The organism is Streptomyces sp. NPDC090445 (assembly GCF_044769385.1).
Taxonomy (GTDB): domain Bacteria; phylum Actinomycetota; class Actinomycetes; order Streptomycetales; family Streptomycetaceae; genus Streptomyces.
The window spans coordinates 1-53,895 of the sequence record NZ_JBIVXV010000023.1 but is presented as its reverse complement, the minus strand read 5'-3'; the positions used below and the strand labels follow the sequence as shown (position 1 = coordinate 53,895).

54 protein-coding genes, 1 tRNA gene and 5 pseudogenes (1 of these 60 only partly in view) are annotated in these 53,895 nt (G+C 72.0%); 32 read left to right on the top strand and 28 right to left on the bottom strand.

Translation table 11 applies throughout. The annotated features are described in order from the left end of the window. The 3 genes and pseudogenes from ACIQUT_RS30895 to ACIQUT_RS30885 all read left to right on the top strand — a co-directional run. A protein-coding gene (locus ACIQUT_RS30895; protein ID WP_403567680.1) for a TetR/AcrR family transcriptional regulator crosses the window boundary here: on the top strand, nt 1-370 show its 3' portion. 239 nt of this gene lie to the left of the window's left edge; only the last 370 of its 609 coding nucleotides appear in the window; its start codon lies beyond the left edge, outside the window; it ends in the stop codon at nt 368-370. Nucleotides 371-517: 147 nt separating this feature from the next. Then, nucleotides 518-1,162, top strand: a pseudogene (locus ACIQUT_RS30890) (helix-turn-helix domain-containing protein); the annotation flags it as partial. 112 nt (nt 1,163-1,274) lie between these two features. Next, entirely contained in the window at nt 1,275-2,048 is a 774-nt protein-coding gene (locus ACIQUT_RS30885; RefSeq protein ID WP_403567678.1) for a maleylpyruvate isomerase family mycothiol-dependent enzyme, read from the top strand. Nucleotides 2,049-2,136: 88 nt separating this feature from the next. Here the strand turns inward: ACIQUT_RS30885 and ACIQUT_RS30880 are convergent. Beyond that, nucleotides 2,137-2,271 (bottom strand): annotated as a pseudogene (locus ACIQUT_RS30880) (IS630 family transposase); the annotation flags it as partial. Nucleotides 2,272-2,274: 3 nt separating this feature from the next. Next, on the bottom strand, nt 2,275-2,424 hold the full coding sequence (locus ACIQUT_RS30875; RefSeq protein WP_403567676.1) for a hypothetical protein: 150 nt from the start codon (nt 2,422-2,424) through the stop codon (nt 2,275-2,277). Here ACIQUT_RS30875 and ACIQUT_RS30870 point away from each other — a divergent pair. The 4 genes and pseudogenes from ACIQUT_RS30870 to ACIQUT_RS30855 form a co-directional block, all read left to right on the top strand. After that, a pseudogene (locus tag ACIQUT_RS30870) lies at nt 2,417-2,745 on the top strand (IS701 family transposase); the annotation flags it as partial. The gene ACIQUT_RS30875 and the pseudogene ACIQUT_RS30870 overlap by 8 nt on opposite strands. Nucleotides 2,746-2,829: 84 nt before the next feature. Next, nucleotides 2,830-3,942 carry an ABC transporter substrate-binding protein gene (locus tag ACIQUT_RS30865; protein WP_403567775.1) on the top strand — a complete coding sequence of 371 codons (1,113 nt, stop codon included), beginning with the start codon at nt 2,830-2,832 and terminating at the stop codon, nt 3,940-3,942. A gap of 237 nt (nt 3,943-4,179) precedes the next feature. After that, on the top strand, nt 4,180-4,404 hold the full coding sequence (locus ACIQUT_RS30860) for a hypothetical protein (protein WP_403567674.1): 225 nt from the start codon (nt 4,180-4,182) through the stop codon (nt 4,402-4,404). Nucleotides 4,405-4,500: 96 nt separating this feature from the next. After that, entirely contained in the window at nt 4,501-5,055 is a 555-nt protein-coding gene (locus ACIQUT_RS30855; protein ID WP_403567672.1) for a DUF2690 domain-containing protein, read from the top strand. 7 nt (nt 5,056-5,062) lie between these two features. Here ACIQUT_RS30855 and ACIQUT_RS30850 read toward each other — a convergent pair whose 3' ends face one another. Continuing rightward, nucleotides 5,063-5,650: a cysteine hydrolase family protein gene (locus ACIQUT_RS30850; RefSeq protein ID WP_403567670.1), complete on the bottom strand. Its 588-nt coding sequence runs from the start codon at nt 5,648-5,650 to the stop codon at nt 5,063-5,065. Between the two features lie 74 nt (nt 5,651-5,724). Between ACIQUT_RS30850 and ACIQUT_RS30845 the strand changes: the two genes are divergently transcribed. Then, nucleotides 5,725-6,696 carry a GlxA family transcriptional regulator gene (locus ACIQUT_RS30845; protein WP_403567668.1) on the top strand — a complete coding sequence of 324 codons (972 nt, stop codon included), beginning with the start codon at nt 5,725-5,727 and terminating at the stop codon, nt 6,694-6,696. 118 nt (nt 6,697-6,814) lie between these two features. Here the strand turns inward: ACIQUT_RS30845 and ACIQUT_RS30840 are convergent, their stop codons facing one another. Beyond that, complete coding sequence (locus ACIQUT_RS30840; protein WP_403567666.1) at nt 6,815-7,588, bottom strand: maleylpyruvate isomerase family mycothiol-dependent enzyme; 774 nt, start codon at nt 7,586-7,588, stop codon at nt 6,815-6,817. Between the two features lie 172 nt (nt 7,589-7,760). Between ACIQUT_RS30840 and ACIQUT_RS30835 the strand changes: the two genes are divergently transcribed. Continuing rightward, complete coding sequence (locus ACIQUT_RS30835) at nt 7,761-7,940, top strand: hypothetical protein (RefSeq protein ID WP_403567664.1); 180 nt, start codon at nt 7,761-7,763, stop codon at nt 7,938-7,940. 96 nt (nt 7,941-8,036) lie between these two features. Here the strand turns inward: ACIQUT_RS30835 and ACIQUT_RS30830 are convergent. Continuing rightward, nucleotides 8,037-8,109, bottom strand: a tRNA-Gly gene (locus ACIQUT_RS30830). Nucleotides 8,110-8,470: 361 nt separating this feature from the next. Here ACIQUT_RS30830 and ACIQUT_RS30825 point away from each other — a divergent pair. Next, entirely contained in the window at nt 8,471-9,115 is a 645-nt protein-coding gene (locus ACIQUT_RS30825; protein ID WP_403567773.1) for a GAP family protein, read from the top strand. Between the two features lie 92 nt (nt 9,116-9,207). Next, nucleotides 9,208-10,110: a hypothetical protein gene (locus tag ACIQUT_RS30820; protein ID WP_403567662.1), complete on the top strand. Its 903-nt coding sequence runs from the start codon at nt 9,208-9,210 to the stop codon at nt 10,108-10,110. 139 nt (nt 10,111-10,249) lie between these two features. Here ACIQUT_RS30820 and ACIQUT_RS30815 read toward each other — a convergent pair. Beyond that, nucleotides 10,250-10,498, bottom strand: a pseudogene (locus tag ACIQUT_RS30815) (hypothetical protein); the annotation flags it as partial. A 586-nt stretch (nt 10,499-11,084) separates the two neighbouring features. Between ACIQUT_RS30815 and ACIQUT_RS30810 the strand changes: the two are divergent. The 3 genes from ACIQUT_RS30810 to ACIQUT_RS30800 are packed head-to-tail and all read left to right on the top strand — an operon-like array spanning nt 11,085 to nt 13,207. Next, nucleotides 11,085-11,957 carry a heavy metal-binding domain-containing protein gene (locus tag ACIQUT_RS30810; protein WP_403567660.1) on the top strand — a complete coding sequence of 291 codons (873 nt, stop codon included), beginning with the start codon at nt 11,085-11,087 and terminating at the stop codon, nt 11,955-11,957. A 1-nt stretch (nt 11,958) separates the two neighbouring features. After that, entirely contained in the window at nt 11,959-12,822 is an 864-nt protein-coding gene (locus tag ACIQUT_RS30805) for a heavy metal-binding domain-containing protein (protein ID WP_403567658.1), read from the top strand. Next, entirely contained in the window at nt 12,815-13,207 is a 393-nt protein-coding gene (locus tag ACIQUT_RS30800) for a hypothetical protein (RefSeq protein WP_403567656.1), read from the top strand. Before ACIQUT_RS30805 ends, ACIQUT_RS30800 begins: the two co-directional genes overlap by 8 nt. 56 nt (nt 13,208-13,263) lie before the next feature. Here ACIQUT_RS30800 and ACIQUT_RS30795 read toward each other — a convergent pair whose 3' ends face one another. The 5 genes from ACIQUT_RS30795 to ACIQUT_RS30775 all read right to left on the bottom strand — a co-directional run bounded on the left by ACIQUT_RS30795 (nt 13,264) and on the right by ACIQUT_RS30775 (nt 18,493). Continuing rightward, nucleotides 13,264-14,619 (bottom strand): carotenoid oxygenase family protein, encoded by a 1,356-nt coding sequence (locus tag ACIQUT_RS30795; RefSeq protein WP_403567654.1) that lies wholly within the window; start codon nt 14,617-14,619, stop codon nt 13,264-13,266. Between the two features lie 106 nt (nt 14,620-14,725). After that, a complete protein-coding gene (locus ACIQUT_RS30790) occupies nt 14,726-15,187 on the bottom strand; it encodes an SRPBCC family protein (RefSeq protein WP_403567652.1) in 462 nt (153 codons plus the stop codon). Beyond that, complete coding sequence (locus ACIQUT_RS30785; protein WP_403567650.1) at nt 15,184-16,695, bottom strand: MFS transporter; 1,512 nt, start codon at nt 16,693-16,695, stop codon at nt 15,184-15,186. The genes ACIQUT_RS30790 and ACIQUT_RS30785 overlap by 4 nt, the downstream gene beginning before the upstream one ends. Nucleotides 16,696-16,818: 123 nt before the next feature. Beyond that, nucleotides 16,819-17,409, bottom strand: coding sequence for a TetR/AcrR family transcriptional regulator (locus ACIQUT_RS30780; RefSeq protein ID WP_403567648.1), 591 nt, complete (start codon nt 17,407-17,409; stop codon nt 16,819-16,821). A 31-nt stretch (nt 17,410-17,440) separates the two neighbouring features. Beyond that, nucleotides 17,441-18,493 carry a hypothetical protein gene (locus tag ACIQUT_RS30775; protein ID WP_403567646.1) on the bottom strand — a complete coding sequence of 351 codons (1,053 nt, stop codon included), beginning with the start codon at nt 18,491-18,493 and terminating at the stop codon, nt 17,441-17,443. A gap of 181 nt (nt 18,494-18,674) precedes the next feature. Here ACIQUT_RS30775 and ACIQUT_RS30770 point away from each other — a divergent pair, with 181 nt between their 5' ends. Both ACIQUT_RS30770 and ACIQUT_RS30765 read left to right on the top strand, forming a co-directional pair. Further along, nucleotides 18,675-19,169: a MarR family winged helix-turn-helix transcriptional regulator gene (locus ACIQUT_RS30770; protein ID WP_403567644.1), complete on the top strand. Its 495-nt coding sequence runs from the start codon at nt 18,675-18,677 to the stop codon at nt 19,167-19,169. Further along, nucleotides 19,166-19,630, top strand: coding sequence for a MarR family transcriptional regulator (locus ACIQUT_RS30765; RefSeq protein ID WP_403567642.1), 465 nt, complete (start codon nt 19,166-19,168; stop codon nt 19,628-19,630). The genes ACIQUT_RS30770 and ACIQUT_RS30765 overlap by 4 nt, the downstream gene beginning before the upstream one ends. Nucleotides 19,631-20,358: 728 nt before the next feature. Here the strand turns inward: ACIQUT_RS30765 and ACIQUT_RS30760 are convergent. Then, nucleotides 20,359-20,556 (bottom strand): hypothetical protein, encoded by a 198-nt coding sequence (locus ACIQUT_RS30760; protein WP_403567640.1) that lies wholly within the window; start codon nt 20,554-20,556, stop codon nt 20,359-20,361. A 327-nt stretch (nt 20,557-20,883) separates the two neighbouring features. On the opposite strand from ACIQUT_RS30760, the gene ACIQUT_RS30755 reads away from it, so the two are divergent. The 6 genes from ACIQUT_RS30755 (at nt 20,884) to ACIQUT_RS30730 (ending at nt 27,990) form a co-directional block, all read left to right on the top strand. Beyond that, nucleotides 20,884-21,519 (top strand): hypothetical protein, encoded by a 636-nt coding sequence (locus ACIQUT_RS30755; RefSeq protein ID WP_403567638.1) that lies wholly within the window; start codon nt 20,884-20,886, stop codon nt 21,517-21,519. Then, nucleotides 21,516-23,498 (top strand): GMC oxidoreductase, encoded by a 1,983-nt coding sequence (locus tag ACIQUT_RS30750; RefSeq protein WP_403567636.1) that lies wholly within the window; start codon nt 21,516-21,518, stop codon nt 23,496-23,498. The genes ACIQUT_RS30755 and ACIQUT_RS30750 overlap by 4 nt, the downstream gene beginning before the upstream one ends. Next, complete coding sequence (locus tag ACIQUT_RS30745) at nt 23,495-24,685, top strand: ferritin-like protein (RefSeq protein ID WP_403567634.1); 1,191 nt, start codon at nt 23,495-23,497, stop codon at nt 24,683-24,685. The genes ACIQUT_RS30750 and ACIQUT_RS30745 overlap by 4 nt, the downstream gene beginning before the upstream one ends. Before the next feature lie 137 nt (nt 24,686-24,822). Next, complete coding sequence (locus tag ACIQUT_RS30740) at nt 24,823-26,097, top strand: SMI1/KNR4 family protein (RefSeq protein WP_403567632.1); 1,275 nt, start codon at nt 24,823-24,825, stop codon at nt 26,095-26,097. A gap of 245 nt (nt 26,098-26,342) precedes the next feature. Next, complete coding sequence (locus ACIQUT_RS30735) at nt 26,343-26,570, top strand: hypothetical protein (RefSeq protein ID WP_403567630.1); 228 nt, start codon at nt 26,343-26,345, stop codon at nt 26,568-26,570. Nucleotides 26,571-26,868: 298 nt separating this feature from the next. After that, a complete protein-coding gene (locus tag ACIQUT_RS30730; RefSeq protein WP_403567628.1) occupies nt 26,869-27,990 on the top strand; it encodes a hypothetical protein in 1,122 nt (373 codons plus the stop codon). A gap of 12 nt (nt 27,991-28,002) precedes the next feature. Here the strand turns inward: ACIQUT_RS30730 and ACIQUT_RS30725 are convergent, their stop codons facing one another. From ACIQUT_RS30725 to ACIQUT_RS30700, 6 genes are all read right to left on the bottom strand, one after another. Further along, on the bottom strand, nt 28,003-28,764 hold the full coding sequence (locus ACIQUT_RS30725) for an NPP1 family protein (protein ID WP_403567626.1): 762 nt from the start codon (nt 28,762-28,764) through the stop codon (nt 28,003-28,005). A gap of 303 nt (nt 28,765-29,067) precedes the next feature. Beyond that, a complete protein-coding gene (locus tag ACIQUT_RS30720; protein ID WP_403567624.1) occupies nt 29,068-30,516 on the bottom strand; it encodes an amino acid permease in 1,449 nt (482 codons plus the stop codon). Between the two features lie 105 nt (nt 30,517-30,621). Next, a complete protein-coding gene (locus ACIQUT_RS30715; RefSeq protein ID WP_403567622.1) occupies nt 30,622-31,569 on the bottom strand; it encodes an NmrA/HSCARG family protein in 948 nt (315 codons plus the stop codon). A 175-nt stretch (nt 31,570-31,744) separates the two neighbouring features. Beyond that, complete coding sequence (locus tag ACIQUT_RS30710; protein ID WP_403567771.1) at nt 31,745-32,296, bottom strand: TetR/AcrR family transcriptional regulator; 552 nt, start codon at nt 32,294-32,296, stop codon at nt 31,745-31,747. 103 nt (nt 32,297-32,399) lie between these two features. Beyond that, nucleotides 32,400-33,794 (bottom strand): amidase, encoded by a 1,395-nt coding sequence (locus tag ACIQUT_RS30705; RefSeq protein ID WP_403567620.1) that lies wholly within the window; start codon nt 33,792-33,794, stop codon nt 32,400-32,402. Next, nucleotides 33,781-33,990, bottom strand: coding sequence for a hypothetical protein (locus tag ACIQUT_RS30700; RefSeq protein ID WP_403567618.1), 210 nt, complete (start codon nt 33,988-33,990; stop codon nt 33,781-33,783). Before ACIQUT_RS30700 ends, ACIQUT_RS30705 begins: the two co-directional genes overlap by 14 nt. 132 nt (nt 33,991-34,122) lie before the next feature. Between ACIQUT_RS30700 and ACIQUT_RS30695 the strand changes: the two genes are divergently transcribed. The 3 genes from ACIQUT_RS30695 (at nt 34,123) to ACIQUT_RS30685 (ending at nt 37,117) form a co-directional block, all read left to right on the top strand. Continuing rightward, complete coding sequence (locus tag ACIQUT_RS30695; protein ID WP_403567617.1) at nt 34,123-35,415, top strand: MFS transporter; 1,293 nt, start codon at nt 34,123-34,125, stop codon at nt 35,413-35,415. 56 nt (nt 35,416-35,471) lie between these two features. Then, nucleotides 35,472-36,389 (top strand): MBL fold metallo-hydrolase, encoded by a 918-nt coding sequence (locus ACIQUT_RS30690; RefSeq protein ID WP_403567615.1) that lies wholly within the window; start codon nt 35,472-35,474, stop codon nt 36,387-36,389. Between the two features lie 104 nt (nt 36,390-36,493). Continuing rightward, entirely contained in the window at nt 36,494-37,117 is a 624-nt protein-coding gene (locus ACIQUT_RS30685) for a hypothetical protein (RefSeq protein WP_403567614.1), read from the top strand. Nucleotides 37,118-37,175: 58 nt separating this feature from the next. On the opposite strand, the gene ACIQUT_RS30680 is transcribed toward ACIQUT_RS30685, so the two are convergent. Further along, on the bottom strand, nt 37,176-37,865 hold the full coding sequence (locus ACIQUT_RS30680) for a hypothetical protein (RefSeq protein WP_403567612.1): 690 nt from the start codon (nt 37,863-37,865) through the stop codon (nt 37,176-37,178). A 65-nt stretch (nt 37,866-37,930) separates the two neighbouring features. Here ACIQUT_RS30680 and ACIQUT_RS30675 point away from each other — a divergent pair, with 65 nt between their 5' ends. Then, nucleotides 37,931-38,356 carry a VOC family protein gene (locus ACIQUT_RS30675; protein WP_403567610.1) on the top strand — a complete coding sequence of 142 codons (426 nt, stop codon included), beginning with the start codon at nt 37,931-37,933 and terminating at the stop codon, nt 38,354-38,356. An 87-nt stretch (nt 38,357-38,443) separates the two neighbouring features. Next, nucleotides 38,444-39,001, top strand: coding sequence for a nucleotidyltransferase domain-containing protein (locus ACIQUT_RS30670; protein WP_403567608.1), 558 nt, complete (start codon nt 38,444-38,446; stop codon nt 38,999-39,001). 119 nt (nt 39,002-39,120) lie between these two features. Here ACIQUT_RS30670 and ACIQUT_RS30665 read toward each other — a convergent pair whose 3' ends face one another. Together ACIQUT_RS30665 and ACIQUT_RS30660 are read right to left on the bottom strand one after the other, a co-directional pair. Further along, nucleotides 39,121-41,586 carry a CehA/McbA family metallohydrolase gene (locus ACIQUT_RS30665; RefSeq protein ID WP_403567606.1) on the bottom strand — a complete coding sequence of 822 codons (2,466 nt, stop codon included), beginning with the start codon at nt 41,584-41,586 and terminating at the stop codon, nt 39,121-39,123. Between the two features lie 90 nt (nt 41,587-41,676). Beyond that, on the bottom strand, nt 41,677-42,468 hold the full coding sequence (locus ACIQUT_RS30660) for an SDR family NAD(P)-dependent oxidoreductase (protein WP_403567604.1): 792 nt from the start codon (nt 42,466-42,468) through the stop codon (nt 41,677-41,679). A 203-nt stretch (nt 42,469-42,671) separates the two neighbouring features. Between ACIQUT_RS30660 and ACIQUT_RS30655 the strand changes: the two genes are divergently transcribed. Beyond that, nucleotides 42,672-43,289, top strand: coding sequence for a TetR/AcrR family transcriptional regulator (locus tag ACIQUT_RS30655; protein WP_403567602.1), 618 nt, complete (start codon nt 42,672-42,674; stop codon nt 43,287-43,289). A gap of 52 nt (nt 43,290-43,341) precedes the next feature. Here the strand turns inward: ACIQUT_RS30655 and ACIQUT_RS30650 are convergent, their stop codons facing one another. Beyond that, entirely contained in the window at nt 43,342-43,572 is a 231-nt protein-coding gene (locus tag ACIQUT_RS30650) for a hypothetical protein (protein WP_403567600.1), read from the bottom strand. Nucleotides 43,573-43,611: 39 nt separating this feature from the next. Beyond that, nucleotides 43,612-44,145, bottom strand: coding sequence for an AAA family ATPase (locus tag ACIQUT_RS30645; protein ID WP_403567598.1), 534 nt, complete (start codon nt 44,143-44,145; stop codon nt 43,612-43,614). 211 nt (nt 44,146-44,356) lie between these two features. Here ACIQUT_RS30645 and ACIQUT_RS30640 point away from each other — a divergent pair, with 211 nt between their 5' ends. Continuing rightward, nucleotides 44,357-44,944: a hypothetical protein gene (locus ACIQUT_RS30640; protein ID WP_403567596.1), complete on the top strand. Its 588-nt coding sequence runs from the start codon at nt 44,357-44,359 to the stop codon at nt 44,942-44,944. A 23-nt stretch (nt 44,945-44,967) separates the two neighbouring features. On the opposite strand, the gene ACIQUT_RS30635 is transcribed toward ACIQUT_RS30640, so the two are convergent. Beyond that, nucleotides 44,968-45,345 carry a hypothetical protein gene (locus ACIQUT_RS30635; RefSeq protein WP_403567594.1) on the bottom strand — a complete coding sequence of 126 codons (378 nt, stop codon included), beginning with the start codon at nt 45,343-45,345 and terminating at the stop codon, nt 44,968-44,970. Between the two features lie 1,416 nt (nt 45,346-46,761). On the opposite strand from ACIQUT_RS30635, the gene ACIQUT_RS30630 reads away from it, so the two are divergent. Next, the gene (locus tag ACIQUT_RS30630) at nt 46,762-47,373 is read left to right on the top strand and encodes a lamin tail domain-containing protein (RefSeq protein WP_403567592.1); all 612 of its coding nucleotides are present in this window, start codon (nt 46,762-46,764) and stop codon (nt 47,371-47,373) included. A 90-nt stretch (nt 47,374-47,463) separates the two neighbouring features. Here the strand turns inward: ACIQUT_RS30630 and cutA are convergent, their stop codons facing one another. Next, a complete protein-coding gene (cutA, locus tag ACIQUT_RS30625; protein ID WP_403567590.1) occupies nt 47,464-47,802 on the bottom strand; it encodes a divalent-cation tolerance protein CutA in 339 nt (112 codons plus the stop codon). 74 nt (nt 47,803-47,876) lie between these two features. Beyond that, the gene (locus ACIQUT_RS30620) at nt 47,877-48,473 is read right to left on the bottom strand and encodes a TetR/AcrR family transcriptional regulator (RefSeq protein WP_403567588.1); all 597 of its coding nucleotides are present in this window, start codon (nt 48,471-48,473) and stop codon (nt 47,877-47,879) included. 94 nt (nt 48,474-48,567) lie between these two features. On the opposite strand from ACIQUT_RS30620, the gene ACIQUT_RS30615 reads away from it, so the two are divergent. Further along, entirely contained in the window at nt 48,568-49,356 is a 789-nt protein-coding gene (locus ACIQUT_RS30615; protein ID WP_403567586.1) for an SDR family NAD(P)-dependent oxidoreductase, read from the top strand. 121 nt (nt 49,357-49,477) lie between these two features. On the opposite strand, the gene ACIQUT_RS30610 is transcribed toward ACIQUT_RS30615, so the two are convergent. Continuing rightward, nucleotides 49,478-50,989, bottom strand: a complete 1,512-nt coding sequence (locus tag ACIQUT_RS30610; protein WP_403567585.1) for a SulP family inorganic anion transporter — start codon at nt 50,987-50,989, stop codon at nt 49,478-49,480. 35 nt (nt 50,990-51,024) lie between these two features. After that, the gene (locus tag ACIQUT_RS30605; RefSeq protein WP_403567583.1) at nt 51,025-51,645 is read right to left on the bottom strand and encodes a carbonic anhydrase; all 621 of its coding nucleotides are present in this window, start codon (nt 51,643-51,645) and stop codon (nt 51,025-51,027) included. A gap of 643 nt (nt 51,646-52,288) precedes the next feature. Between ACIQUT_RS30605 and ACIQUT_RS30600 the strand changes: the two are divergent. Next, a pseudogene (locus ACIQUT_RS30600) lies at nt 52,289-53,895 on the top strand (LamG domain-containing protein); the annotation flags it as partial.

Here is a 53,895-nt window from a genome sequence, read left to right as displayed (position 1 = left end):
CACCTTGGTGGAGCAGCTCACCGAAGGCCTGGACGCGCACATCACGTACTTCGCCGAGAACCGCAACACCGTCCTGGCCGCCAACCGCCTCCTCGCCGGCGACCCCCTGATCCAAACGATCGTCACCGATGAGCTCGATGCGCTGCGCGAACGCCTCCTCGGCGTCCTCCCGCTCGCCGACGACGCGACCCGGCTGACCGTGTCGGGCATCCTCAAGAGCTGGCTGGTCTTCGTCCAAATCCTGTGCGTGGACTGGCTCACGCAGCCGACCTGCACCCGCGCCGAGCTGCGCGACGTCAGCATCGGCGCCCTCCTCGGCGCCATCCGCCCCCTCCTCGGCGAGGACCCGGCCCCCGACTGGCCGCGCTAGTGCTCTGACCGGGAACGTCTACCGTGGTTGGCGGCGGCGGGGCCGGAACCGGTTGGAGAGATCAGCAGGCTGACCGACCAGGAGGGCCAGCAGGTACGACGGATCGTGCGCCGGGGCAGCACCGACACAGTGCGCTGTCGATGGGCGATGATGCTGCTGGCCTCGGCCGGCGGCAACCGAGTTCCAGTGATCGCCCAGTTGGTGCAGGCCGACGAGGACACGGTGCGGGACATGATCCACCGGTTCAACGAGATCGGCCCGGCCTGCCTGGACCCTCGGTGGCCGCGAGGCCCTGCGCTGCCTGCTCGCCCGACGCGGCGTCACCTTCCAACGCACAAGACCCGGAAGGAGTCCACCGGCCCCGGCTACCAGGCCAAACTCGACCGGATCGAGCACGTCCTGGACTGCTTCCCCGACCGGACATTCGCGTTCGACGAGTTCGGCCCGCTCGGCATCCGCCCCACCGCCGGCTGCAGCCGGGCCGAGCAGCGATGGCCCGACCGGCTCCCGGCGACCTACAAGCGCACCCTCGCCGCACTCCGTTCGATCCGCGCCGCCCGCCCCGACGGCGCCCCGGTCTACGTGATCCTCGACAACCTGTCCGCCCACAACGGCAAGAAGATCCTGCGCTGGGCGAAGAACAACAACGTCCACCTGCGCTTCACGCCCACCAACGCGTCCTGGGCAAACCGATCGAGGCGCACTTCGGGCCGCTGCGGCAGTTCACTCGCCCACTCGAACCATCCGAACCACACGGTCCAGGCCCGCGCGCTGCACGCCTACCTGCGCTGGTGCTCTTGGCCCAGATGGTAGGTCCCATAACGGTCGAAGTCGCCGTTGGCGACCAGCATTCGTCCGACAAATTCGCTACCCGGTGGCCGGAGCGCCGTGATACACCACCGAGGTGCACAACATATTGGAGTTCCCCGAGGTCCTGCGGCTGATCGAAGACCGCTCGGCCGCATTCCGCGCCGCGATCGCGTCCGCCCCCGACCTTGACGTCCAGGTCCCGACCTGCCCTGACTGGACGCTGCGCGAACTGGCGCAGCACCTCGGCGACGGCCGCCGCCGCCAGGCCGCCATCGTCGCGGCGGGCCCGGACGCTGAGCCCCCGGCGAAGACGGACCCGAAGGGCGCCCCGACCGCGCCCCGCGACCGCGAAGCCCTGGACGCCTGGCTCGCCGAGTCGACCGAGCTCATGCTCGACGCGATGCGCGAGGCCGGCCCGGACCGCGGCTGCTGGACCTGGTGGGGCCGCTCGCAGGCCCCGGAGACCAGCGGAGCCGTGGCCCGGCACCAGATCCAGGAGATCGCCGTCCACACCTACGACGTACAGCTCACCCAGGGGGCCGCACAGCCGCTGCCGACGGACGTCGCGGTCGAGGGCGTCGACGAGTTCCTGACGACCGTCTCGGCGACGACCGTCCCCTGGCCGTTCAAGCCGGCGACCATCGACCTGCACACGACCGAGGGCCGCTCCTGGCGCCTGACCCTCAACGCCGACGGCGTCCGCTGCGACGACCTCGCCGCCGACGCGGAGCCGGGCGACATGGCGATGCGAGGCGCAGCGAGCGAACTGGTCCTCTACTTCTACGAGCGCGTCCCGCTCGACGGCCTGGAGACCACCGGCGACACCGAGCCGATGGAGCAGCTCGCAGACTGGGACCCGAACGCGTAAAACGCGCACTTGTGACGCATCTGTCGGTTGTGCGCGCGCTCCTGTGGGCGGCTCGTGCTCGACTGGGGACAGTGCGCGGCGGGTGCAGGTCGGTGGACTGCTTCCGGGTCTTGGTGCGTTGGAAGGTGACGCTGCCTCGGGCGAGCAGGCAGCGCAGGGCCTCGCGGTCGATGCGGATCACCCGGCCGTACACCTTGCGCAGGTAGGCGGGCAGTTTGCGGATGGATCAGCGGGTGAAGGGCTGGCCGAGCTTGGTCGGGCGGGTGGTGGCCGTCTGGACGACGAAGTCCTCGTCGTCCGGGCCGAGCAGGTGGGGACGGCCTCCCGCCCACCAAGGGTCCAGGCAGGCCGGACCGATCTCGTTGAACGGCGGCAACCCGAAACTGCGCACGGCTTTGGAAGAACGCGGCATCGGCTATGTTCTCGCGGTGGCCTGCTCAGTCGAAATGACCACCGGTGCGGGCAGGTTCCGTGCCGATGCCCTGGCCGAGAAGGTGCCGAAGCTGGCCTGACAGAAGCTCTCGGCCGGACGCGGTGCGAAGGGCAGCGGTTCCACGACTGGGCCGTCATCGATCTCGCCGAGCCGGCGCCGGGCAGGCGCCGGCTCCTGGTCCGCCGTAACCGCAGCACCGGCGAACTCGCCTACCACCATTGTCATTCCACCGAGCGGGCACCCCTGGCCGTCCTGGTCAAGGTACGTGATGAAGGCGGACCGTCGGGTCCGGCCACCGCGCGATCCGGGTGGACCACGGCCGCATCGTCCTGGAGGAGACGCCACCTCATGAACACGCCACCATTGCCGTCCGGATCCGAGCGGACCGACGGGTTGTCCGTCCGGATCGGCGCCCTCGTCCCGCTGACGCGGCCCGGCTGGGTCGAGGCGGGCCGGCACCTGCTCGCAGGCCTCGACCTGGCCGTTCGCGAGGTCAACGACGCCGGCGGGATCGACGGAAGACCGCTGGAGCTGCTGGTCCGGGACACCGCGGCCGATCCGGAGCGGGCCGCGGCGGCCGTGGACGAACTGGTCGGCTTGGGCGTGGCCGCCGTGGTGGGCGAGTACCACAGCGTCGTCGCCCGTGCCGCGGCCGCCCGGGCCGACGCCCTCGGCCTGCCGTTCCTCTGCTCCTCCGCAGTGCTCGACGCGCTCACCGAGCAGCCGACGGACTGCGTCGCGCGTCTGGCCCCGGTCCAGTCCCGCGGCTGGCGGATCTACGCGGACTTCCTCCTCGGCTCGGGCCGGCGGCGGATCGCCGTGGCGGCCCAGCCGAGCGTCTACTGGGCGTCCGGGATCCGTGTCCTGCGGGACCGCCTCGCTCCCCGCGGCGGCACCGTCATCGAACTCGACGCGAACGCCCTCACCCCCGAAGCCCTGTGCGGCGCGCTCGTCGACCACGGTGCGACGGCACTCCTCCTGCTGGCCGGCCATCCGGAGCCCGCGGTACCGATCGTCAAGGCGGTCCGCGGCGACCGGCGGCTTGCGGACATCCTGATCGGTGCCCCGGCCGGGCAGCCGGAGTTCGCCGCATGGGCCGCGGCGCTGGGCGAGGACGGCGCCGGGATCCCGTTCCTGCGCTACCTGCCCGAGCGTCTCGGCCCGCTCGGCGAACGCGTCGGGAAGGAGCTCCGCGAGCGGCTGGGCGAAGCACCCTCCTTCGTCGCCTTCGAGGGCTGGGACGCCGTCGCCGTCCTCGCCGACGTGCTGCGTGTTTACGGCACGGACCGGGCGGCCATCGCCGGGGCATGGCCACGCGTGGCGGTCGAGGGCACCCGCGGACCGATCCGGTTCTCCCGTACGCCGGGCATCAGCGTGTGGCAGTGGGCATGGCCGCCCGTCCAAGTCGTCGATCGGGACCCGGCAGAAGCCGACCGCTTCCGAATCCTCCACACCGGCTGAAGGAACGGAAGCCCAAGGCGGTCCGCCGGGGGTCGGGCGGCGCTGCCTCGCCGAGGCTCGTACGCCCGGCACGGCTGGGGGGCGGAGCCTGCTGCATCGGGGCTCGCTCGTTCGCATGGCATGCGAGCGGGTCTCAGCGACTCCGGCGTACCGATTCGCCATGGTGGATCACGGACTGCGCCCGCCTGCGGCAAGGGCAAGCAGGTTCGATCACATGACTACGCAACGAGGTCGGAAATGGACAAGAAGAAGCCGGAGGATCTCAACGATCCGGAATCACTCTCTGACGAAGAGATGATGAAACTGATCAACGAGATCCTCGACAGCGTCCCACCCGAACAAGCCGAGGCCTGCCTCCTCGCCATTTCCAGTGGGAAACCGGCTCCCCGGGAAGTTCCGGTCGACCTGACCCCCGCCCAAGCGCACGACCTCCTCCTCTTCCTCCACAGGGGAGGCGGCTGACCGACTCGGGGGCGCACGCATGGGGAACGTGATGGTCTCCGTGCCCCCGTGTGTGCGCCTTGCCTCCGGGACGCGGGGAAAGCAACCTGTGCGTCCATGACCACGAGTGACACCGACGGCGACACTGCGGAGCCCCCCGGCCGCCCGCCGCAGCCGCCCGCGGGCAGACGCCCCTGGTTCGCCGGCGCTACAGCCTTGGCCTTGGTTGTCGCCATGTTCGGCGCGCTTCTGGCCGCCTTCGTGACCCCGCTCGGGGATCACCTGATGAAGGCCCTGCTCGATGAGCCGACCTGCCCCGGCGAAGCCTGCGAGGGCAAGAACCCCCAGAACCAGGGCTGCGGAGAAGACGCCCGGACGTTCAAACCCGAGATCAACAACCCTGCGCTTCTCCAGATTCGGCGCAGCGAGGACTGCAAGGCCGCCTGGGCGAGGATCGAACGGGGAAACCCCGGAGACCTGGTCACCGTGCAGGTCGCGGGCGGAGCGAAGAGGACCTCAGAGGTCGAGTACGGGGATGACAGGTTCACCCACATGGTCGCCGTTCCGGATGGCGACTTTCAGATCACGGCCTGCGCGATTCCGAAAGCGGGCGGCAAGAGCACGTACGAGACCTACTGTCTGCATGCCACCGAGGCCACTGCCTGGCGGTGACGCGCGCTCAGGAGCGGACGGCGGCCATCAGCTCGCCGGTCTTCACCACCCGGGCGAAGCCGCCGCCGTGCAGTGAGACGGCGCTCGCGCGGGTCAGTTCGTCGGCCGTCAGGTGCCAGCCGTCCGGGCCGGCCAGGTCGAAGGTGTGGGTGGCGTCGAGGGCGACCAGCACGTCGTAGCCGAGGTTTCCGCCCATGCGGGCGGTGGTCTCCACACACATGTTGGTCTGGATGCCGACCAGGACGACCTGGGTGGTCCCCGCCTTCTTGAACCAGTCGTCGAGGTCGGGGGTGCCGTAGAACGCCGAGTTCACCGACTTGGTGACGAGCAGCTCCGGCCCGCGGCCCTTGCCGCGCCTTTCCTCGACGTACTCCTTGAAGTCGTTCCCCTCGTACCCCGTCCGCAGCGGCGAGCCGGGCGTGTTCGAATCGTGCCGTACGAAGACGACCGGCCGGTCCGTGTCCTGCCAGGCCGCGATGAGCGAGGCGATGTTCCCGTCGGCGGCCGGGTTGTTGCGCGGTCCCCAGTACTCCGACTCTTCGAAGCCCTTCTGTACGTCCACCACGACCAGCGCTGCGTTCTGTGTGATCTCCATGCCCTCATCCTGCCGCCCCGGCCGAGCCCGCTCACAGGAGGCGAAAAGACAGCGATCGATGGTTTACTGCCAGGATGACCCGAACGGCACCGGCCGCCCACCGCATCGCCCTCCTCTCCTTCCCCGGCATCCGGGCCTTCGACGTCTCGGTGATCACGGAGGTGTGGGGCGCGGACCGCACCGACCGCGGGGTGCCCGCGTTCGAGCTGCGCCGGGTGGCCGCGGGCCCCGAGCCGGTACCGATGCGCGGCGGGCTGGCACTGACACCGGACCGCACCCTCGCCTGGCTGCCCCGCGCCGAGCTGATCCTGGTGCCGGGACTGGACGACCATGTCACCCCGGCGCCCGAACCGGTCCTCGCGGCGCTGCGCCGCGCTCACACCCGCGGCACCACCATCGCCGCGCTCTGCGGCGGCGCGTTCACCCTCGCGCAGGCCGGGCTCCTCGACGACCGCCGGGCGCTGACCCACTGGGCCCTGACGGATCTGCTGCGGGCCCGCCACCCACGGGTGCAGGTCGAGCCGGACGCCCTGTTCATCGAGGACGGCAACCTGTGGACCTCCGCCGGAACCGCCGCCGGCATCGACCTGTGTCTGCACCTGGTGCGCGCCGCCCACGGTGCGGAAGCAGCCGCGACCATCGCCCGCTCCATGGTCACCGCCCCGTTCCGGACCGGCGGCCAGGCCCAGTTCATCGAACACCCCACCGCGCACGCCAGCCGCGACGCGGACGCGCTGGCCGAGGTGCGCGCCTTTGCCCTGACGCACCTCCACGAGCCGCTCACCGTGTCCTCGCTCGCCGCCCGTGCCGGCATGTCGCCGCGTTCCTTCGCCCGCCACTTCGCGGCGGCCACCGGAACCACCCCGCTGCGCTGGCTCGTGGACCACCGCATCGCAGCGGCGCAGAAACTCCTCGAACGCACCGACCTGCCCATGCCCGAGATCGCCCGCCGGTCCGGCTTCGGCAGCGAAGTCACCATGCGGCAGCACTTCACATCCCGCCTGGCGACCAGTCCCCGCGCTTACCGCACCTCGTTCGCCGAGTAGCCGCCCCGGCACAGGAGCGCGTAAGGCCGGCCTTGTGAGGCTCGTCAGACCAGGTGCAGGGCCGTCATGTCCATGACGGATCCCGCAGGGCAGATATGACCGACGAGGACGGACAGGCTCAGAACGCGGAGTGGGCGAACCAGTGATCGAGCAGGTCCGGATCGCCGAGCAGCCGGAAGGCGTCACTTCGGCGGTCCCGGCGGCCGTAGAGCAGCAGCAGGAGGTCCGAGGCCGTTCCCCGGACCGCGGCGTCTGCCGTACGCGCCTCGGCCCGGTCGGCCACCAACGCGAACCCGTCGGGGCGCAAGCCGACCAGCCAGTCGCCGCCGCCTTGGCCTTCGCCGTCCGTGCAGCTGAAGCGAATGGCCCTGTCGGGGGCGCGCAGTCGGGCGGTCAGCGGCGCGAAGGAGGATGCGAACGGCAGGTTGGTGAGGAACTCGTCGATGCCGTCGACCGCCAGTGCGCGGTCGATGTGCGGTGGAAGTCCCAGCGCGATGTCGGCATCGGCCCGGTGGACGAGGGTCTCGAAGAGCATGCGCCGGACCCAGAACCGGGCGTGCTGGTCGACCCCCCAAGCCCACATCGGCGCGTCCAGGTCGGTGGCCGCGAACACCTCCGCGGCCTCCGCCGCGCCGGCGGTCAGCCAGTCCGGGAGATCGCCGGCGCGCTCCGGCAGGCGCAGGTCGACATCGCGGCTGGTCGGCGGCTGCTGGATGCGCCGGCGAAGCAGCTCGCTGAACCAGCGCTGCACGCTGCCGACGTGCTGCGCAAGGTCGGCCAGGGTCCAGCCGGGGCAGGTCGGCACCGGGGTGGAGAGATCGCGTGCCGTGACCGCGGCAACAAATGCGGCGGTCTCGGCCGCGACGGCCGCTCCGTGCTGGTCGGGGGTCATCTGCGCCTTCCTCTGGTGGTGCGGCAGCTACTTAACGAAGTGGATGGTTAAGGTGCTGAAATAATGGCGAAGGTAATTCGCGGGCGTCGGGGATGTCAACTTCCGGCCGCGGGGGCCACCGGCCACGGAACCGGCTGGCGGAGGCCGTGCGGCGCTTGCGAGCATGCATGTCGTGAACGCAACGGGGGATGAACGGATCGACGTGGTGCCGCTCGGCCGACTGGACTACCCGGGGCCGGTGGGCGAGGAGGTCACCGTGCTGGGAGACGGCACCTGGCTCACGCACGACGGCGACCGGCTGCACCGCTGGTCGCTGGGCCACGGCCGGCAGCAGTGTCCGCGCCGGGCCTGACACGGGTTCTTGAAGTCGGCGGCCTGACGCTCGGCCAGGAGCTTCCCCAAAAGCAGAAAAGCTTCGGCCCTCCCACGGGGAGGGCCGAAGCTTGAATGGAGCGCTGGGCAGGCCTTGCACCTGCATCCCCCCACAGGAAGTGGGGTGCCTTTCCTTGGACCACCAACGCCAGTCCCACAACCGCTCATCACGGCCGCGAGCTCAAGATCAAGCCTACAGCATCCGACAGGCGGCCCCGACCGTGGAGGGCCTGCCCCGTCCCGCGGTCCGGACCGGCGCGCCCGTCGTACCGGTGGGCGCGGTCGGCGCCGAAGCGGCCTGCCCGCGGATCGGGGAGGCCCCGGCGCTGCCCGTGGAGAGCGGAGGCGTTCGGGGCACCGGCGTGGCCCGCTTGACCTGCCGGGCCACTGGCCGCAGAGTCGGGATGCGGAGCCGCGCCGGCACCGGCAGCCCTGCCCGCCGGGCACGCCCGCGCAGAACGCCCGTCCGGGTACACCGGGCGGCCCTGACCTCCGGGAGCGGCTGTGCCGATGGTCGTCGACCTGGTCGTGATCGGCACGGCCATCACCCTCGGTCCGCTGCACAACAGCGCCTTCATCCTGCTGCTCGCGTCGCGCCGCGGCGTCCGCAAGGGCCTCGTCTTCCTGTTGTCCTGGCTGGCCAACCTGGTCGTGGTGGTCGCCCTGGTGGTGTTGCTGACCGGCGGGACGCCGCCCGTCCACCACAGCACGCCGTCGACCGCCGCGGTCGCCGCCAAACTCGCGATCGGCGTCGGCCTGGTCCTGTTCGGCAGCTACCGGATCCGGGGGCTGCCCCGCCCGTACCGGCCACCGAGCTGGACGGCCCGCATCGACAACGCCTCCCTCGGCACCGCCGCCGCACTCGCCTGGCTGCTCCAGCCGTGGGCCCTGGTCGGCGCCGGCGCCGCCACGGTCGTCGACGCCGACCTCTCCTCCCTCTCCGACTGGCTCGCCCTGACCGGCTACTGCGTGCTGGCCACCCTCAGCCTCCTGGTCATGGAGCTGTACACCGTCTGGGCGCCGAGTGCCGCGCAGGCCCGGCTCCACGCCCTGCGGACCTGGCTGGAGCACCACCAGGAGCAGCTGCTCATCACCCTCTCGCTGCTGGCCGGACTCTGGCTGACCGCCAGCAGCATCTACGCACTCGTCGCCTGACGACCCACCGGTCCGTTCCGGGAAACCGGTAGCCGGTAGCCGGTAGCCGGTAGCCGGTAGGACAGCGGCGTTGGATTGTAGGATCTGCGCCCGTGACAGAGATCGATTACGGACGCTTCCACGAGTGGCTGGAGCAGGCGCGCCGCGCGGACGCGGTGGACTCCGGCACGCGATGGGATCTGCTGCGCCGGTTCCAGGAGGAGTGGGGGTACCGGCCTGCCGGCGGTGGGTCCCGGCCGGGGAGTGCCCCGGACGGGCACAAGTCGTACGTCGCTCGCCTGCGGGCGGCGGCCTCGACCGACCCGAGTGACGACGGGCCGGATGACGTCGATCGCTCGCTAGCGATCCCGGCCGCGCTGGACGAATGGTGGGACCTGGAGTTCAACTCGCTGGCGGACCGGTGGGAGGTGTACGAGACCAACCCGGTCTGGCCGCCCACCATCCGGCCTGACCCCAGCGGCTACGGCGTCTCCGGCGGGCTGGCCGACGGCAACCCGTTCGTCGGGCCGGGGGAAGACCCGCGCGTCTGCGTGTTCATGGCCGAGAACCAGTTCTGCAACGAGTGGGGCTACCCCGCGGCCCGCGCCCATCTCGCCGACCCGCAGGTGCTGGTCTCCGGGGTGGACGAGGAGGGCCGGGAGTCGTGGCTGCTCCAGAGCCATTCGGTCTCCGAGTTCCTCCTCCAGCTCGCCGTCACCCGGCTGCCCGCCGAATACGGTTGGACTGCCGAGGAGAACTCGGTCGACCCCGAGGTGGTGACCCGGCTCCGGGCCGGACTGCAGCCCATGGGGTTCTTCCCGTGGCGTGAACTGGGATCCTGCACGGAGTACTTCGGCGGTGTCGACGTGATCGTCGCGCACAACACCGGTTACGGCGACTACGAGCTCGTCGCCCACGGACGTACGGCCGCGGCGCTGGAGCGGCTGGCCGAAACGCTCGGTCTGGACTGGGCGGAGTGGACCGGCGAGCCGGAGGGCCGCGACGCGGCGGGCTGAGCCGAGCCGCCGTACGGGGCCACCCGCAGGACCCGGCCGCAGCGTGCGGCAGCATCCGCAGGAACCGATGCCACGGCGGGGACGGCGTGCCCCGTGCCCGCCGTGGCTTCTCTCGGTGTCCCGAACGGGTCCCGGCCGGTCAGCTCACGCGTTCGATGCGCGCCCGACGGATCAGGTTCTTGCCCGGCTCGCGCACCTGCTCGAAGGCCGCATTGTTCAGCAGGGCACAACTACCCGACGGGCCCGTCACCGTCACCGTCGTCGCACGACCGTTGTCGAGGTTCGTCACCTTCAGCTTCGTCCCCACCGGGAACGTCCCACTACTCGCCGCCGGCGCACCCGCCTCACCCGACAACGTCACCGTCGACCCCGGACACACGACATCCGGGACGGCGGCGTTACCGGTCGCCATGGTCACGGCGACACCTCCGGTTACCAGGGCTCCCGAGACCACAGAGAGCACGAGCTTCTTCTTGAGACTCATCGTCCGCTTCCGGGACATTGACACTCCTCGATCCGATGGACGCTCCCACCTCACGTCCTGCATACGAGCGCGACCGCACCCGAGTTCAGTCCCCTCACCGTCCTCCCGAATCCATCCGCGGGCCGGCTCCGGCCACTCCGCGGGCGCACCGCGCGGCTCGCGGCACATGTACTACGTCCAAAGAAGCAGGTCACGACCTCGACACCCGCGGAGGTCGTAGGGAGTACGGCGCTCACACCGAGGCCACTTGGTCGACACGGGAGCCAGGACACCAAAGACACCTTTAAGGTTCAGTTGATCTGCGCTTAACCAGTTCAAGGAACGGCACCCGGCTCTGATGGCCGACGGTGCGGGCTGCGTGTCCAAGGGGCCGAATGGGCGAGGGCGTTGGCACTCGTGATCACCGTCTCGTTGATCGTTCCGGTGATATACGCTGCCGAGGGGCGGGCGATCCGCGCGATGAGCCGGCAGGTTGATGGCAGAGGGGCCGATGACATACCGACGAGATACCGGTCCGTCGGCGGCCCCCGACGGCGGAACGGCAGGGGCCCGGTCCGGTCGCGCCTGGGACTCGGCGCTGTCGGCCGAGGAGTTCGCGGCGATCAAGGGCGTCGGTTTCGAGCCGGTCGGGCAGGTGCTCGGCACGGCCGTATTCGACATCGGGTACACCGGCCTCTGGGGCTGCCCGGGCTCATGGTCGGTCACCGACGGCAGGAAGGTGCCGTCCTCGGCGTGGAGTGCGTCTCTCTCGCCGCTGCTGAGGACGCTGTACGCGGCGCGCAGGGCGGTAGTGGCCCGTGCGGTGGCCGAGTGCCGCGCCCTCGGCGGCGACGGGGTTGTCGGGCTGCGGCTGCGGGTCGACGGGGTCTCGGAGGTGGGCCTGGAGTTCACCGCGCTGGGCACCGCCGTCCGGGCCCGGTCGCGCATCCGGCCGCGTCTGCCCTTCACCGCGCACCTGGGCGGCCAGGACTTCGCCAAGCTCGTCCTCGCCGGATGGGTTCCCACCGCAATCACCTTCGGCATCGCCGTCGAGGCCCGGCACGACGACTGGCGCACCTCCCGCCGGACGTCCTGGACCGCCGGGAACCAGGAAGTCGACGGCTATACCCACCTTCTCGACCACGTCCGCCACAGCGCCCGGAACCAGCTGGCCCTCGAAGCGGCGAAACACGGCGGCGACGGAGTGGTGGTGGACGAGGTGGAGCTGCAGGTGCGGGAGATCGAGTGCCCCACGTTCGGGTACGCGCGCGACTTCACCGCGGAGGCGGTCTTCACCGGCACCACCCTGGCCCGGTACGGCCGCTCCGAGCGGTCCTCCGGAAGAAGGCCACTGACCATCATGAGACTGGAGCGCGAGCGCTGACATGACCGAGCGAACAGGGCGGGAACGGGCCGCGGAAGCCGCGCAGCCGACGGCGGAGGGCATGGCCGAGGACGCGATGCGGCGGCTTGCGCGGCTCGAACCGGGTGAGAAGGGCTCGCTCTTCACGTCGGACCTGACGGTGAACGAGTTCCTGCTCGTGCGCGAGGCCGGCTTCCGACCGCTCGGCCTGGTCCTCGGCTCCTCGGTCTACCACGTCGGCATCCAGCTCGGCCGGTGGTCCAAGAACCAGGAACTCACCAAGCTGTCACAGGCCATGTACCACGCGCGCGAGCTGGCGATGAGCCGGATGGAGGCGGAGGCGAGCGCCTTGGGGGCGGACGGGATCGTGGGGGTGCGCCTCGACATCGAGTTCAAGGAGTTCGGTTCGGACATCGCCGAGTTCATCGCGGTCGGTACGGCCGTGAAGGCCGACGGTGCGGACCCCGGGCCGGGCGGGACCTGGCTCAACAACAAGGGCAAGCCGTTCACCTCGGACCTGTCGGGCCAGGAATTCTGGACACTGGTCCGGGCCGGATACGCGCCGCTGGACATGGTCATGGGGTCGTGCGTCTACCACGTGGCGCACCAGCGCTTCGCGCAAGCGCTGGGCACCGCCGGCCGCAATGTCGAGATCGAGCCGTTCACCCAGGCGCTCTACGATGCGCGCGAGCTGGCGATGAGCCGCATGCGGGCGGAGGCGGAGGCCCTGGAGGCCGAGGGGATCGTGGCGGTCCGGCTGCGGCAGCACTCGCACTCCTGGGGCTCGCACACCACTGAGTTCTTCGCGATCGGCACGGCGGTGCGCCCGCTGCGCGACGATCACGTCATCGACCGGCCGACGACGGTGCTGAGCCTCGATGCCTGAGCAGGAAGTGGAGCTGCTGGCGGCGGCGTTGCGCCGGGACAGCGCGGACCTGGGCCTCTACGTCGGAGTGCTGTCGGTGAATCTGGCGGACTCGCTGCCGCCCGGCGCCGTACGGGTCAAGCGCAGACGTTCCGTGGCGGAACGGCTGGCCGGGCGCGACGGCTCGGTCGCCGAACTGGACGTCGTGCTCGGGGAGCAGCGGCTCTCGCTGCGGATGGATCGGGGACGGGTGACGGGCGAGATCGGCCACGAGGTGCGGGGCATCGTGCTCTCCCGGCGTCCGGTGGGCCTGGACGAGTGGATCGATGCCCTGGCCCGGTCCCTGGCTGACGCTGCGGCATCGAATGCCCGCGCTCGCGAGGCCGTCGAGCGCTTGCTGACCTGACCGCGGCGCCGGTACGCGGGTTGCGTGCCGGCGCCGTGAGGGGGGAATCGTGCCCGTCAGAGGGCGGCGTCGGGGATCCAGGAGCCGTGGATCATGGCGGGGACGCGGCGCGGGAGGTGGACCGTGGCGACCGGCGGCAGGTCCAGGTCCGAGGCGTCGAGGACCAGGAGCCGGGAGCTGTCGGAGTTGAGGTCGCTGACGACGGTCAGGAGGTAGCCGCCGTCCTCCTCGGTGGCCCTGCCGGCGGGGACGAAGACGGCCTCGCCGGGGAGCCGGCCGGTGCCGAACGGCTTGATCTGGCGGGCGCCGGTGATGCGGTCGTACTTGACCAGGGCGTGGGCGCCGATGCCGAGGTCGTCGGGGAAGGACAGGGCGTACTGGTAGCGGTGCTCGCGTCCGGTGAACGCGTCGTTGATGGTGGGGAATTCGACCGTCAGGTCGTCGGTGTGCTCCTGCGTGACGCGGCCGGTGACGAGGTCCACGGTCCAGCGGGTGGCGCGGGAGCCGGAGTTGGGTTCGGCACCGCGGTCGGGGGCGCCGACCCACCAGTTCCAGGAGCGCTGCCAGCCCTCGCGGCCGACGGCCGGGCCTTCGATGACGATGCGGCCGATGGCGTCCTCGTAGGCGTTGGCGAGGTGCATGGCGTAGCCGGGTGCCATGTCGAACCAGCGGACCTGGCGGGCTCCGCCCTCGCCGCGGGGCATCACGCCGATCCGGGTGGGCTGGGCGTCGCTCCAGGCGTACGGGATGCCGGAGTGGTCGGACGGGTCGAAGGTGACCGATCCCTCCAGGAAGACGACGTGGTGTTCGGTGAGGGCGAAGTCGTGCTTGAGGGCGGCGGTCGCGCCCGGTACCTCCTGGCTGCGCAGCACCGTGCCGTCGGGTGAGGAGACGTGGTGGATGAGGAAGGGCGGGAGGGGGGAGGAGGCGAAGAAGTGGAGTTCGCCGGTGGCCGGGTCCTCTTTGGGGTGCGCGGTCATCGCGGAGGTGAGCTTGCCGTTCCAGTCGAAGGCGCCCACGGTCTCCAGGTCGGGGGTCAGCTCGAAGGGCAGCGCGGACTCGCACAGGGCCAGGAGGCGTCCGCCGTGTTCGATGACGTGGGTGCCGGCGGTGCTGGCGGTCAGGTCGGGGCCGTGCTCGGTCATGTAGGGGGCGCCGTCGAGGGCGGGGGTGTGGACCCAGCGGTTGCGGTACCACTCGGCGCGGCCGTCGCGCAGGCGGATGCCGTGGACCATGCCGCTGCCTTTGAACCAGTGGGTGGGGGTGATGCCGGGCTTGGGGTTGTGGCTGTTGCGGATCAGGCGGCCCGTCAGCTCGGGCGGGAGGGTGCCCTCGACGGTGAGGCCGGTGGCGGTGATCTCGTCGGTGACGGGGGTGTAGTGGCCGGTGAGGTAGGGCGGCTTGGTGGTCATGGCGGGCGGTCCCTTCGGGGTGGGTGCGGTGGGTGGGGTCGTGAGGTGGCGGGGTGCGGATACGGATTCGGATACGGATACGGATACGGATACGGATCGGGGCCGGTCAGCGGTGTTCGGCCGTGGTCTTCAGGGCGGCCAGCCAGCCTTCCAGGGACTGCCGGAGTGCCTGGGTGAGTGCATCGGGGTCGGCGTCGACGGGGGCTCCGCTCCAGGACTCCTCGGTGCGGACGGTCACCGTGCCGTCGGCCGCCTCCTGGAAGGTCCAGACGTGGATGCCGTCGATGCCGTGCGCGGGGCCGCCCCAGACGATGCGGTGGCCGGGGACGAGCTCCAGGACCGTGGAGGTGATGTCGAGTCCGTGGGTGTGCCAGTGGAAGACGGCTCCGACTGCGAGCGGGCCGGCGGGCTCGGCCCGGGTGATGTCGGGGTTCCAGGTGGGCCAGGCCGCGATGTCGGTGTGGAGGTCCCAGAGGCGGGCGAGCGGGGCGTGGACGGTGGTGGCGAGCCGTACGACGGCGGGCGCGGACTCGTCGATGGTGTGGGGGGTCGGGGTGGTGGGGTTCATCGGTGGGCTCCTCGGGTGGTGGGCGCGTCGGGGGTCGGGGCTGAGGTGGGCCGGCCGGTGGCGCGGCGGGACAGCAGGGGGGTGAGGGCCGCGGATGCGGCGGCGGTGGCGGCGGCCAGGAGGAAGGCCGCCCGATAGCCGTCGGCGAGGGCAGCCGCGTCTGCGGCGGGTCCGCCGGTGGCGGTGGTGGTGAGGGTGGTGACGGTGGTGGCGAGGCTGCCCAGGAGGGCCAGGCCGATGGCGCCGCCGAGTTGGCGGGTGGTGTTGACCAGCCCGCCGGACACTCCGGCGTCCGCCGGGCGGACGCCGCTCACCGCGGCGCCGGTGAGCTGGACGAAGGCGATGCCGAGGCCGAGGCCGATGAGCGTCGTCGGGCCGGTGAGCCCGGTCAGGCTCGTACCCGGCGTTGTCAGGAGGGCCAGCCAGAGGAGTCCGGCGGCCTGGGCGAGGAGACCGGCAGCCAGGGTGCGGTACGGGCCGAGCGGGCCGGCGAGGCGTGGGGCCAGGGCGGAGCCGAGCATGTTCGCGGCGGCGAGGGGGACTTGGGCCAGTCCCGCGGTCAAGGGGCCTGCACCGAGGACCTGTTGCTGGAGCAGCGGGAGGTAGTAGAACAGTCCGACCCAGACGGCGCCGAGCAGGGCCATCAGGAGGTTGGCGGGGGCGACGAGTCCCTGGCGGAGCAGCCCGGGCGGCAGCAGCGGTGCCGGGTGGCGGCGCTCGGCCCGCAGGAAGAGCAGCAGCAGGACTCCTGCGGCGGCCAGCGGTCCGAGGACGTGCGGGTCGGCCGGGCCGGAGCTGCGGACGGCCGTGAGCCCGTAGACGAGGGCGGCGACCGCGGCGGTGACGGACAGCCCGCCGAGGAGGTCGACGCGGCTCCGGCCGACGCCGGTACGCGGCCGGACGGGATCGGCGGGGACCAGGCGGAGTGCCGCGGCGAGGGCGAGGGCCGCGCCGAGCCCGCAGGCATGGAAGATCCAGGGCCAGCCGAAGGCCTCGGTCAGTACGCCGCCGAGGAGTACCCCGGCCGCGCCGCCCGCTCCGGAGACGGCACCCCAGACGCCCAGGGCACGGGCGCGGGCGCCGCCGGGCGGGAAGAGCCGGATGACGAGGGCGAGCGCGGCGGGGGCGGCCGCGGCGGCGCCGACGCCCTGGGCGACGCGGGCACCGATGAGCAGCCAGGGGGTGCCGGCCAGCCCGGCCGCGACCGAGGCGGCGGCGAACAGGCCCAGCCCGGCGGCCAGGGCGCGCCGGGCGCCGGCCAGATCGGCGGCGCGGCCACCGAGGAGCAGCAGGGCTCCGAAGGCGAGACCGTAGGCGTTGACCACCCAGGACATGCCGGTGTCGGACAGGGCCACACCGTCCCGGATGCGCGGCAGCGCGACGTTGACGACGGACGTGCTCAGGACGACGACGAACTGCGCCGCGGCCAGCGCGGCGAGCGCGCCCCGCTGTGCGGGCCGGGTGTCGGCGGTGCCGTGTGCGTTCGGTTCTTCCGCGAGGTGCGGCATGGCGTGTCACACTCCCCTCCAGCAATGCGTGAGTGGTTAACCACTCACTTTTTGGGCCCGAAAGGGGCGGCTCGGCCGGATGACCGGCACGGGCCGCCCCGCACACTCGGGGTGAGTCCGGGCTCAGTAGTGCGTGATTCCCGCGGCGAGCGTGCGCATCCAGGGCGCCTCCACCGCATCCGCCGCATCCGTCGCATCCACGCCGAGCGAGACGACGAGGTGGCAGAGCATGCCGATCGCGAAGAACTCCTGGACCTGCCGCTCGTCCCCGCCCGACGCGCCGCGGACGTACTCCACGACGCGGGCGTACCCCGCGCGGACCGCCTCGCGGATCACCGGCTCGGAGACGGCGGCCGCCTGGGCGTGCAGCTGGACCAGCAGCAGGTCATTGTCGCTGATCAGGCGGGCGTACGCATCCCCCATGGAGGCCAGGACGAGCTCGGGCGAGGCCCCCTTCGCTTCGGCCGCACCGCGCTCCAGCGCGGCACGGACCTGGGCGAAGCAGTGCTCGACCACCGCGGCGAACAGGGCCTCCTTGTTCGGGAACAGCCGGTAGACGTACGCCTGGGAGATGCCGGCCGCCTTGGCGACCTCCGTGGTGGTGGTCCCGAAGTACCCCCGGGCCGCGAAGGCACCGATCGCGGTGCGGAGCACCGTCTCACGGCGCTCCTCCGCTGTGGAGAGCCGGCGTTGGCGTTGCGATTCCGTCTGCATGTGAGTAATAAACCACTCATACTTTCGGGCGTCAACCCCGGCGGTCACTCCGCACTGCCGACCATCCGGCCATCCGGCCGACGGGACGCGTCCGAAGCCAGTACGAGCGGGCCGCGACGGTCAGGGCGATGCCGTAACCGGCGAAGGCGACCACCCCGACCCAGCCGGCCAACAGCGCGTCACCCGAGGAATGGAAGTCGCCGAGCCGCATCGTCACCACTCCGGACGTGGCCAGCGCCAGGTACCCGACCCCCACGACGCCGTACGGGGCGAGCGTGGCAGCGCCGAGCAGGGCCGGGGCAAGCGGGAGCCAGCGCGGCACCCGTCGGCCGCGCAGGAACAGCGTCCAGCGCGGGAAGACCTGCCCCCACGGGCGGACCAGGCCCCAGAGCAGGAAAACGCCGAGCACGGCCAGCAGCACGGTGGGATCCAGGCCCCACCCCTCCAACGTGAGGAAGACCCCCGAGGCGCCGTTCCGCTCCAAGGTCGCGAGCATCTCCTCACCGGTGACCCCCGCGAACGTCCCGCCGAACGCCCAGACCAGCTTCATCGCCGCGTACGGGACAAAGGCCAGCGACCCCGCCCAGGCGACGAGTTGGGTGAACCGCGGCGCGGCGGACGGCACCCGTACGGCTGCACCGGCGGGCCGCCGGTCGGACCGCGCCGTGGCCGCGAGCAGGACCGCCCCGACCGCCGCGAGGGCCTTGTTCGCAGCGGAGGCCGGACTGTCCACTCCCTGGCCGAGCATCAGCGCGATCACATCCATCAGCAGGCTGAACGCGGCAATCCCGACCAGGGCGCAGACCACCCAGAGCAGCACCCGCAGCACCGGCCGCAGTCCGTGCAGCGCCACCCCTCCACTGGCCAGCGCCGCAAGCGCACCCACCGCCACGACGGCCCAACCCAGCCCGGAGGCCCCCGAGCCGCCGCCGTGGTAGAGCAACGAGGTCCCGCTCAGCGCGCACGCCAGGCCGAAGCCGGCGTACAGCACCGCCCACAGCGTCGTCGCCCAGGCCACCCAACGCGGCCATCGCTGCCACCAGGCGCTCCAGAGCGCCTCCATCGTCCGTTCAGTACCGGTCATGCCCTGAACGTCGCATCGACCGCGGCGGCGCGGCATCGCCCTCCGGCACGACCCCCTCCCCCCAACCGGGTGAGCACCCCCTGAGACCAGGGTATGAGCGGCCCCTGGCACGCCCGACGATCCGGGTCCATCCTCAAGAAATAGTAGCCATGGATATAATAGCCATGTACTCTATTTGCCCATGAGCAAGGGTTCACCGGGTCCCACGCCCGGCTTCCTCGTGTGGCGGCTCGCCAACAAGTGGCGTGTCGCGGTCGATCGTGCGCTGGGCCCGCTGGGGCTCACCCACGCGCAGTACTCGCTGGTCGCGTCCCTCTACGGCATGCAGCGCACCGGCGAGCGGCCCAGTCAGCGCCGACTCGCCGACCACACCGGCCTGGAGGCGCTGTACGTCTCGAAGCTGGCGCGCGCCCTGGAGTCGGCCGGGCTGATCGAACGCACCCGCGATCCCCGCGATCCGCGCGCCGTCCAGCTCGCGCTCACCGAGCAGGGCGAGGCCGTGACGCGGCGGGCCATCGGGGTGGTCCAGGAGCTGCTTCAGGGTTTGCTGGAGCCGCTCGGCGGGCTCGATGCCCCACGGACACGCGCGTTCACCGACGAGCTGATGACCCTGCTCGACGCACCTCTCGCTCCACCCGTACCGAACGACGAGAGCATCAAGGGGACAACTCCATGACCACGACCGCATCCACCACGACCACGACCGCGCCCCTCGCCGACGCCCGCACCCTCGGCCTGGCCCACTACGCCGCCCGCGGCGTCCTGGAGCACGTCCTGGCCCGGCACGGCATCACGTTCCGGCAGCAGGTCGTGCTGCGCGCCGCTGTCACCGCCGACGCCCCGCAGACCCCGGACGACCTCACCGCCCAGGTCCGCGGCTCGCTCAAGGCCGATCCGGCCGACATCCGCGGCACCCTCGACGGGCTGCTGGCCGAGCAGCTGCTCGCCACGGACGACACGTCCGTTCGCCCGACGGACGCAGGGCGCGAGCTGATCGCCGCCGTCGCCGCGGCCACGGCCCCCGTCACCGCCCGCATCTGGGGCGGCATCCCCACCGAGGACCTGGCCGCCGCCGGCCGGGTCCTCGCCCTCGTCACCCAGCGCGCCGACTCCGAACTCGCGGCACTGGCCGGCTGACCCCCCGACCACCTGACCACCCGAAAGCGCCGGTTGGGGCGGCCGGTGCCACGTCAGCCCGGTCGGCCGGGTCCAGCCTGTCCGGCGTGCGGCCCGCCGGTGCCCCGTCCCTTCCATGCGGCTGTCACGTACTGCATGGAATCGGGAGCACAGCCGAACAGCACCGCAGAGTCACCGTCACGGCATTCCAGCACCTGCCAGCCTCTTTGAACCAACCGGGAATCCGTGCCCCCTCTCGGCCGAACCCGGACCGCTTCCAACCGATCCACCGGGATCCGGCTTCGATGGAGGTCCGCGAACTCGGTCGGCGTGACGTGAAGCGTGCTCTGCGAGGCCCAGAGGAAGACCAGAGACGAAGCCCGGCAGTACGGACGGTCACCGAGCAGGCAAGCGGTGAAACCCACCTCCGCTCCTGCCGCGAACGTGCGAGCTGTCTTCGCGCTCTTGCGCCGTTCATGACCCCACGTCAACAGGCTGTCAACACCGATCTGCAGCAGAAAATCCAACACGGCCCGCCCCCTCGATCCGGTCTCCTCACCCGAGAGCCAAACAGGCGGAACGCCGGTTCGCACTCCGCCTTGAGGAGGATGCCGGAAGAACGGCCGGTGCAGCACGGCTTCGGCTCGGCGCCGGCTGCTGCTGCCGGCGCCGGCGCCGGCGCACGACGATGCCCTCGCCCCGGCACGAAGCCGTACGGCAAGTGGGGACCGAGGGGAACGCTCGTCCGGTCAGTTCGACTTGTAGCCATCACCCAAGTTCAGCGTGTGCTCCAGCACGTCCTCCAGCGGGTCATCGATCTGCCCGGTGTTGATCAACGCGACGACCGGCCCGTTGTGCGAGTCACGATGGTCTTCGTCCGCCTCGGCCGTACCGGCAGCAACAACAGTCAAGGCGGCCACAAGGACACCGGTGATGATCTTCTTCATACCCCGACCAACGACGGCAGGCACCGCAGGGTGCGGTATCGAACAGGTCCCGAGCCCGGCCTCACGTCCCGGAGCGCCTCGGCACGGCCTCGACAGGCGAAACGGCCGGCCCGACCCTGGCGTGCGGCGGCGCGTAATGGGCGCATGCACCGGCGCAGTCACCGCCCGGTCGGGTGAAACCCGCCTCTCGCTCCCCTGCGGCCGACGAGGCGACCCCGATCCGGGCCATGATGCGAGGCGATTCGCCCGGGAACCGTACGAGGTGCGGCCTCCGCCGCCGTCCGGGCGACCCCACCCTTCCCCCTCCCCCCGTGCGAGAGGAGCGTAATGACTGTTCCCGCTGTGACGAAAGAGGTCGAGGACTTCGTCGACCGCTGTGTCCCACTGACCGGGTTCCCCGCGTTCGACCTGTACGCCACCGGCATGGCCGAGCGCTACCTGGAGACCGCCCGCCTGCAGGTCGGGCCGGACCGGTTCGCCGAGTTCTGGGCCGCGTGGACCGCGGCCGCCTCGGCACGCCGTGGTCCGCAGGACCTGTCCCCCACCCACCTGGAGGTGGCGCGGGCGCTGACCTACATGTGGCTGACCGGGGCCTGGCCGCGCCTGGCGCCGGCCGCGCACGCGGCGCTGCGCCGCGAGATGGCCAACGAGGAGTTCGTCGTCGCGCCCGAGGCGTACGTCGAGGGCCTGGTGTGGCGCACCTTCCACGGCCACCCGTCCGGCGCCAAGCCGCCGGGCTTCGGGACGTGGGCGGTCCGGCCGCCGGCCCAGCCCGACACCACGGCGCTGCGCGACGACCTCGGTGTCGGCGCGGTCCCGTACCACACCGGGCTGGCCGCCGAGGTCGCCCTGGACGCCGTCCCCGACCATCTGCTGCCCGGCTACCGCGCCTCGCGCAGCATCCCGCCGTCCGCCGTTCCCACCGCCGCCACCCGGCCCGGCACTCCGGAGGAGCACGCATGACCGAGACCGTCAGCGCGGACGAAGCCGTCCGCCGGCGCTACGACGTCGTCATCGTCGGCGGCGGCTGGTCCGGCAGCCTCATCGCCAAGGAGCTCGGCGTCCTCGGCTGGCGCGTCCTGATCCTGGAGGCCGGCAACGGCGGCACCGAGACCTGGCCCGGCTACCTGGACTCGCTGTCCACCTTCCACTCCGCCGTGGCCAAGGTGCCCAACTCCGCCTACCGGCGCAGCGTCGCCGCCCCGTTCCCGGACGTCCTCGACCTCGCCCCGGTCCGCGACCCGAAGCCCGGCCGGCCCGAGTTCACCGCCAACGGCTACTTCGTCCAGAACGGCCGTCTCCCCTACGGCACCGACTACCTGCGCGAGCTCGGCGGCGCGGCGATGCACTGGCTCGGGGCGGTGCCGCGCATGCACCCCGAGGACTTCGCCACCGAGAAGTACGGCTACGGCCGCAGCTGGCCGATCGGTGCGCAGGAGCTGCAGGACTGGTACGCCCGGGCCGAGTACGAGCTGGGCGTCGCCGGGAACGCGGACGACCAGCGCGCGATCGGCGTCGTCGCCAGCGACGAGTACGTCTATCCGATGCACCAGATCCCGGCCAGCTACATCGACCAGTACTGCACGGACATCAACGGCACGCACATCCGGGACGAGATCGCCGCCGAGTCGTACGAGCTGCAGATCAGGAGCCTGCCGCAGGCCCGCAACTCCACCCCGAACCCGGCCTACTCCCCGGTCCCGTACCGGCCCGAGAGCGCGGTCGGGCTGCCGAACTACGGCGAGCGCTGCGTGGGCAACGCCAGTTGCGTGCCGATCTGCCCGGTGCAGGCCAAGTCCCACCCGCTGCGCCAGCAGGCCCGGTTCGCGCGTACGGTCACGCTCGCCACCCGCTGTGTGGCCACCCGGGTCCGCCTCGGGGGCGTGACCCGCGGCGGCCGGGTGGGGGGTGTGGAGTTCCGTACGTACACCGACCCGGCCTCGCCGGTCAGCCGCTCGTACGTGGTCGAGGCGGACATCGTCGTCCTCGCCGCGCACGCCATCGAGAACGCCCGCCTGCTGCTGTTCTCCGGGCTCGCCAACGAGAGCGACCAGGTCGGCCGCAACCTGATGGACCATCCCACCATCCTCAACTGGGCCCTCGCCGACGAGGGCGACGGGCCGGTCGGGCCGTTCCGCGGGCCCGGGCACACCTCCGGCTGGGAGGCGTTCCGCTTCGGGGCGGGACGCCGCCGGCGGGCCCCGTTCCGGATCGAGATCGGCAACTGGGGCTGGGGCTGGGCCACCGGCGCGCCCATGAGCAACGTCGCCACCGCCCTCGGCGTCGGCGGCGACCGGGCGGGCGAGGTCCGCCCGGACGGCGTGTTCGGGCCGGAGCTGCGCCTCCTGCTCGGCTCCGCCATCGGCCGGCAGCTCCAACTGCAGATCGCCGTCGAGCAGTCGGCGAACCCCGCCAACCGGGTCACCATCGACCGCCGCTACCGCGACGCCATGGGCAACCTCCGCCCGATCATCACCTACGACCTCGACCAGCACACCCGCGACGGGCTGTTCGCCGCCCGCCAGGTCGCGCGGCAGATCTTCCACAGCCTCGGCGCCACCGACTACACCCATCACGCGCCGCGCGACGGCGTGCCCCCGCTCGGCCACTTCGAGCACACGCTGAACGGCGTGACCGAGCACCTCGCCTACAGCGGAGCCGGGCACGGAGCCGGCACCCACATCATGGGCAGCTCCGCCACGACCTCCGTGGTCGACGGGTTCCAGCGCACCTGGGAGCACCCGAACCTGTACGCCGTCGGCTGCGGCAGCATGCCCTCCATCGGCACCAGCAACCCCACCATCACCATGCTGGCCCTCGCCCTGCGCAGCGCGGAGCAGATCCACAAGGACCTGATCCTCGACCGGCGGCCGGCCGGCATCCGCAGCGCCGACGGACAGCGACCGGACGGCTCGGCGGACGAGTTGGAGGTACTCGCGTGATCACCGCACTCGAACTGGACGCGCAGGGCTTCGGCCGGCCGGAAACCCTGCCCGACCTGCACAAGTACCTCCAGGCGGCCCTGGAGGTGGAGCACCTCACCATCCCGGTCTACATGACCGGCATGTACACCATCCGCCCCGGTACCAACCGCGCCGCGTACTACGGCATCCGGGCCGTCCTGGTGGAGGAGATGCTCCACATGACGCTGGTCGCCAACCTGCTCAACGCGGTCGGCGGCACCCCGAAGGTCGGCACCGGCTTCGTCGCCGAATACCCGGCGAAGCTGCCCTTCAGCGGCGACAGCGTGCCGGCGATCGGACTGCAGCACTTCTCCCCCGCCGCCCTCAAGACGTTCCTGCGGATCGAACAGCCCAGGGAGATGACGCCGGATGCCGCCCGGGGCTCCGGGTGGACCTCCATCGGGCAGTTCTACGAGGCCATCCGGAGCGGCCTGGAGTACCTCGTCGAGACCCTCGGCCACGACGCGGTCTTCCCCGGGACGAAGCCCGGCCACCAGGTCGGCCCGGAGGACTTCTACAACTCCGGCGGCGAGGTCTTCCCCGTCCTCGACCTCGCCACCGCCGAACTGGCCGTCAAGACGATCAGCGAGCAGGGCGAGGGCGTCGGCGCCGGCATCTGGAACAGCAACGACCTCCTCTTCGGCGAACAGCGCGAACTCGCCCACTACTTCCGCTTCAACGAGATCTACACCGGGCGCAGCTACGGTCTGCACGACCGCCCCGACGACCAGCCCAGCGGGCCGCTGATCGACGTCACCTGGGACGACGCCTACCCGATCCACGGAGACTCGAAGGTCGCCGACTACCGGAAGTTCGCCGGCACCAGCGGGGTGTACGACCAGGCCGTGGCCTTCAACTCCCGCTACGCCGTCCTGCTGCGCTACCTCGATTCCGCCTTCAACGGCCGCCCCCGGCACATGGCCCTCGCCATCCCCACCATGCTCGAACTGCGTGACCGCGCCGCGCAGCTCTACCGCAACCCCCATCCCGACCCGGCCCACGCCGCCCGGGGCCGCTTCGCCAGCGCCACCTTCGAACTCGGCCGGCCGCAGTTCGACGCAGCCGACGAGGAGGTGGAAAGCAACATCCGGGCGGCGGCGCTCGAAGCGGGCGAACCGATCGACCTGTCCGCCCTGGCCTCCGACTCCAGCGAGGCCTTCGTCTGACGGCACGGCCACGGCCGCGGCAGCGGCGGCGCCGCCCGGCTGTCCGGGCGGCGCAGGTCCATGCGACCGCGGGAACCATGTCAGACCCGTGTGCTGTCCTTGACCGAGTGACATCGACAGGGAAAGGCAGTGCACCCGTGATCCGCGAGCAGTGGCAACCGTTCCTCAAGCGCTGGAGCGAGGAACGGGTCGACGCGCACGACCCCGAGCAGGACCTGCCGCTGGAGGCCGAGGTCGCGCGGGGGCGCTGGCTCGGGTTCGCCCCTGCGCGTGCGGAGGAACTCGCGGCCGCCGAGGCCCGCCTGGGCCGCACGCTGCCGCCCTCGCTCCGCGAGTTCCTGCTGACCACCGACGGCTGGCGGGACGCCGGCGTCTTCATCTACCGCCTCGCGGGCGCTTCCGGGCTCGCTTGGATGGCCGACACCGACGAGGGCTCCCGCTGGATCAAGGCCTACCGGAGCACCGAGTTCCACGAAAGCGACGAGGAGCCCGAAGGAAGGATCATCGCCCGTTCGCTGTGCCTGTCCCTCGACGGCGACGCCGCGGTCATGTTCCTCGATCCCGAGGACGTCGACGAGCACGGCGAATGGGCCGCCTACTGGCTCGCCTCCTGGTCGGGCCGCGGCCCCACGCGCTTCCGCTCCTTCCATGACCTCATGTACGACCAGTACGTCTCCTTCCACGCGCTCTGCCGTCCGCCGGGCGCCACGCGCGACCACTGGGACGCGGAGGTCGAGCGGGCCCGGCTCGCCGCGCTCGACGGAGCGGTGGAGGAGCCGCTGACCGTGCTGGAGGAGGCGTCGCGGTTCGGCAACGGCCGGGCCCGCCTGCTGCGCTTCCAGATGCTCACCATTCTCGGCGACACGCACACCGTCCCCCTGGAACGGGTCGCCGTCGTCAAAGAGGAGCGGGAGCGGGCCGTTTTCCTCCGGACGCCCCTCTTCACCCGTGAGCTGCTGCCCTTGGTCTACGCCGAGGAGCAGCGAGCCCCGATGTGGGGAAGCACCCCCCTGCGGCTCCTCGGGAGTTGCGGCTCGGAGGAAGCCCGTGCGATGGCCGTCGGCTTCGACCGCGACGAGTTCGACCCGAACGGACTGACCTACGGAAACCCGGAGTTCGACCGGGCGGTGCACGACATCCTCGACCGGCTGAACACCGACCCCGCCTTCCTCCGGCCGGAGCCGGGGCCGGAGCCGGGGGCAGCGGCGAACAAGCCCGGGGAGGACCCCACGCACACCGTGCGGCGCCTTCCGGACTCCCTGTGGCCCGAGTTGCGGGCGGCCATGGCGCTGTGGCGCCCGGTCGACGAGGACCACATAGCCCCCGTGGTGCTGTTGGCGCACCCGGTCCTGGCCGAGGTGATCACCGAGGAGCGCGGACGGGAGATCCTCTCGATGCGCCGGGGGTCCTGAACGGCAGAGGACCGGAGGCCGGGGGCGCCCGGGCGGCCGAGCGGCCGGACGTGCGTACGCCCGTGGGGTGCTCTAGCGTCGGAAGGGCGAGGGTGACCGTACCGTCGAGCCGGTCACCCCTCGGAGTGCCTGCTCTGTGTCGCCCCCGCCCGCGGTCCGGCGCACCCGCGGATCGCGTGACCGACCGAGAGAGCAGGTGCATCCGCATGCGTCCGTCGGCTCGTATCCCGAGCATCCTCGTCGGCTTGGCGCTTTCCGCCGGCGGCTTCGTCTTCGCCGCCCCGGCCGCCCACGCGGACATCCAGGCCTGCGAGCAGTATGTCGCGCAGCAGAAGATGCAGGTCACGAACGACGTCCGGCAGGCGTGCTACGCGGGCCAGCTCGGCGACCAGACCAGCTGCGTCAGCAGCCTCGAAGCGGCCGGCATCTCCAAGAACGTGTCGACCCAGGCCTGTCGTCTCGCTCCGAAGTAGCAGCGAGAGGCACCAGCCCATCGTGCGGACGCCTGAGGCCTGAACGGCTGGAGTCGTCGCACGATCGACACGTGTCACCGCGGTCGACCCGGATCACCGCCGTCGAGGGCCGGGCCGCCTCCCATTGCCTGACGCGGCACTCGTCACCTCCTCGGATTGAGCCTTGACTACGGTCCGGTGCTGAGCCGCGGATACCCCGCCCGGGTCTCGGCGGGCGCTGCGCCGCCGACGGCTGCGCCGGTTGCGTCCACGCGCGCATCATCGGAAGGGAAGAGGTGCCCGGGAACGGTGGTGAGCGATGAGGCTGTCTTTCCTGGAACCCCTGTACACGGAGTCCGGCCCGTTCGCCTCGGTGTACCTGGACACCTCGCGGGACGTCGACCAGCCCGACCGGGCCATCGCCCTGCGCTGGCGCCGCCTGCGTGACGCCCTGACCCGGCAGGGTGCGGACCGGGCACTGCTCGGCGTACTGGAGGACGCGGTCGGGGCGGATGCGGACGTGCCCGGAACACACGGGCAGGCGATCTTCGCGGCCCACGGCTCGCTCGTCCTGGACGGGGAGCTGCCCGCCCCGCCCGCCCGTGATTCGGCCCGTTACAGCACCCTGCCGGATGCGATGCCGCTGGTCAGCCAGCATGTGCCGGAGATCCCCTACCTGGCGGTGGCGGTGCACTACGCGGGGCTGCCGACGGCCGGAACGCACGGCTGGGTGCGGGTGGAAGCGGAGTCCGGCACCTGGCCGGTGTCCGCCGTGACCCCGGGTGAGCGGCTGTACCGGAGGGTGGCGGTCGCCGGCTGGCACCACAGCGCCGTCCGGCTGGGTCAGGAGCTGGACGCGTGGGCGCGGCGGACGCACGCCGACACCGTCGTCGTCGCCGGGGACGCCTGGGCGGGCAACGTCCTGGTCCGGCGGCTGCCGCACGCCCTGCGCGACAAGGTCGTACGGGTCGGGGGCACGACCGCGACGGACACCCGGCGGGCGCTGCTCGAACCGCAGCTCGGGAGCGTGTTCCGCGGCCGGATGGCCGCGCACGACCGGGACCTGGCCAACATCTTCATCGGCCGCCGGGCCCTCGGCGGGCCCGTGGCCGAGGGGCTGGCGGCCGTTGTCGCCGCCCTGCAGCGCGGCCAGGTCTCGGCGCTGCTGCTGAACGGTCCGCCCGCTCCCGCGCCGCGGCTGTGGACCGGCCCGCTGCCCACCCAGCTCGCCCTGACCGAGGAGGAACTGCTCTCCTGCGGGGTGCGGGCGCCCCGCGAGGAAACCGCCGACGAGGCCCTGCTGCGGGCCCTCGTCGGCACCGCAGCCGAGCTGGTCGTCGTACCGGAGGACGAGGACGAACTGCGGCTGGTCGGGGGCATCGGGGCGCTGCTGCGGTACGCCGACGCCGGCACCCCGGCCCGACGGGCACCGCACGCCTGACCGGGGCCGCGGTTACCGGTACGGGTCGAAGGGGATGCCGGCCGGCTTGGCCTCGGCCAGGTGCGACGGGAAGGACCCGTCCTTCAGGCCGAAGTGCGCGCTGCCGAAGTCGGCCTGGCTGAGCTTGTCGCGCAGGGTCGGGGGGTAGCCCGACCAGCCGACGAGTGCGGGGAACTGCCAGGCCCGCTTGTGGTTCTCCGGGGGGTCGTCGTTGTTGTTCGCGGCGCGGAAGCAGTGTGTGCTGACGCCGTCCTTGTGGTAGACGATCTTGGGGTGGGTGCCGTTCCAGCGGATCTGGTCGCGGGTGTGGATGGTGAAGTCGCCGTGGGCGGAGGTCGCGACGTACTTCGCCTCGTTGTTCTGGATCCACACCACGACGTGTTCCCAGTCGTGGCGGTGGCCGCCGAGGCTGACACCGGGGAGGGCCTGGTCCTTCTCGAAGTACAGCGCGTACATCACGGCGCACCAGCCGTTGTTGCAGGTCGCGCGTGAGTATCCGTTGGTGTTGTCGAGGTCCGAGGCGTCCCGGCAGTTGCCGTTGAGGGCTCCGGTGGGGTTGAGGCCGCCGTTCAGGGCGCCGTTCGCGCCTATCGCGGGGGTCGGGTAGCAGCCGTCGGTGTCGTAGTCGTAGGCGGGCTGGAAGTTCAGCTCCATCGGCTCGGCGTTGACGGGCAGTGCGGAGGGCGGCGCCGCGAACGCGGTCTGGGCGACGCCGACGAGCAGGGTGAGCGAGGCACCGGCGACTATGAGCGATCTCCGGATGTGACGATTCATCCGCACAGCGGGCCTCCTGGCCAGGGGTGGGGGGCGGCATACGAGCGCCGCCCGCCACGGGGCGGCGCACGCCCGGAGCATCATTCGCGAACCTCGTCGGCGGGGCAAGGGTTCGGCACGGCAAACCTCGCCCCTGCGGGGCGAGTTGAGGGCCGTCCGCTCCCGTCATTGCGACGTTGGTGACGTTTCGCCAGGGGTTGTCCGTGGCGGCACGCTCACCCTGCAAGGCAACAACGAGGGCAAGCAGGGCCGGCAGTTCGCGGGGACGGTTGCCGGTCTGCGTCGGCGGTCTACTTCGGCGGTCTACGTCGGCGGGCCTCCGCCCGCGGTGGTGTCCGGGGTGCGTTGGGCCAGCTTGGAGTGGTGGTAGGAGTAGCCGAAGTAGATGACCAGCCCGATGAGGAACCAGACCAGGAAGCGGAGCCACGTCTCCACGCGCAGGTAGGTGATGAGCCAGATCGAGGCGATGACGCCGACCGCGGGGGTGAAGGGCATGAGCGGGGTGCGGAAGGCGCGGTGCAGGTCGGGGCGCCGGTAGTGGAGCACGATGACGGCGGTGCACACGACGGCGAAGGCGAGCAGGATCCCGATGTTGGTGAGTTCCGCCGCCTCGCCGATCGGCACGAAGCCCGCGATGACGGCGGAGGCGACGCCGACGATCCAGGTGACGCGGGTCGGGACGTGCCGGGTCGGGTGGGTCTTGGCGAACCAGTGGGGCAGCAGCCCGTCACGGCTCATGGAGAACCACACGCGGGTCACGCCGAGCATGAACGTGAACATCACCGTGAGGATGCCGATGATCGCCCCGACCGCGATGATGTCGGCGACCACGGGCAGTCCGACCGCCTTGAAGGCGCTGGAGAAGCCGCTCTCCGGGTCGATCTCCGTGTAGCTCTGCATGCCGGTCAGGACCAGGCAGGCGAGTACGTACAGCACCATGGCGATGGCGAGGGAGTAGATGATCGCCCGGGGCATGTGCCGCTGCGCGTCCTTGGACTCCTCCGCCGCCGTGCTCATCGCGTCGTAGCCGAAGACGGCGAAGAAGACCGTGGCCGCGCCGGTGAAGGCGCCGCCCACGCCGAACGGGAAGAAGGGCGTGTAGTTGTCGGTGTTGATGTGGAAGAAGCCGACGACGATGACCAGCAGTACGACCAGCACCTTGAGGGCGACGACGACCGTCTCGAAGCGGGCCGCGCTCTTCATGCCGAGGTTGAGCAAGTAGGCCGTGAACAGGCAGAGGATGGCCGCGATGAGGTCGAAGCGGTGGCCTTCGCCGGTGCCCGGGGCGCCGAGCATCCAGGTGGGCAGGGCGGCGCCCGTCTCCTCCAGGAGGAAGTTGAAGTATCCGGAGATGCCGATGGCGACCACGGCGACGATGGCCGTGTACTCCAGCAGCAGGTCCCACCCGATGAACCAGCCGGCCAGCTCGCCGAGGACGGCGTACCCGTAGGTGTAGGCGGAGCCGGCCTTCGGGATCATGCCGGCGAACTCCGCGTACGAGAACGCTGCCGCGGCGCTGGCCACACCGGCGATGAGGAAGGAGAGCAGCACTGCCGGTCCCGCCACGCTGTTGGCGACCGTCCCGGCGAGCGTGAAGATGCCGGCGCCGATGATGCCGCCGACGCCGATGGCGGTGAGCTGCCACAGACCGAGGGTCCGGGTGAGCTGCTCACTGGGTGGGCCTTCGGGCTCTTCGATGTGCTCGATCGGTTTGCGACGGAGTACGCCCTGCCCTGACCACAGCGAGGCCATGTTCCGCTCCTTTCCGCCCGGGGTGACGGGCGCTCATCATCGCGGAAGGACCGCGGTGGCGGAATTAGGCGCTCCGGTTGTCTGTGTCCCTGGGAAAGGTGCGCGTCAGGCCAGGTGGAAGTCGTCGCGGTGCGCGGTCAGCCAGGTCCGGAAGTCCTGGAGGCCGGGGTGGAGGGCGCGGACGGCATCGAGGTCGCGGGCGGCGGTGAAGGCGTGCTCGCAGTCGGCGTAGTACTGGAACATGTTGCCGGCCTCGTCCGCGCCGGGGAATCCGAGGGCGCGGAAGGCGTCCGGCGTCAGGGGCCGGTAGCGCACCGGCTGTCCGAGTACGTCGGTCATGGCGGCGGCCATGTCGGCGACGGGCAGGTGCTCGCCGGCGATGCTGATCGTGGCGGCGATGAAGTCGGTGCCGCCTTTGAAGATGGCCAGGGCGGTATTGCCGATGTCGTCGACGGCGATGCCGGAGAGCCTGCTGTCGCCCATGGGGTAGATGAGTTCGAAGGTGCCGTCCTCGGCCCGCTGCGGGCCGAACATCGACAGCAGGTTCTCCCAGTAGAACGTGGCTCGCAGGAAGGTGGTGGGAACGACGGCGTCGGTGAAGAAGTGGTCGGCTTCCGCCTTGGCGTCGAAGTGCGGCACCTTGTACGAGCCCTGCAGCGTGGGCATCCGGTCGTCGTCGAGCGGAATGCACGCGCGGGTGTCCTCCAGTGTGGACCAGATCGCGTGCTGCACTCCGGCGTGTCCCGCCGCCCGGGCCAGGGCCTGCGCCTGCGCCTGCTCGTGGGCGGCGGACATGTCCTCCCAGAAGTTGGTCACCAGGAAGGCGCCGTAGGCGCCTTCCAGGGCCGGCTGCAGGCTCGCCTCGTCGTCGATGTCGGCGCGGACGACCTCCGCGCCGAGCCGTTCCAGCTCTCTCGCCCGGTCCGAATCCGGCCTGCGGGTCACCGCCCGCACCGCGAAGCCGCTGTCCTTGTCCTCCAGGACGGCGCGGGCCACGGCCCCGCCCTGATGGCCCGTCGCGCCGAACACGGTGATGATCTGCCTGCCGTCCATCGCCAGCACCTCTTCCCTGCCGCAGCCGCCCACAGAACCTGGTAGCGAAACCTACGGTCGGGAAAGGCCTCATCCGCGCCGCACACGCCGACGCGCCTCCGCATGGCGCCCACTGCGCGGACCTCCGCCGCCCCCGGGTCCCGGGTCCCGGCTCGGGGACCGGAGGGGAGCCGCTTTACCGGTCGGCCGGGCCGAGGACCGCTGTCACGAGGGCGCGCGCGTACGCGGTGTCGAGCCCGTGCGGGCGGAAGAGGATGCGGTACATCAGGGGGGCGACGACGTGGTCGATGACCGTTTCGACATCGGGCGCCTGTTCCCCGCGTCCGGTCGCGCGGGTGAGGATGACGCCGATGTGCTCGGCGGCGTAGGCGGAGCACTGGCCGGCGTTGTCGCCGTCCGGGTCGCCGAGCAGGGCGTCGCGGATGTAGGCACGGCCGGTGGGCGAGGCCATCTCGTCGAGGAACTGCTCGGCCCAGGCCGTCAGGTCGGCCGAGAGGGTGCCGCGGTCCTTGGGTGCGGTGTCGGGCCGCAGCCGCTCGACGGCCACGTCCGACAGCAGCTCCTGCAGGTCTCCCCAGCGGCGGTAGACCGTCGACGGGGTCACGCCCGCCCGCTGGGCGATCAGCGGTACCGTCAGGGCGTCGCGGCCCACCTCCGCGGTGAGTTCGCGTACCGCGGCGTGCACCGATGCCTGGACTCTGGCGCTGCGCCCGCCGGGGCGCACCATCTGCCTGCTCACGCCCTCCACCTTAACGCGAAATCGTTGCTTCTAGTGAGCTGCGGTGGGCGCGCGGCCCGGCCGGGACGGTCCGGCCGGGCCGGGCGCCCGTTCACGCGGCGTGCGCGACGCCGCAGGCGTCCCGGGACTGCTCGTAGGCGTGGCCGACACGGAAGAGCACGCTCTCGCCGAGGGGCCGCCCCAGGAGCTGCATGCCGATCGGCAGGCCTGCCGCGTCGTGGCCGACCGGTACGGACAGGGACGGTATTCCGGTGATGTCGGCAGGCGACGAGAGGCGCACGTAAGCGTCGGCGACGCCTTCGACGGTGCCGTCGGCCCAGGTGATCGTCTCCTGTCCGGCCTTCACGGCGGTCGCCGGGACGGCGGGGGCGGCGATCAGGTCGACGTCCTGCAGCATGCGGGACCACTCCTGCCGCATGAGGGTGCGGGAGCGCTGGGCGCGCAGGTAGTCCACGGCGGGCATCAGTGCGCCGGCCTCCAGGAGGACGCGGACGTCGTCCTGGTACAGCTCGGGGACCGTGCGCAGGGTGCCTTCGTGGTAGGCGGTGGCCTCGGGCACCATCAGGCCCCATTGGGTGGCCCGGATGTAGCGGGCCATGGGGATCTCGACGTCGACCAGGCGCGCGCCGAGGTCCTGGAGCCGGTCGATGGCGCGCCGGACGGCGGCTTCGACCTCGGGGTGGACGTGGTCGAAGTAGTAGGTGCGCGGCACGCCGATCCGCAGCCCTGCGAGGCTCGCGCCGTCGGCGGGCCGGTAGTCGGCGTCGGCGGGCGTGGGGAGTGAGGCGGGGTCGCGCGGGTCGTGGCCGGCGAGTGCGTTCAGGACCAGGGCGGCGTCCTGGACGGTGCGGGTGATCGGGCCGACGTGGTCCAGTGACCAGGACAGGGGCGTGACGCCGTGGCGGGGGACGAGGCCGTAGGTCGGTTTGAGGCCGACGACGCCGTTGAGCGCGGCGGGCACCCGGATCGACCCGCCGGTGTCGGTGCCCAGGGCGAAGGTGGCGGTGCCCGATGCCACGGCGACGGCGGATCCGCCGCTCGACCCGCCGGCGATCCGGTCGGGGACGCGGGCGTTGCGGGTCTGCGGGGTGGTCAGGCCGTACGCGAACTCGTGGGTGTGCGTCTTGCCGAGCAGGATCGCGCCGGCCGCCGTCAGGCGTGCGGCGACCGTGCTGTCGGTCTCCGCGCGGTGGTCGGCGCGGACCCGGGAGCTGGCCGAGGTCGCGGTGCCGCCCACGTCGATCAGGTCCTTCAGGGCCATCGGGATGCCGTCCAGCGGGCCTCGGTAGGCGCCGGCCGCGATATCGCGTTCGGCTTCGCGCGCGCCCCTGCGGGCACGCTCGGCCGTGACGGTGACGTACGCCCGGAGGTGCGGCTCCACCTGTTCGATGCGCTCCAGGACGGAGTCCGTCAGCTCGACGGGGGACAGCTGCCGCGTGCGGATCGCGTCGGCGGCCGCGGTGAGGGTGAGTTCATACGGCCGCATCGGGCTGCTCCTGTTCCGCGCGGTAGGCGGGGGCGGGCGGGGTGTCGCCGAAGTCCAGCTCCCGCAGGACCGCGACGACGGAGTGGATGTGATCGGCGACGGCCGCGACCGCGGCATGGCGGTCGGCGGGCAGCGGGAGCCCGGCGCGGGCGGCCCACCGGGCCGCTTCCGGCGGTGTGTGGTCGGTGGTGGACATGGACTTCCCTTCTCGGGGCTGGAGCGGCGGAGCACCCCAGGACACCTAAAGCTAAGGGTTTGCGTTAGGTGACTGTAGGGGGCTACGGTGCTTAACGCAAACCAATTGCGTTAAGCGTCAAGGAGCCTGTCCGTGACCGCCGTTGCACCACGCGCACCTGCCCCACACCCCCGCCGAGCCGTCCGTACGGGCACGAGCCGCCGCACCGCGTCCTTCGCCCTGAACGCCTCGATCCTGGCCACCCTCCTCGCGGCATCCAGCGCGCCCACCCCGCTCTACCCCCACTACCAGGACGCCTGGGGCCTGTCCGCGCTCACCATCACCTTGGTCTTCAGCGCCTACTCCCTGACGCTGCTGCTGGCCCTGCTCACCACCGGATCCCTCTCCGACCACCTGGGGCGGCGCCCCGTCCTGGCCGGCGCCCTGGCCCTGGAGGCCGGGTCCATGGTGCTGCTGGCCTCGGCGGACGGCGCCGCCACGCTGATCACCGCCCGGATCCTGCAGGGCGCGGCCACCGGCGCGGCCACCAGCGCCGCGGGAGCGGCCCTCCTCGACCTGGAGGATCCCCTGCGTCCGGGACGGTCCGCCCTCACCAACAGCATCGCCCCGGTGGCGGGCATGGCCGCCGGGGTCCTGGCCTCCACGCTCCTCGTCCGCTTCTCCCCCGCCCCCGCGGTCGGCGTGTACGCGCTGCCGGCGGTGCTCTTCGCCGCCCAGGCGGTCGCGGTCGCCTTCACCGCGGAGACGGCCCGCCCGCACGCCGGGGCCCTGCGCGCCCTGCGCCCGCGGCTCGCCCTGCCGCCGTCGGCACGCCGCGCCCTCCTGGCGGCCGGCACCGCTGTCGTCGCCGTCTGGGCACTGGGCGGCTTCTACTCGTCCCTCGGCCCGGCCCTCGTCCGGCTCGTGGCCCCCGCCGCCCCGCAGGCGGCCGGCGGCACGGTCTTCCTCACGCTCACCGCGGCGGCCACGGTCACGGTGTGGCTGCTGCGGCGGACGGCCCCGTACGCCGCCGTCACCGGCGGCAGCCTGGCCGTCGTACCCGCCGGGGCCCTGGCGCTGGCCGGTCTGCACGGCGCCGGACTGCCCGCCGTCCACGGTGGAGCGGCCCTGGCCGGAGTCGCCTTCGGCGCCGTCTCCCAAGGGGCGTTGCGCATGACGCTCGCCGGGCTCCCCGCAGGCGACCGGGCGGCCACCCTGGCCGCCTCCTACGTCCTCAGCTACCTCTCCATGAGCCTGCCCGCCATCGCGGCGGGCGCCGCCACCCGGCAGTACGGGCTGGCCACCGCCACCCACGCCTACGCCCTCGCCGCCGCCCTGCTCGCCGTCGCCGCGCCGGGAGCCCTCGCCGCCGCGCGGCACAGGGAGGCCCGGGGCAGGGAGGCCCGGGGCAGGGAGGCCCGGGGCACTCCCGACGGCGTCGCCTGACCGAACCGGCCGACCTTCCGCAGCCTTCCGCAACGAAACCGGGAAAACGAACCGCCATGAGCATTCCGCACGCCACCCGCCCGACCACCGCCGTCCCCGCCTGGGCCGTGGGCGACGTCACCGTCCGGCGCATCGACGAGATCCTCCTGCCGCCCGCCACCGGTCCGTGGCTGCTGCCGGACGCCACCCCCGCGGTCGTCGCCGAACAGGACTGGCTGCGCCCCCACTTCGCCGACGACCAGGGCGTTCTGCACCTCCACAGCCACACCTTCGCGTTCACCGTCGGCGGGCTCCGCGTCCTGGTGGACACCGGCATCGGCAACGGCAAGGAGCGGGCCAACCCCGCCTGGCACAACCTGGACACCGACTACCTTGAGCGCCTCGCCTCCGCCGGCTTCCCCCCGGAATCGGTCGACCTGGTGATCCTGACGCACCTGCACGCCGACCACGTCGGCTGGAACACGCGCGAGGCGAACGGAGAGTGGGTCCCCACGTTCCCCAACGCCCGCTACGTCACCTCCCGCACCGAGAGGGAGTTCTGGGCCGGATACGACATGGAGGAGGCGCGCAGGCAGATGTTCCTGGACTCCGTGATTCCGGTGGAGGAGGCGGGCCTGCTGGACCTGGTCGACGTCCCCTCCGGGGGCGCCGCCATCGCCCCGAACGTACGCCTGGTCCCCACCCCCGGCCACACCCCCGGCCACGTCGCCGTCGAGCTGACCAGCCGCGGCCGGACCGCCCTTATCACCGGCGACTGCATCCACCACCCCGTCCAGCTCGCCCACCCTTCGATCGGCGCCTGCGTCGACATCGACCCCGAGCAGTCGGAGGCTTCGCGCCGCACCCTGCTCGGCTCACTCGCCGACACGGACGCCTTGATCCTGGGCACTCACTTCGCACCGCCCACCGCCGGCCGTATCGTCTCCCACCAGGGCACCTACCGCCTCTCCCCCGTCCCGGCCGACACGCACTGACCCGGCCTCCGGGCCGGTCCCGCACGTGGGGTCGGGGGTGTTTCAGGGGTGCGTCAGGGGCTTCCCCGAGGGCCCCGGGGCACCCGCACGAGCATGATCATGCCATGTCGAACACGACCCGCCAGTGGACTTGTTTCACCGTCGGCCCGCTCTGCATGACGGCCTACGGAATCATCCGCCTCACGGATCCCACGCACGGCCCCGGCCCTGCCTGGAGCCTCGGCCATCTCGCGCTGCTGGCGGCCGTACTGGCCTTCGTGCCGGTGATGTGGCGCCTGCGGCGGTGGGCCGCGGCCGGGCGCGGGCCGGCGGCACGCCTGCTCGCCGGCGCCGCGACCGCCGCGGGTCTGCTCGGCGCGGCAGCGGCGACGGCGCAGACCGTGATCGACCTGGTGGTCGGCGTCCTCTGCGCGGACCGGGAGGCCATGAACGCCATGTTCGACGGCGTCAGGAGCCACCCGGGGGTGACGGCCGCCGTCTACAGCGTCGGCCCGCTGCTCTTCTACGTGGGCCTGGTCCTGCTCACGGCCCAACTGGCGGTCCTGCGGCGGATAGCGGCGTGGCGGCCGCTCGTGGTGGTCGCGGGCATTGCCGTGACGGCGACGAGCCTGGATCTCCTCCCCCTCGGCGGGCTGTTGCTGCTGCTGGCCCTCGCGCCCCTGGGCCGGCAGTGGCGGCTCCCGGCACCCGATGCGGCTCGCAGCCGACGCGCTCGGCCGGAGCTGTAGCGCAGCCCGGCCCGCCGTCGCCGCGCACGGCCGTTGCGTTCCCGCCCGGCGGTGGACGTCACCGGGTCCCGTGCGGTGGCGTCACGTGGTCGGCGTACCAGTCGACGCGGGTCCGAGGGGTGACGGGCAGGGCCTCCAGCACCTCGTCTTCCAAGAGCTGCTCGGCGGTCTCCGCCGAGCAGCCGACGTAGGTGGACACCAGGTCGTAGTCGGAGGTGACCACCCAACTGCGGTCCTGCGGCCACCAGAACTCCGGGCCGCTGGTCCCCACCCTGTCCGCCACTGCTTCCCGGACCGCCTCCAGGTGGGCCAGCGGGGAACGGCGTACGAGCGGTTCCTCCTCACCCCAGCAGAGCGCCGCGAGATCATAGGCAAACCAGACGGCCTGGTCGCCGGCGACCCCGGCGAGGACGCGAGCCAGTGCCTGTCGGCTGTGGTCATCGAGGGCCCCCGCCTCGGTCAGCCACAACGGACCGCCCGGGTTCGAGTCCCCGTGGTCCCGCAGCGACCAGTGCGACAGCTCGGCGTGGAAGGCGACACCGGCGGTCTCCGCCCGTGCCCGCCACCTGAGGCTGCGGCCCGATCCGTCCGTGGCCTCGAAACGGTGAAAGATCCGTACGTACGCCTCGAACCCGCTCGGCACGAGCTCGGACACCAGGTGCCCCGGACCGGGCTCGGCCCGGCCCAGCCGTTCCTGGAGCCAGGCCAGCTCCGTGCCCTCGTACACCCATTCGCTGATCTTCGTCACACTGCCGATTGTCACCGGCGCGCCTGTTGCCGGGCCCTTCGGGTGCGGGTTGGCACAGTGGGGGCATGAGCGCGGAGAACGGCAACCTTCTGGCCCGAGGTCGTGTGGCGACCCGGCTGCCTGCCCAGGATCTGGACCGGGCCCGGCGTTTCTACGCCGAGCAGCTCGGGCTGGAACCCGTCGACGAACGGCCCGGCGGGCTGTTGTACCGGTGCGGGGGCACGGAGTTCGCCGTGTTCGCGTCGACGGGGGCCTCCCCCGGCACGTTCACCCAGATGGGGTGGCAGGTCGACGACCTGGAGGCGGTCGTGTCCGCGCTCAGGCAGCGCGGCGTGGTGTTCGAGGACGTCGATGTCCCCGGGTTCCGCACGAAGGACGGCATCGCCGAGATCGACGGGAACTATCCGAGCAAGGGCGCGCGGGGCGAACGCGCCGCCTGGTTCCGTGACAGCGAGGGCAACCTGCTGGGCATCGGCGAGCCCGTCGTGTGAACCGGCGGATCGCGTGCGCCGGCTCGGCCCGTGCGTTCTCGGAAATCGAACTGCCGTGGCTCGGATTGCCGCGTAGCCTGCACGGCTGTGGACAGGGAACGCAGTGCCCGGCAGCTTCGGCTGATCGGCGAGACGGTGGACCTCGCGAAGGCTCTCGGCGTGGAGGTACGGCTCCGTGGGGGTTGGGCCATGGACTTCTTCATCGGCGAGGTCACGCGTGACCACGAGGACATCGACTGGTTCGCGTGGACGGGGGACGCCGCTGCCCTGGCCGACGCCCTGATGCGTTCCGGCTGGCAGCCGGTGCCCGGGCCGCCTCCCGGCCAGCAGGCCGACTTCTCCAAGGAGGGCGTGGAGAGCAGCTTCGCCCTCCTGGACAGGGACCGGTACGGGCGCGCTGTCGTCGCCGGTGGCCCCTGGGCCGGGGAGCTGTGGCCCGAGGGCATGCTCGACGGTTCCGTCGGCCGTATCGGGGATCTGCGGTGCGGGATCATCAGTCCCGGCGCCCAGATCGAGATCAAGCGCATGACGCCGGTCTGGGTTCCGGGCCGGCCGCGCCGGGCGAAGGACGCCGAGGACATCGCCCGGCTGGAGGCGGCCCTGCGGGGGCGGGCCGGTACTCCCCCGGCCCGAGGCACTCGTTGAGCGTCGGCTTGTCGGCCCGTCGGCTTGGGGAGCACCCGGCGGTTTCGGGGAGCACCCGGCGGTTTCGGGGGTGGTGGCGCGGTGCCGGGGCGCGCCGGGCCGCGCGCCCCGGCGCCCCCTCAGCCGGCGCTGATGGCTGCGACGTGGGCCGTGCCGTCGCGGAGGGCGGTGATGCGGACCTGGCAGGCGGGGAACGCGTCGCGGCCATTCGGGCCGGGGACCTGGGCGAAGCCGGTCCACGAGCCGTCCGGCCGCCTGGTGTCGTGCCAGACCTTGCCGTCGCGGCCGACGGCGACGACCTGGGCCGAGCCGTCGGGCATGCCCGCGATGCCGACGGCGCTGGCCCCCATGGTGGGAGTGGTCACGCCGCGCGGGGGCCGGAAGCCGGTCCACGTACCGTCGGGGCGGCGCACCTGGTGGTAAACCATGCCGTCGAGTCCGATGGCGAGTACCTGTGAGGACCCGTCCGGCAGCCCGGTGATCGCCAGGGCCGGGCCCGAGAAGGCCGGTGCTCCGTCGTGGCCGGCGAGCCGCCCCCAGCCGGTCCAGCTTCCGTCGGCACGCCGGATGCAGTGGCACATGGCTCCGTCGGTGCCGTAGGCGACGACCTGGGCGGAGCCGTCGGGCATCGCGGCGATCGCCGCCCTCGTCGCGCCCCAGCGGCCTGCCGCCGAGCCGCCGGACACGGCCCGGAAGCGGGTCGGGGTGCCGCCGGCGCCGCACCGCTGGTGGTAGAGCGTGCCGTCCGTGCCGACGGCCACGATCTGGCTGGTGCCGTCGGGGAATCCGGCGATCGCCGCGTCGAGGACGGTGAGGGCGCTCTGACCGTCGGGCCCGGCGAGCCGGCGCCAGGGGCTGACCGTGGTGGATCCCTTGCGGGTCGTCAGCCACAGGCTGCCGTCGGTGCCGAGGCCCAGGGCCTGGACCGTGCCGTCGGGCAGCGCGGCGACGGCCGTCTGGACCCCGGCGAACGACGGTGCGTTCTGCGCGCCGGGCAGGGGCCGCATGCTGCTCCAGGAGCCGTCGGGGGCCCGTTCGGTCGCGAAGAGGGTGCGCTGCTCGACGGCGTACGGAGGCAGGCTCGCAGGGTGGAACCAGATGGGGTTGGTGACGGCCACCAACTGGTCCAGCGTGGTCGAGGCGGGCTTCAGGCGCCGGACTTCGGCGCGGGCGAAGAGGCAGGCCTTGCCCCAGCCGCGCCAGTGCAGCCGGCCCGTTCCGTTGCCGCCGGTCTTCGCCGCGGCCATGATGCCCCACTCGGTGTGGAGCGTGATCACGGCGTCCGGTGCACCGGACACGTCGACCGTGACGTCGACGGTCTCGAAGAAGGACAGGGGCAGCTCCTCGCCCGGGCCGGCCGTCGCGCCGTGGGCGGCGGCGGTGAAGTCCACGGTCACGCCCGCGTGTTCGGCGGCGTACGACCTGCCCCTGCGCAGGGCGTCCAGGATGTCGGTGCGGGACAGGCTTGCGGCGTGGACGACGTTGTGCGGCGTGCCGACGGCGTCGCCGGGGCCGTGGGCATCGCTGTTGCCCAGGCCGGCGATGCGCTTGCCCAGGCAGAGCATGGTGTGCCAGACGCCGATGTTGGCCGCGTCGTCCAGCGTCCAGGGGCCGTTCCACACCTCCAGCGCGTCGACACGGTCGAGCCCGAACTCCCAGAGGGCGCCGGGTCCCGGGGTCATGGGGTGGGCGGCGACGGCCAGCCCGCCGAGGCTGTGGACGCGCCGGACGTGGCGGTCGAGGACTCCGCTGTCGGCGGGCGCGTAGTGCCAGTCCACCCATTCGCCCTGGGGCAGGCCGACCGCCAGCCAGTGGCCGTGCCGGGTGGTCACCTCCTCGGCGTTCAGGACGAGCAGGTCCGTGGGGACGTTGCCCCGCCAGGAGACCCCGGTGGAGCTGGTGTTGTGGTCCGAGGTGGCGATGAAGTCCATGCGGGCGGCGCGGGCGGCCGCGACGAGCTCGTCCACGGTGCGCCCGCCGTCGGAGTGGACGGTGTGGAGGTGGAGGTCTCCGCGGTACCAGCCGCTGCCGCGTCCCGGCACCACCGCGGGCAGGAGGTCGTACGGAGCCTCCGGCAGCGGGTCGCCGTACTCCAGGGTGACGGTGATCTGCCAGTCCATCCCGGCGGGACTGTTCACGATCGGGCCGAGGGCGACCGACCACGTGCCGGCCTGGACGGGGCCGGGGACGTAGCCGGGGGTGGCGTCCGAGCCGGAGAGGGTGAAGTCGCGCCGCGCGCCGCCCGACCAGCCGCGGAAGCCGGTCGGGCCGAACATGCCGAGGTCGAGCACGCCGTCCGCGGAGTCGAAGGCGGCGGAGACGGAGATGCGCCGGACGCCGTCCGGGACGTCGAAGTCGACGGACGCCCACTGGTCGAAGCCGTACGGCGAGTGGCCCCGGTAGGTGGTGGTCACTCCCCGGTCTCCCCGGGGGACCGTATCGGCTCGCGCGAGGGTCGCCGGGACCGTTGCGGCGAGGCCGCCGGCGGCGAGGAGGGTGCCGAGGCGCAGGAGGTCCCGGCGTCCGACCGGGGAGCCGCTGCTGTCGTCGTGGCGTGCTGCGGGGCGCGGGGCTAAGCCGTCCATCGGTCGCCTTTCCGTGCTCGGGTCGGGGTGGGGGGAGCTGTTGGGCGGGACGGTGCGCGGTGCGGCTCGGTGTGGTGTGGTGCGGGGGCGTCAGCGGGTACCGCGCTGGGCGTTGACGATGGCCGCGATGGTGCGCTCGACGCCCATCCGGCCCTGTACCTTCTCGGCGAAGCCGGGGAACTGTCCGGCGATGGCGCTCAGGAGCTTCAACTCGCCGGGAGCCACGTTCACTTCGCACAGGTTGCGTTCGACGGCCCGGATGACGCCGGCGGACACCTGCGCCGGGGAGACCGTACGCATGCCGGCCGGGGGTCTGGCGCCCGTCGCGGCGAACATGCCCGCCTCGCGCACGAATCCGGGCTGGACGAGGGAGACGCCCACGCCCGTGCCGTGCAGGTCCTGGCGGAAGGCGAGGGCGAAGCCGCGCAGGCCGAACTTCGTCGCGTTGTACAGCGAGGACGACCTGCTGGCCGCCTTGCCGGAGATGGATCCGACGAAGGCGATGTGGCCCCGGCGGGCCTCCACCATGCGGGGGGCGAGCAGGCGCGCCAGCAGCACCGGTGCGTGCAGGTTCACGGCGAGCGCGCGTTCGATCTGGGCGGGGGTGTAGTCCAGTACGTCCCCGCTCGACGGCAGCGCCGCGTTGGCGACGAGTACGTCGACATCGGCGCATTCCCGCGCGAGGCGCTCCACGTCGGAGGGGTTCGCCAGGTCCGCGACGACGGCGCGGGCCCCGAACCGGTCGGCGACCGCCTTCAGCGCGTCCTCTCTGCGCCCGGTGAGGACGAGAGCCGCGCCCTTCGCGGCAAGCGCCTCGGCGAGCGCCGTCCCGAGGCCACCGGTGGCTCCGGTCAGCAGAACCGTCGATCCGTTGACACGCATCCGTACCGCCCTCTCATTCGTTCGTTCGAACGAACTGGACCCTAGAGGAGGGGCGTCCGGCGTGTCCATGCCATGGACGTGCCGACATCCGCGCCCAGCATCCGCGCCCGACACTCGCGCCCGGCAGCCGCGCCCGGCAGCCCGGCCCGGCGGTCGACACCCGGCCCGTCAGGCGATCTCCGCAGGGTGCGACCATTGCGGGCATGGAGAAGGCAGCCGACACCCGCCAGAGCATCATCGACGCCGTCCTTCGGATCATCGGCGACGAAGGGATCGCCGCGCTGAGCAACCGGCGGATCGCGAAGGAAGCCCAGGTGTCCTTGGGCTCCGTCACCTACCACTTCGCCACCCAGCACGAGCTGCTCCGCGAAAGCCTGCTCCACTTCGTGGCTCAGGAGACCCGGCACTTCACCGAACTGGCCGAGAACTGCGCCACCGCCGACTGCCTCGACGTCGAAGGGGCGGCCGAACTGGCGGAAACGGTCGCGGGAGGCACCGCCTTCGACAGCCGGCACATCGCACCGTTCGAGCTGTACATCCAGGCCGGGCGCGACGAGCGGCTCCGGGCCGCCGCAGCGGACTGCTTCGCCGCCTACGACAGGCTCGCCCACGGCATCCTGGAGCGCCTCGGCCTGCCGGACCCCCAGCGCCTCGCCGGCGCCGTGGTGGCGCTGGTCTTCGGGCAGCAGCTGCGGCGGCTGGCCACCGGTGCGCCGGCCGAGGAACTCGTGGACACGCTCCTGCTGCTGACCGGAAGCGCGGCCGCCGCGGGCGCGTGCGCCTCCGCCCCGCGCTCCGCACCGGACCCGCACCCCGCCTGACCCGCCCGACCGGCCCGACCGGAACACGGGAGCCATGCGGCGGGGTCGGGGCTCAGCCGAACCAGACGATCAGGCGGACGTTTTCGGCTCCGTGAGCGGCCGCCAGTTCGCGCATCGTCGCCCACACCGGGCTCCAACTGCCGTCCGGCGGGACGAACATCCGGGGTGTGAGGACCTCGACCGGCGTCCAGACCACAGCGTGCAGGGCGAGTTCGCCGGGCAGCGATCCTGGCCGCCCGTCGCGCAGGCGCACCGGCGGAACGCCGGCCTGTTCCGGCAGCACGGCGTGTGCCGCCGGTACTTCCCGCCTCCGGCGTGTCCCTCAGGCACCGACGTGGTCGAGGACGGCCTGGGCGAGCTCCTGCGGCGTCAACTCGCCGTCCAGCAGAACGGTGTCCTGCGGCAGGGCATCCACAGCGGCCACACAGGACGGGATCCTCGACTTGCACCAGGCGCGGACCTGTTCGTCCCTGTCCGGGTCGTCCGGAGTGAAACTGCGGCTGTCGATGCGCTTGAGCAGGACCTCTTCCGGCACGTTCAGGAAGAAGTGGTGAACGTTGGCTCCCGCCTTGTTCAAGGCATCGAATATCTCGCCGAGATAGGCCGGGTTGACCAATGTCATCGGCACGAGCAGCGGCCTCTGATACTCCTCGGCAAGCCCCGCAGCCATGTTCGCGACCTGGCGCCGCCACTGCCGCAGGTCCTGGAAGTCGCCCGTGGGCACCTCGACGATCTCCCGGAGCACGAATCCGATCATTTCCGGGTCGAAGACCAACGCCTCCGACCAGCGCGCACGCAATTCCTCGACCAGCGTGCTCTTTCCACTGCCGAAGGCACCGTTCACCCAGACGATCACAAGCTCTCCCCTCCTGCGTCACCGATGTGCGGCGTGACGAGCACCCCACGGATGTACGTCCATCACCCACGCGCCCAACCCGCTGGTGGTTCCCGGGGAGACGGCAGACCGCTCCCGGGCGTCGCGCACGCCCGTGCGCCGTTGCGCAGGCCGGGGGGTGGCCGGATACTCGGCGTTGCGATTCAGCCAGGTCCATCACCCCGGGGGAACCATGGGCCCACGCCACCGCTCCGCCTCCCTGTCCGCCGTCCTGCTGGCCGCGGCGCTCTCGCTCGCCTCGGTGTCGTGCGAGAAACCCGGGGGCTCGCACGGCAAAGGCACCTCCGGCGAGTCCGGGAAGTCCATCCGCACGCCCTCGGTCGGCCCGAAGTCTCCGAGCGCCTCCCCCTCGGGGTCACCGAAGAAGTCGCCCTCCCCCGGGCAGAACTCCTCGCCGCCGCCACAGATGCACTACCCGGGCAGCGTCCAGGCGCGCTTCGTGGACCCGCCGCCCGACTTCAAGAAGGGCGATATCAGGGTCACCTGCCCGAGCGTCAGGGCTGACCTCACGCTGGAGGCCCATGGCGGGACCGCTGCCTGGAAGGCCGTGGCGGTGGACAAGTACCCCGGCCCGCCGCCTGGTCACGGCACGGGGAAGGTCGTTCCCGGCGTGTCGTTCGAGCCGTCCTCGGGGATCCTGCCGCTGGGACAGCGCCGGGTGGTGCACATGCGGGGCAGCTTCCAACCCACTACGCCCCGCAGGGAGTTCTTCGTCGTCCTGGAAGGGGCCGACCGGTCCGTCCTGCACTTCACCTGCTGAGACCCGCCTCCCCTGCGTGATTGCTATTCCCGCAGCGTGGCGGGTGTAGGCCCCGGAGTGAGTTCGATCCAGCCTTGTACGAGGTCGGGGGAGAAGTTCTGGCCGTTGACCGAGACGCGGAGCTGGTAGATGCGCCTGGCGACGGTCAGCACCTTGATGTACGCGTTCGGGCCCTGGGCCGTGATGGAAACACCGCAGGGGACACCGGTGGGGTATCCGCTGATGACGGAGAAGTCCTGCCAGGTGGGGATGCCACCCGGGGCGGAGGCACGACCGCCGTAGACGCGGCCGCCGATGAGAGCGGCGTGGAAGTCCTCCGAGTTCGAGGGGGAATAGCTGTCGATGTCACTGCACGGGCCGGTCGCCCCCGCCAGTCCTTGAGGCCCAGGAAGACCCTGCAAACCCGCCGGGCCGACCGGACCCGCCGGACCTGCCGGACCCGCCTGGCCCGTCTCACCCGCCGGTCCCCGGGGGCCCTCCGGACCTTGGAGACCCTGAGCGCCCGCCGGCCCTGCCGGGCCCATCTCCCCCGCCTGGCCGGTCTCACCCGTCAGCCCCTGGGGGCCTTCCGGACCCTGTGCACCCGCCTGACCTTGCGGCCCCACCGCTCCCTGGGGGCCTTCCGGCCCGGCCGGGCCGACCTCACCCGCTGCTCCCTGGGGGCCTTCCGGTCCCTGGGCTCCGGCCGGACCCTGTGCACCCGCCTGACCTTGCGGCCCCACCGCTCCCTGCGGGCCTTCCGGACCGGCCGGGCCGACCTCACCCGCCGGCCCGGTGGGCCCGGCCTTGCCCTTGGGCCCGCCGGGGCCTGTGCTGCCCCTGGGGCCACGCGGACCGGTAGGGCCGGTGGGGCCGACAATGCACTTGATCTTGCGATCGGGGTGATCCGACCGGCCTCCCACCACCTCGGCGTCACGCCGGGGCTTGGAGGGCTTGCACGCGTCCCCCTGCGTCGGAACCGTGCCCCTGAGGCCGGCAGCCGGGCTCGGCGTCGCGGCAGCCGCCACGGGATGCACGACCCCGGGCAACGCGAGGGCCAGCGAGGCGAGGCAACCGACGGCCAGTTGGCGCGCCCGGCTGGGCAGCGGCCCCAGGACGCTCCCGGCCACCCTGTCGACAGGACCCATGAACCGCTCCTTGCGCCACCCGGAATTCCGGATCGAATAATGCCCCGAAAGTCATCTCATCCTTCCGGAACGCATCGGCCGTTACCCGACGCCCCGCCCGCGCGTCAGCCCTCCGGCCCAACGGGAACGGCCGCCTGGGGGGCCTGCGGCACCGCTCCACCGTCGCCGCGAGCAGGAGCGTCCGTGCTCCCGTAACCCGGGCGGACATCTTGGGCGTCGAGCCGACCTGTTGGGCGAACCGGCGGACCAGGTGTCCCCGGCTCCAGCCCACTCCCACCGCGATGCGGCCGACCGGAATCGCCCCGGCCGAGCGCCGGCAATCGGCATCCCGAGGAGTGCGGCCGCGGTCAGGACGGGCCGCCGGCTGTTACGGAGGTGCCCACCCGTTCGGTGTACGGCGCACAGCGGTGCAGGGAGCCGGTCGGCGCGGCCGCAGGACGCCGGATGCCGGGCTTGACGCAGGCCCGCCCCGCAGCACCCGCCCGCCCTCGTCAACATGGCGTTGACCGATGCCTCCTACAAGGGAGAGTTACGGAAATGTCCGCATTGGGCAACACGTGTCGCGGATGCGGCGTTTGGCGGTGGATACGGGCCAGAGTGTGGCTCCTCGGCAGAACGCCGGGAACCGCACGACAGTCCCCCGGCGCACTCACGGCCGGACCGGACTGGCCTTTCGAAGGAGTCACCCCCATGTCTGCTTCTTACGCCACGCGCCGTCTTCTCGCCGCAGCACTCGCCGCCGGCGCCCTGATCGGCGCGGCCGCCGTGCCGGCCGCCGCGCACGACGGCGACCGGCGCGACCACCGTGGCCGGTACTCCTCGATCGTCATCGGCGACGTGCAGCACGAGAGCAGCCGAGGCCGCGGCCGCCAGGACCTGAACCGCGAGTGGGTCGAGGTGAGGAACACCGGCCGCCACTCCGTGGAGCTGCGCGGCTTCACCCTCACCGACAGCGACGGCAACCGCTACCGCTTCAACCGCCTCCGCCTCGACGGCCGCTCCAGCGTCAAGGTCCACACGGGCCACGGCCGCGACACCCACCGCGACGTCTACCAGAACCGCCGCCACCAGATCTGGGACGAGAGCGACACCGCGACCCTCCGCGACGACCACGGGAACGTCCTCGACGCCGAGTCCTGGGGCCGCCGCGGACACCGCGACGACCGCAACAACCGCGATGACCGCAGCCACCGGAACGAGCGCAACAACCGCGACGACCGCAGCCACCGGAACGACCGAAACGACCGCGGCGACCGCGGCGACCGCGGCGACCGCAACGAGCGCGGCGACCGCCGCCACTGACCCCGGTCCGCCCGGCAGCCCGCTCTCAGGGCTGCCTTTCACTCCTCGAACGGGGTGCCGCGGGAATTCCCGCGGCACCCCGCACCCATGTCAGGCGCCGCCCCGGGTCTCGGTCTGCGCCCACGCCAGATAGGCCTCCGTAGTGCCCGTCACCGGCAGGACGATCCACTGCGGCACCTCGTAGGGGTGCTGCGCGTGCACCCACTCCCGCAGCTGCTCCACCCGGTCCTCGGCGGTCTTGAAGGAGACCCGGTACTCCCGCTCGTGCTGCACCGCGCCCTCCCACCAGTAGAAGGCGGTCATGCGCGCGTCCACGTGGGCCCCGGCGGACAGCCGGGCCTCCACCGCGCCCCGCGCCAGCTCGTACGCCTTCGACTCGTCGTCCACCGTGGTCTGCACGATCACGATCCGGTTATCGCTGTCGGCCACGCTGCGCCTCCTCGCTCGGCCCCCCGACTCTAACGACGGGCAGCCGCGCCGCGGAGTGCCGCCGTCCGGGCCGGTCACCGGGGCGTGGCTGCGAGGCCGCGCAGCAGGACGTCGAGCGTGAGGTCCGTCGCCTCGGACAGCGACGTGCCCTCCAGGAGGGAAGCGACCGCGAGCGTCGCCAGGCCGTGCAGTGCGGAGAAGGCGACCTGGGCCAGGCGTCCCGGGTCGTCCGCCCGGACGGCGCCCTGCCGCTGCCCTTCGGCGATCAGCTCGGCGGCGATCTCCAGGCTGCGGTGCCCGAGTGCGCGCAGTTCCTCGCTGGAGTCGTCGGAGTGTTTGACGGTGAACATCAGCTCGAGCAGGGGCGCGTGCGCGACGGCGAAGCCCACGTACGCGCGCCCCAGGCCGTCCAGCCGGGCCGGCACGGGGCCGGGGGCCGCGGCCGCGGCACGCAGGCGTTCGTTCAGCCGGGTGAAGCCGTTGACGGCGAGGGCGTCGAGCAGAGCCCGGCGGTCGCGGAAGTGGCGGGCCGGCGCCGCATGGCTGACTCCGAGGTCGCGCGCGAGGGCCCGCAGGGACAGTCCGTCGGCGCCCGAGGCCACGAGGACCTGCTCCGCCCGTTCCAGCAGCGCGGCCCTGAGGTTGCCGTGGTGGTAGGACCCGTCGGCCAAGACAGCCCCTCCTTCCAATGTTGTCATTGACTACAAAGCTGACTCTGCCTACATTCGATTATGGACCAGCCGCCCTGAGAGGGAGTAGTTCGCGATGCCCATGACGTACAAGAACACCGTGGCCCTCGTCACCGGGGCGAGCGCCGGCCTCGGCGTCGAGTTCGCCCGCCAGTGGGCCGAGCGCGGTGCCGACCTCGTACTCACCGCCCGCCGCCTCGACCGCCTGGAGACGCTCGCCGCCGACCTGGAGGACCGGTACGGCGTGAAGGCCCACGTCATCGCCTCGGACCTGGCGCAGCCGGGCGCCGCGACCGCGCTGCGCGACGAGATCGCCGGCCGCGGCCTGACGGTGCAGACGCTGATCAACAATGCCGGCTTCGGCAGCCACGGCCCGGTCGCCGACCAGGATCCCGCGCAGATGGACGAGATGATCAGGCTGAACGTCCTGGCCGTCACCGAGCTCACCCGGGCGTTCCTGCCCGGGCTGGTCGCCGACGGCCGCGGGGCGCTGGTCAACATCGCCAGTGTCGCCGCGTACCAGCCCACCCCGGCCATGGCCGTGTACGGCGCCACGAAGGCCTTCGTCCTGAACTTCACCGAGGCCGTGGCGTACGAGACGCGGGCCTCGTCGCTGCGGGTCCTGGCCGTCTCGCCGGGGCCCGTGAGCACCGAGTTCTTCGATGTCGTCGGCAGCCGTGACGCGGCCGTCGGCCGGATGGCGACGCCCGCACAGGTCGTGACCGCCGCACGGCGGACGCTGGAGCGCCGCTCGGCCCCGCCCAGTGTCGTCGTCGGACTGGGCAACCGCCTCTCCGCGCTCGCCTCGGCCCTGGCGCCCCGGCGTGCGGCGCTGGCGGTGGCCGGGCGCGCCCTCAAGGCCTGACCGGCCCCAGCCGGAGGGGGGAAGCGTGCGGGGGTGGCCCGCGGCCGATCGGCCGCGGGCCAGCCCCGCCCCGCGCGCACGGGCTGTCACTGCACGGGTCGGCGGGGGGTGCCGTCCGGGGTCAGCCCGCGACCCCTGCGGGGGCGGTGGGGCCACCGCCCGTCCCCGCGTATCCGGTCATCCGCACCGGTTCGGTCCCGGCCGGGTTGTGGCGTGCGGCCCAGGCCTCGAGGGCTGCCCTGCAGGCGTGGTCCAGGTGCCGGACGTCCGCCAGGTCGAGCTCGATGGGCTGGTCCTTCGGGAGTTCCTCCAGGGCCTGCAGGATGCGGGGCAGGCGGAGGAAGGTGGCGTTGCCGGAGAGGGTGACCACGATCCGTCCGCCGGTGAGTGCGCGCGTCTCGACGTGGACGTGGGAGGTCTCCCACGCCGACTTCGCCACCGCCAGCATCAGCCCCAGCACCACCCCTTCGAACATGCTGGTCGTGAGGATGGCGACGGCCGTGATCGCGAGGATGGCGAACTCGCCGCGGTGCCCGCGCCACAGCGCGGCGAGCTCCTTGACGGGGATCAGTTTGCAGCCCGCATGGACGAGTACGCCTGCGAGGGCCGCGAGCGGGATGATTCCGATCGCGACCGGGAGCAGCGCGGTGAACATCAGCAGCCACAGTCCGTGGAGGATGCGGGAGGCTTTGGTCTTCGCGCCCGCCTGGACGTTGGCGGAGCTGCGGACGATGACCGCGGTCATCGGCAGGGCTCCGAGTGCGCCGCACACGGTGTTGCCGATGCCCTGGGCGACGAGTTCCTTGTCGTAGTGCGTGCGCGGACCGTCGTGCATCCGGTCGACCGCCGCTGCGCTGAACAGCGATTCCGCCGACGCGATCAGGGTGAAGCCCAGGACGGTGCCGAGTACGGCGGTGCTGCCCAGGGAGGTGAGTTCACCCATGGCGGGCGGCTGGATCGCCTCGACGAGTCCTTGCACCTGCACGCTGGCGACGTCCAGGCCGCCGATCGCCGTGGCGGCCGTGGCGAGGGCCACGGCGGCCAGCGGGGCGGGCACCAGCTGCACTCCGGCGGGCATCCGCTTCCACCCGACGAGGACGGCGATGGTGCCCAGGCCGACCGCGAAGGAGGTGAGCACGGTTCCGCCGGTGGCGATGTCCGCCGCCAGGCCCGCGGTGCCGAGGACCTTCTCCGGGCCCGAACCCGGCTGTTTGACGCCGGCCATCGTGTACAGCTGCCCGAAGACGAGCACGAGTCCGATGCCGGCCAGCATGCCCTGCACGACGGATACGGAGATCGCCCGGAACCAGCGGCCGAACCGCAGCAGGCCGAGCCCGATCTGGAGCATCCCGCTGGCCAGGACGATGGCGCCGAGCATACCGAGGCCGAATTCCCGTACGGCTTCGAAGACGAGCACGGTCAAACCGGCTGCCGGGCCGCTGACCTGCAGGGCGCTCCCGGGCAGGAAGCCCACCACCAGTCCGCCGACGATGCCGGTGATCAGGCCGAGTTCGGCAGGCACGCCCGAGGCCACGGCCACCCCGACGCAGAGCGGCAGGGCCACGAGGAACACCACGAGTGAGGCGAGCACCTCCCGGCGCACGGCGGCGGGGTTCCCGGAAACGGCAAGCATGAGTGACTTTCCTCCTGATTTCATGCCGCGCCGGTTCACAGGACGCCGAACGTCGGAGTGCCGTCTTCGGCCCGGTGCACTCTCACGGAGCCGGTGTGCACCTCGTAGTACCAGGCGTGCAGTCCGAGCCGGCCCGCCTCGACGCCTTCCTTCACGCAGGGGTATCCCCGCAGTGTCTCCAGCTGTGCGAGGGCGTGGGCCTGCACGGCCTCCGCGACGTCGGACGAGTTCTCCGCCAGTGAGCGGACCGCCGCGTCGGGGGGTACGGCCTCGTCCAGCCAGTCGCGGACTGCGGGTACGGAGGAGAGGTCCTCGCCGCGGACCACGGCCCCGATCGCGCCGCAGTGGGAGTGTCCGCAGACGATGACGTCGCGGACGCCGAGCACGCGGACGGCGTATTCGATGGTGGCCGCCTCACCGGTGGGGCGGCCGTCGTCGGGGTAGGCCGGGACGATGTTGCCGGCGGTGCGCAGTTCGAAGAGCTCGCCCGGGCGTGCCCCGGTGATCAGAGCGGGTACGACGCGTGAATCCGAGCAGGTGATGAACAGGGCTTCCGGGGCCTGCCCTGCCTCCAGTGCCTGGAAGTGTTCGGCGTGCCGGGGGTCGGCCACATGAGTGGCCGAAAAGGAACGCGCATGGTCGATCAGTGACTTCATGATGGCCTGCCTCCTGCGCCTGCGCGGCTTCGGGCCGGGGCGCGGTGTGGTCGGGTCGGGGTCGGTCAAGAGGTGTGGACGGGCGTGGCCGATATCCGTCCGTGCCACGCCCTGGGGGCATGCTCCACACCCCGCTGCGGCTCATTCTGGTTCGCAGCCGCAACTCGCACTTTACTATCACATTGCCTAGTGGTGACAGCTTAGTTATTGTCAGAAGCAGTACAAAAAAGGGCACTTGGCTGGACTCCGCACTCCGTTCGAACCATCACCCCTTCCCGGCAGGCAGGTTGCTTCGCACCAGGGATCGAGCCGGAAGCCCGGCATCGACACCTCGGCCGCGGGCGGCGCGCCGACGGCGAAGCGGGCTGAATTCCCGTCAACAGGCCATTTCGACTGCACCTCGTGTCCCAACTTCGTAACGAGACCTCGTCCGCAACCTGCGCCGAAGGCACCCTGTACATCCAACTGCCTTGCATTGCAGCCGATTTGACTGATCATCATTTGCCGTCGGAGGGTAACGTTCAGGCATTCAGGGGGCCGTTCCCGTTTGTCCGGATTCGTCGGCGCGCCCGTCTGGCAGGCTTTCGGCACCCCACTCCTCCGAGCTTGGCCGTCAAGCCGAGTGAACAGCCCTGGGGGGCTTATGCGTAGATCCAGAGGGCTGACTGTCGCCCTCGTTCTGTCACTGGCCGGTGCCGGAACCGGGCTGGGCCTGGTGCTGATGCCCCAGGCGTCCGCCATCACCTCGCCGGTGGCGTTCACCGCCGACAACCTGCCCACCTGGCAGCCGAACGGCATCGTGTGGGCGATGGCCCAGGCGAACGGCACCGTCTTCGCGGGCGGTACCTTCTCGGCGGTCCGCCCGCCCGTGGGCACCGCCGGCACCGAGCAGGAAGCGGTCAACTTCCTGGCGCTCGACGCCTCGACGGGCAAGCCCACCTCGTGCAAGCTCGCGTTCACCATCCGCGAGGGGACCGCGACCGTCCGCACCCTCGTCGTCTCCAAGGACAAGAAGACCCTGTACGCGGGCGGCTCGTTCGGCGCCGTGAACGGCACCCCGGTCTCCAACGTCGCCGCGATCGACATCGAGGGCTGCACACCGAAGGCCTCCTTCCACCCGGGCTTCGCGGCGACCGTGCGCGGGCTCGCCGTCTCCGGCGACACCCTGTACGCGGCCGGGGACTTCAACACCGTCCAGGGCCAGACCCGCCAGAAGTTCGCCGCGGTCGACGCCGGCACGGGTGCGGTCAAGCCCTTCACCGCCAACGCCGACGAGCCGGGCCGCGCCATCGAGCTCACGCCGGACGGCAAGAACGTGCTGCTCGGCGGCGACTTCTTCACCGTCAACGGCGCCAACAGCCACGCCCTCGCCGTGGCGGACGCGACCTCCGGCGCCGTGAAGAAGACCTACGGGAGCGCATTCCACCCCCTGTCGGTGGTCATGGACATCGCCACCGACGAGAACGGCTTCTACACCGGCAACCAGGGCAACGGCGGCGGCGTCTTCGACGGCCGCGCCGCCTTCAACCTGACCGACCTCAACGAGAGGTGGCGCGACCGCTGCCTGGGCGCCACCCAGCAGGTCCTGCCGTACGACGGCGTCCTCTACAGCGCCTCGCACGCGCACAACTGCTCCACCGAGATGGAGTTCCCGGAGGAGGGGAAGCGCCGCTACCTGATGGCGCAGCCCACCCGGCACAAGGACGGTGCCGCCCCGGCACCGGTGGACGGCTTCGTGCGCGGTCCGCGCAAGCTCGGCTGGTTCCCCGCCGTCAACGGCGGTATCGGCGAGGGCGTCGGCCCGCGCGTGATGACCGTCGCGGAGAAGGGCGACACGAAGTACATGTGGGTCGGCGGTGAGTTCACCACTGTCAACGGCGCCGAGCAGCAGGGCCTGGCCCGCTTCGCCTCCACCGGCGACCGCGGCGTGCCGACCACCCCGGTCGCCAGCGCCGGCAGCGTCAAGCCCGGCGAGGCCCAGGTCCGCTGGCGCACCAGCTACGACGCGGACGACGACAAGCTGACGTACCGCATCTACCGCAACGGCTCCGGCACCCCGGTCCACACGATGACCGCCGCGTCGCTGGAGTTCGAGCGGCCGCAGGCCTCCTGGACCGACACCACCGTCAAGGCCGGCCAGTCCTACACCTACCGGGTCACCGCCACCGACGCCGCCGGCAACACCAGCGCCCTGTCGGCCACCGCCTCCGTGACCGTCCCGAGCACGCCGCAGGCCTACCCGGCCCAGGT

What these genes read in the sequence shown, in the direction of transcription:
- ACIQUT_RS30765 (WP_403567642.1), top strand. Translation starts at nt 19,166, where the DNA reads ATGACCACGACCGCATCCACCACGACCACGACCGCGCCCCTCGCCGAC.
- ACIQUT_RS30690 (WP_403567615.1), top strand. Translation starts at nt 35,472, where the DNA reads ATGAGCATTCCGCACGCCACCCGCCCGACCACCGCCGTCCCCGCCTGG.
- ACIQUT_RS30855 (WP_403567672.1), top strand. Translation starts at nt 4,501, where the DNA reads ATGACCACGAGTGACACCGACGGCGACACTGCGGAGCCCCCCGGCCGC.
- ACIQUT_RS30760 (WP_403567640.1), bottom strand. Translation starts at nt 20,556, where the DNA reads ATGAAGAAGATCATCACCGGTGTCCTTGTGGCCGCCTTGACTGTTGTT.
- ACIQUT_RS30750 (WP_403567636.1), top strand. Translation starts at nt 21,516, where the DNA reads ATGACCGAGACCGTCAGCGCGGACGAAGCCGTCCGCCGGCGCTACGAC.
- ACIQUT_RS30685 (WP_403567614.1), top strand. Translation starts at nt 36,494, where the DNA reads ATGTCGAACACGACCCGCCAGTGGACTTGTTTCACCGTCGGCCCGCTC.
- ACIQUT_RS30660 (WP_403567604.1), bottom strand. Translation starts at nt 42,468, where the DNA reads ATGCGTGTCAACGGATCGACGGTTCTGCTGACCGGAGCCACCGGTGGC.
- ACIQUT_RS30780 (WP_403567648.1), bottom strand. Translation starts at nt 17,409, where the DNA reads ATGCAGACGGAATCGCAACGCCAACGCCGGCTCTCCACAGCGGAGGAG.
- ACIQUT_RS30715 (WP_403567622.1), bottom strand. Translation starts at nt 31,569, where the DNA reads ATGGACGGCAGGCAGATCATCACCGTGTTCGGCGCGACGGGCCATCAG.
- ACIQUT_RS30770 (WP_403567644.1), top strand. Translation starts at nt 18,675, where the DNA reads ATGAGCAAGGGTTCACCGGGTCCCACGCCCGGCTTCCTCGTGTGGCGG.
- ACIQUT_RS30610 (WP_403567585.1), bottom strand. Translation starts at nt 50,989, where the DNA reads ATGCTTGCCGTTTCCGGGAACCCCGCCGCCGTGCGCCGGGAGGTGCTC.
- ACIQUT_RS30705 (WP_403567620.1), bottom strand. Translation starts at nt 33,794, where the DNA reads ATGCGGCCGTATGAACTCACCCTCACCGCGGCCGCCGACGCGATCCGC.
- ACIQUT_RS30640 (WP_403567596.1), top strand. Translation starts at nt 44,357, where the DNA reads ATGGGCCCACGCCACCGCTCCGCCTCCCTGTCCGCCGTCCTGCTGGCC.
- ACIQUT_RS30790 (WP_403567652.1), bottom strand. Translation starts at nt 15,187, where the DNA reads ATGAACCCCACCACCCCGACCCCCCACACCATCGACGAGTCCGCGCCC.
- ACIQUT_RS30605 (WP_403567583.1), bottom strand. Translation starts at nt 51,645, where the DNA reads ATGAAGTCACTGATCGACCATGCGCGTTCCTTTTCGGCCACTCATGTG.
- ACIQUT_RS30840 (WP_403567666.1), bottom strand. Translation starts at nt 7,588, where the DNA reads ATGACCCCCGACCAGCACGGAGCGGCCGTCGCGGCCGAGACCGCCGCA.
- ACIQUT_RS30795 (WP_403567654.1), bottom strand. Translation starts at nt 14,619, where the DNA reads ATGACCACCAAGCCGCCCTACCTCACCGGCCACTACACCCCCGTCACC.
- ACIQUT_RS30700 (WP_403567618.1), bottom strand. Translation starts at nt 33,990, where the DNA reads ATGTCCACCACCGACCACACACCGCCGGAAGCGGCCCGGTGGGCCGCC.
- ACIQUT_RS30785 (WP_403567650.1), bottom strand. Translation starts at nt 16,695, where the DNA reads ATGCCGCACCTCGCGGAAGAACCGAACGCACACGGCACCGCCGACACC.
- ACIQUT_RS30775 (WP_403567646.1), bottom strand. Translation starts at nt 18,493, where the DNA reads ATGACCGGTACTGAACGGACGATGGAGGCGCTCTGGAGCGCCTGGTGG.
- ACIQUT_RS30755 (WP_403567638.1), top strand. Translation starts at nt 20,884, where the DNA reads ATGACTGTTCCCGCTGTGACGAAAGAGGTCGAGGACTTCGTCGACCGC.
- ACIQUT_RS30675 (WP_403567610.1), top strand. Translation starts at nt 37,931, where the DNA reads ATGAGCGCGGAGAACGGCAACCTTCTGGCCCGAGGTCGTGTGGCGACC.
- ACIQUT_RS30725 (WP_403567626.1), bottom strand. Translation starts at nt 28,764, where the DNA reads ATGAATCGTCACATCCGGAGATCGCTCATAGTCGCCGGTGCCTCGCTC.
- ACIQUT_RS30800 (WP_403567656.1), top strand. Translation starts at nt 12,815, where the DNA reads ATGCCTGAGCAGGAAGTGGAGCTGCTGGCGGCGGCGTTGCGCCGGGAC.
- ACIQUT_RS30615 (WP_403567586.1), top strand. Translation starts at nt 48,568, where the DNA reads ATGCCCATGACGTACAAGAACACCGTGGCCCTCGTCACCGGGGCGAGC.
- ACIQUT_RS30865 (WP_403567775.1), top strand. Translation starts at nt 2,830, where the DNA reads ATGAACACGCCACCATTGCCGTCCGGATCCGAGCGGACCGACGGGTTG.
- ACIQUT_RS30845 (WP_403567668.1), top strand. Translation starts at nt 5,725, where the DNA reads ATGACCCGAACGGCACCGGCCGCCCACCGCATCGCCCTCCTCTCCTTC.
- ACIQUT_RS30860 (WP_403567674.1), top strand. Translation starts at nt 4,180, where the DNA reads ATGGACAAGAAGAAGCCGGAGGATCTCAACGATCCGGAATCACTCTCT.
- ACIQUT_RS30710 (WP_403567771.1), bottom strand. Translation starts at nt 32,296, where the DNA reads ATGGTGCGCCCCGGCGGGCGCAGCGCCAGAGTCCAGGCATCGGTGCAC.
- ACIQUT_RS30665 (WP_403567606.1), bottom strand. Translation starts at nt 41,586, where the DNA reads ATGGACGGCTTAGCCCCGCGCCCCGCAGCACGCCACGACGACAGCAGC.
- ACIQUT_RS30850 (WP_403567670.1), bottom strand. Translation starts at nt 5,650, where the DNA reads ATGGAGATCACACAGAACGCAGCGCTGGTCGTGGTGGACGTACAGAAG.
- ACIQUT_RS30825 (WP_403567773.1), top strand. Translation starts at nt 8,471, where the DNA reads ATGGTCGTCGACCTGGTCGTGATCGGCACGGCCATCACCCTCGGTCCG.
- ACIQUT_RS30720 (WP_403567624.1), bottom strand. Translation starts at nt 30,516, where the DNA reads ATGGCCTCGCTGTGGTCAGGGCAGGGCGTACTCCGTCGCAAACCGATC.
- ACIQUT_RS30655 (WP_403567602.1), top strand. Translation starts at nt 42,672, where the DNA reads ATGGAGAAGGCAGCCGACACCCGCCAGAGCATCATCGACGCCGTCCTT.
- ACIQUT_RS30730 (WP_403567628.1), top strand. Translation starts at nt 26,869, where the DNA reads ATGAGGCTGTCTTTCCTGGAACCCCTGTACACGGAGTCCGGCCCGTTC.
- ACIQUT_RS30810 (WP_403567660.1), top strand. Translation starts at nt 11,085, where the DNA reads ATGACATACCGACGAGATACCGGTCCGTCGGCGGCCCCCGACGGCGGA.
- ACIQUT_RS30805 (WP_403567658.1), top strand. Translation starts at nt 11,959, where the DNA reads ATGACCGAGCGAACAGGGCGGGAACGGGCCGCGGAAGCCGCGCAGCCG.
- ACIQUT_RS30630 (WP_403567592.1), top strand. Translation starts at nt 46,762, where the DNA reads ATGTCTGCTTCTTACGCCACGCGCCGTCTTCTCGCCGCAGCACTCGCC.